Source organism: Pseudomonas lini (genome assembly GCF_001042905.1).
Taxonomy (GTDB): domain Bacteria; phylum Pseudomonadota; class Gammaproteobacteria; order Pseudomonadales; family Pseudomonadaceae; genus Aquipseudomonas; species Aquipseudomonas lini.
The window spans coordinates 169,232-225,686 of sequence record NZ_JYLB01000010.1; the positions used below are offsets into that span (position 1 = coordinate 169,232).

The 56,455-nt window shown below is 57.4% G+C and carries 58 protein-coding genes and 4 pseudogenes (2 of these 62 cut by a window edge); 24 read left to right on the forward strand and 38 right to left on the reverse strand.

Features of this window, described 5'->3' with window-relative positions; all coding sequences use genetic code 11:
* Both TU81_RS25425 and TU81_RS25430 read right to left on the reverse strand, forming a co-directional pair.
* A protein-coding gene (locus tag TU81_RS25425; RefSeq protein ID WP_048397174.1) for an aldo/keto reductase crosses the window boundary here: on the reverse strand, window positions 1-152 show its 5' portion. It extends 667 nt beyond the left edge of the window; the window shows 152 of its 819 coding nt (coding positions 1-152); it begins with the start codon at window positions 150-152; its stop codon lies beyond the left edge, outside the window.
* Window positions 153-274: 122 nt separating this feature from the next.
* Window positions 275-1,558: an NTP/NDP exchange transporter gene (locus TU81_RS25430; protein ID WP_048397176.1), complete on the reverse strand. Its 1,284-nt coding sequence runs from the start codon at window positions 1,556-1,558 to the stop codon at window positions 275-277.
* Window positions 1,559-1,681: 123 nt separating this feature from the next.
* Between TU81_RS25430 and TU81_RS25435 the strand changes: the two genes are divergently transcribed.
* Entirely contained in the window at window positions 1,682-2,470 is a 789-nt protein-coding gene (locus TU81_RS25435; RefSeq protein WP_048397179.1) for an alpha/beta hydrolase, read from the forward strand.
* Window position 2,471: 1 nt separating this feature from the next.
* Here TU81_RS25435 and TU81_RS25440 read toward each other — a convergent pair whose 3' ends face one another.
* The 11 genes from TU81_RS25440 to TU81_RS25495 form a co-directional block, all read right to left on the reverse strand.
* On the reverse strand, window positions 2,472-2,981 hold the full coding sequence (locus TU81_RS25440; protein WP_038982692.1) for a DUF6644 family protein: 510 nt from the start codon (window positions 2,979-2,981) through the stop codon (window positions 2,472-2,474).
* Window positions 2,981-3,331 (reverse strand): DUF6152 family protein, encoded by a 351-nt coding sequence (locus TU81_RS25445; protein WP_048397181.1) that lies wholly within the window; start codon window positions 3,329-3,331, stop codon window positions 2,981-2,983. Before TU81_RS25445 ends, TU81_RS25440 begins: the two co-directional genes overlap by 1 nt.
* 312 nt (window positions 3,332-3,643) lie before the next feature.
* Window positions 3,644-4,654: a PDDEXK nuclease domain-containing protein gene (locus TU81_RS25450; protein WP_048397182.1), complete on the reverse strand. Its 1,011-nt coding sequence runs from the start codon at window positions 4,652-4,654 to the stop codon at window positions 3,644-3,646.
* A 217-nt stretch (window positions 4,655-4,871) separates the two neighbouring features.
* Window positions 4,872-7,700 (reverse strand): DEAD/DEAH box helicase, encoded by a 2,829-nt coding sequence (locus TU81_RS25455; protein ID WP_082157879.1) that lies wholly within the window; start codon window positions 7,698-7,700, stop codon window positions 4,872-4,874.
* Window positions 7,693-9,195 carry a hypothetical protein gene (locus TU81_RS29145; RefSeq protein ID WP_053078308.1) on the reverse strand — a complete coding sequence of 501 codons (1,503 nt, stop codon included), beginning with the start codon at window positions 9,193-9,195 and terminating at the stop codon, window positions 7,693-7,695. The genes TU81_RS25455 and TU81_RS29145 overlap by 8 nt, the downstream gene beginning before the upstream one ends.
* A 560-nt stretch (window positions 9,196-9,755) precedes the next feature.
* Window positions 9,756-10,562, reverse strand: coding sequence for a YfaP family protein (locus TU81_RS25470; protein WP_048397184.1), 807 nt, complete (start codon window positions 10,560-10,562; stop codon window positions 9,756-9,758).
* 3 nt (window positions 10,563-10,565) lie between these two features.
* Entirely contained in the window at window positions 10,566-12,185 is a 1,620-nt protein-coding gene (locus TU81_RS25475; RefSeq protein ID WP_048397186.1) for a DUF2300 domain-containing protein, read from the reverse strand.
* Window position 12,186: 1 nt separating this feature from the next.
* A complete protein-coding gene (locus TU81_RS25480) occupies window positions 12,187-16,761 on the reverse strand; it encodes an alpha-2-macroglobulin family protein (RefSeq protein WP_082157880.1) in 4,575 nt (1,524 codons plus the stop codon).
* Entirely contained in the window at window positions 16,758-17,396 is a 639-nt protein-coding gene (locus tag TU81_RS25485; RefSeq protein WP_038982697.1) for a DUF1175 domain-containing protein, read from the reverse strand. Before TU81_RS25485 ends, TU81_RS25480 begins: the two co-directional genes overlap by 4 nt.
* Window positions 17,393-19,105: a DUF2138 domain-containing protein gene (locus TU81_RS25490; RefSeq protein ID WP_048397188.1), complete on the reverse strand. Its 1,713-nt coding sequence runs from the start codon at window positions 19,103-19,105 to the stop codon at window positions 17,393-17,395. The genes TU81_RS25485 and TU81_RS25490 overlap by 4 nt, the downstream gene beginning before the upstream one ends.
* Window positions 19,106-19,138: 33 nt before the next feature.
* A complete protein-coding gene (locus tag TU81_RS25495; protein ID WP_008008415.1) occupies window positions 19,139-19,930 on the reverse strand; it encodes a YfaP family protein in 792 nt (263 codons plus the stop codon).
* A gap of 430 nt (window positions 19,931-20,360) precedes the next feature.
* Here TU81_RS25495 and TU81_RS25505 point away from each other — a divergent pair, with 430 nt between their 5' ends.
* Window positions 20,361-21,107 carry an SDR family oxidoreductase gene (locus TU81_RS25505; RefSeq protein ID WP_048397193.1) on the forward strand — a complete coding sequence of 249 codons (747 nt, stop codon included), beginning with the start codon at window positions 20,361-20,363 and terminating at the stop codon, window positions 21,105-21,107.
* Window positions 21,108-21,310: 203 nt separating this feature from the next.
* On the opposite strand, the gene TU81_RS25510 is transcribed toward TU81_RS25505, so the two are convergent.
* Window positions 21,311-22,210 carry an alpha/beta fold hydrolase gene (locus TU81_RS25510; RefSeq protein ID WP_048397195.1) on the reverse strand — a complete coding sequence of 300 codons (900 nt, stop codon included), beginning with the start codon at window positions 22,208-22,210 and terminating at the stop codon, window positions 21,311-21,313.
* A 360-nt stretch (window positions 22,211-22,570) separates the two neighbouring features.
* A complete protein-coding gene (locus tag TU81_RS25515; RefSeq protein WP_048397198.1) occupies window positions 22,571-23,929 on the reverse strand; it encodes an MATE family efflux transporter in 1,359 nt (452 codons plus the stop codon).
* A gap of 233 nt (window positions 23,930-24,162) precedes the next feature.
* On the opposite strand from TU81_RS25515, the gene TU81_RS30970 reads away from it, so the two are divergent.
* On the forward strand, window positions 24,163-24,636 hold the full coding sequence (locus tag TU81_RS30970; RefSeq protein WP_170287829.1) for a beta family protein: 474 nt from the start codon (window positions 24,163-24,165) through the stop codon (window positions 24,634-24,636).
* Window positions 24,558-25,223: a beta family protein gene (locus TU81_RS30975; RefSeq protein WP_170287828.1), complete on the forward strand. Its 666-nt coding sequence runs from the start codon at window positions 24,558-24,560 to the stop codon at window positions 25,221-25,223. Before TU81_RS30970 ends, TU81_RS30975 begins: the two co-directional genes overlap by 79 nt.
* On the opposite strand, the gene TU81_RS25525 is transcribed toward TU81_RS30975, so the two are convergent.
* Window positions 25,175-25,852, reverse strand: coding sequence for a sce7726 family protein (locus tag TU81_RS25525; protein ID WP_170287827.1), 678 nt, complete (start codon window positions 25,850-25,852; stop codon window positions 25,175-25,177). The two genes, TU81_RS30975 and TU81_RS25525, sit on opposite strands and share 49 nt — an antisense overlap.
* A gap of 306 nt (window positions 25,853-26,158) precedes the next feature.
* On the opposite strand from TU81_RS25525, the gene TU81_RS25530 reads away from it, so the two are divergent.
* The 3 genes from TU81_RS25530 to TU81_RS25540 all read left to right on the forward strand — a co-directional run bounded on the left by TU81_RS25530 (window position 26,159) and on the right by TU81_RS25540 (window position 27,266).
* Window positions 26,159-26,431, forward strand: a complete 273-nt coding sequence (locus TU81_RS25530) for a hypothetical protein (protein WP_048397200.1) — start codon at window positions 26,159-26,161, stop codon at window positions 26,429-26,431.
* Window positions 26,432-26,531: 100 nt separating this feature from the next.
* A complete protein-coding gene (locus TU81_RS25535) occupies window positions 26,532-26,939 on the forward strand; it encodes a hypothetical protein (protein WP_038982705.1) in 408 nt (135 codons plus the stop codon).
* A gap of 9 nt (window positions 26,940-26,948) precedes the next feature.
* Window positions 26,949-27,266 carry a DUF6966 domain-containing protein gene (locus TU81_RS25540; RefSeq protein ID WP_038982706.1) on the forward strand — a complete coding sequence of 106 codons (318 nt, stop codon included), beginning with the start codon at window positions 26,949-26,951 and terminating at the stop codon, window positions 27,264-27,266.
* A 130-nt stretch (window positions 27,267-27,396) separates the two neighbouring features.
* On the opposite strand, the pseudogene TU81_RS25545 reads toward TU81_RS25540, so the two are convergent.
* A pseudogene (locus tag TU81_RS25545) lies at window positions 27,397-27,745 on the reverse strand (helix-turn-helix transcriptional regulator); the annotation flags it as partial.
* 158 nt (window positions 27,746-27,903) lie between these two features.
* Window positions 27,904-28,293 carry a MerR family transcriptional regulator gene (locus tag TU81_RS25550; protein WP_038982707.1) on the reverse strand — a complete coding sequence of 130 codons (390 nt, stop codon included), beginning with the start codon at window positions 28,291-28,293 and terminating at the stop codon, window positions 27,904-27,906.
* Between the two features lie 74 nt (window positions 28,294-28,367).
* On the opposite strand from TU81_RS25550, the gene TU81_RS25555 reads away from it, so the two are divergent.
* The 5 genes and pseudogenes from TU81_RS25555 (at window position 28,368) to TU81_RS25575 (ending at window position 32,263) form a co-directional block, all read left to right on the forward strand.
* Window positions 28,368-29,447: an SDR family oxidoreductase gene (locus TU81_RS25555; protein ID WP_048397202.1), complete on the forward strand. Its 1,080-nt coding sequence runs from the start codon at window positions 28,368-28,370 to the stop codon at window positions 29,445-29,447.
* Window positions 29,448-29,615: 168 nt separating this feature from the next.
* Window positions 29,616-30,515: a DMT family transporter gene (locus tag TU81_RS25560; protein WP_008075485.1), complete on the forward strand. Its 900-nt coding sequence runs from the start codon at window positions 29,616-29,618 to the stop codon at window positions 30,513-30,515.
* Between the two features lie 403 nt (window positions 30,516-30,918).
* Window positions 30,919-31,161: pseudogene (locus TU81_RS25565) on the forward strand (phage infection protein); the annotation flags it as partial.
* Between the two features lie 185 nt (window positions 31,162-31,346).
* Complete coding sequence (locus TU81_RS25570) at window positions 31,347-31,667, forward strand: isochorismate lyase (protein WP_038982711.1); 321 nt, start codon at window positions 31,347-31,349, stop codon at window positions 31,665-31,667.
* A 95-nt stretch (window positions 31,668-31,762) separates the two neighbouring features.
* Window positions 31,763-32,263: a GNAT family N-acetyltransferase gene (locus tag TU81_RS25575; protein WP_048397207.1), complete on the forward strand. Its 501-nt coding sequence runs from the start codon at window positions 31,763-31,765 to the stop codon at window positions 32,261-32,263.
* A gap of 52 nt (window positions 32,264-32,315) precedes the next feature.
* On the opposite strand, the gene TU81_RS25580 is transcribed toward TU81_RS25575, so the two are convergent.
* From TU81_RS25580 to TU81_RS25615, 8 genes are all read right to left on the reverse strand, one after another.
* Window positions 32,316-32,912, reverse strand: a complete 597-nt coding sequence (locus TU81_RS25580) for a LysE family translocator (RefSeq protein WP_048397209.1) — start codon at window positions 32,910-32,912, stop codon at window positions 32,316-32,318.
* A gap of 51 nt (window positions 32,913-32,963) precedes the next feature.
* A complete protein-coding gene (locus TU81_RS25585; protein ID WP_038982714.1) occupies window positions 32,964-33,800 on the reverse strand; it encodes an AraC family transcriptional regulator in 837 nt (278 codons plus the stop codon).
* Between the two features lie 74 nt (window positions 33,801-33,874).
* A complete protein-coding gene (locus TU81_RS25590) occupies window positions 33,875-34,351 on the reverse strand; it encodes a VOC family protein (RefSeq protein ID WP_048397293.1) in 477 nt (158 codons plus the stop codon).
* A 148-nt stretch (window positions 34,352-34,499) separates the two neighbouring features.
* Window positions 34,500-34,829 (reverse strand): DHCW motif cupin fold protein, encoded by a 330-nt coding sequence (locus tag TU81_RS25595; RefSeq protein WP_038983683.1) that lies wholly within the window; start codon window positions 34,827-34,829, stop codon window positions 34,500-34,502.
* Between the two features lie 382 nt (window positions 34,830-35,211).
* Window positions 35,212-35,814 (reverse strand): eCIS core domain-containing protein, encoded by a 603-nt coding sequence (locus tag TU81_RS25600; protein WP_048397211.1) that lies wholly within the window; start codon window positions 35,812-35,814, stop codon window positions 35,212-35,214.
* A gap of 108 nt (window positions 35,815-35,922) precedes the next feature.
* A complete protein-coding gene (locus TU81_RS25605) occupies window positions 35,923-36,618 on the reverse strand; it encodes a tRNA (adenine(22)-N(1))-methyltransferase (protein ID WP_048397212.1) in 696 nt (231 codons plus the stop codon).
* A gap of 223 nt (window positions 36,619-36,841) precedes the next feature.
* Window positions 36,842-37,078: a hypothetical protein gene (locus TU81_RS25610; protein WP_038982722.1), complete on the reverse strand. Its 237-nt coding sequence runs from the start codon at window positions 37,076-37,078 to the stop codon at window positions 36,842-36,844.
* Between the two features lie 292 nt (window positions 37,079-37,370).
* Entirely contained in the window at window positions 37,371-37,937 is a 567-nt protein-coding gene (locus tag TU81_RS25615) for a nucleotidyltransferase family protein (RefSeq protein WP_048397296.1), read from the reverse strand.
* 132 nt (window positions 37,938-38,069) lie between these two features.
* On the opposite strand from TU81_RS25615, the gene TU81_RS29895 reads away from it, so the two are divergent.
* Window positions 38,070-38,522 (forward strand): thiol-disulfide oxidoreductase DCC family protein, encoded by a 453-nt coding sequence (locus tag TU81_RS29895; protein WP_082157884.1) that lies wholly within the window; start codon window positions 38,070-38,072, stop codon window positions 38,520-38,522.
* Window positions 38,523-38,592: 70 nt separating this feature from the next.
* On the opposite strand, the gene TU81_RS25625 is transcribed toward TU81_RS29895, so the two are convergent.
* A complete protein-coding gene (locus TU81_RS25625) occupies window positions 38,593-39,810 on the reverse strand; it encodes an MFS transporter (RefSeq protein WP_048397216.1) in 1,218 nt (405 codons plus the stop codon).
* A 129-nt stretch (window positions 39,811-39,939) separates the two neighbouring features.
* On the opposite strand from TU81_RS25625, the gene TU81_RS25630 reads away from it, so the two are divergent.
* Window positions 39,940-40,608: a TetR/AcrR family transcriptional regulator gene (locus TU81_RS25630; RefSeq protein WP_048397219.1), complete on the forward strand. Its 669-nt coding sequence runs from the start codon at window positions 39,940-39,942 to the stop codon at window positions 40,606-40,608.
* A gap of 115 nt (window positions 40,609-40,723) precedes the next feature.
* Here TU81_RS25630 and TU81_RS25635 read toward each other — a convergent pair whose 3' ends face one another.
* The gene (locus TU81_RS25635) at window positions 40,724-41,653 is read right to left on the reverse strand and encodes a LysR family transcriptional regulator (RefSeq protein ID WP_038982725.1); all 930 of its coding nucleotides are present in this window, start codon (window positions 41,651-41,653) and stop codon (window positions 40,724-40,726) included.
* Window positions 41,654-41,773: 120 nt separating this feature from the next.
* On the opposite strand from TU81_RS25635, the pseudogene TU81_RS29900 reads away from it, so the two are divergent.
* The 4 genes and pseudogenes from TU81_RS29900 to TU81_RS25650 form a co-directional block, all read left to right on the forward strand.
* Window positions 41,774-41,914, forward strand: a pseudogene (locus tag TU81_RS29900) (DUF3077 domain-containing protein); the annotation flags it as partial.
* Window positions 41,915-42,020: 106 nt separating this feature from the next.
* The gene (locus tag TU81_RS25640) at window positions 42,021-42,296 is read left to right on the forward strand and encodes a hypothetical protein (RefSeq protein WP_048397221.1); all 276 of its coding nucleotides are present in this window, start codon (window positions 42,021-42,023) and stop codon (window positions 42,294-42,296) included.
* 131 nt (window positions 42,297-42,427) lie between these two features.
* Window positions 42,428-43,186: a sulfite exporter TauE/SafE family protein gene (locus TU81_RS25645; RefSeq protein ID WP_048397224.1), complete on the forward strand. Its 759-nt coding sequence runs from the start codon at window positions 42,428-42,430 to the stop codon at window positions 43,184-43,186.
* A gap of 155 nt (window positions 43,187-43,341) precedes the next feature.
* Window positions 43,342-43,623, forward strand: a pseudogene (locus TU81_RS25650) (phage infection protein); the annotation flags it as partial.
* A 220-nt stretch (window positions 43,624-43,843) separates the two neighbouring features.
* Here the strand turns inward: TU81_RS25650 and TU81_RS25655 are convergent.
* Both TU81_RS25655 and TU81_RS25660 read right to left on the reverse strand, forming a co-directional pair.
* Window positions 43,844-44,254 (reverse strand): arsenate reductase ArsC, encoded by a 411-nt coding sequence (locus tag TU81_RS25655; protein ID WP_048397225.1) that lies wholly within the window; start codon window positions 44,252-44,254, stop codon window positions 43,844-43,846.
* A gap of 60 nt (window positions 44,255-44,314) precedes the next feature.
* Window positions 44,315-45,253, reverse strand: a complete 939-nt coding sequence (locus tag TU81_RS25660; protein ID WP_038982728.1) for a Ppx/GppA phosphatase family protein — start codon at window positions 45,251-45,253, stop codon at window positions 44,315-44,317.
* Between the two features lie 326 nt (window positions 45,254-45,579).
* Between TU81_RS25660 and TU81_RS25665 the strand changes: the two genes are divergently transcribed.
* Window positions 45,580-45,885 (forward strand): hypothetical protein, encoded by a 306-nt coding sequence (locus TU81_RS25665; protein WP_038982729.1) that lies wholly within the window; start codon window positions 45,580-45,582, stop codon window positions 45,883-45,885.
* Between the two features lie 147 nt (window positions 45,886-46,032).
* Here TU81_RS25665 and TU81_RS25670 read toward each other — a convergent pair whose 3' ends face one another.
* Both TU81_RS25670 and TU81_RS25675 read right to left on the reverse strand, forming a co-directional pair.
* Complete coding sequence (locus TU81_RS25670; RefSeq protein ID WP_038982730.1) at window positions 46,033-46,368, reverse strand: hypothetical protein; 336 nt, start codon at window positions 46,366-46,368, stop codon at window positions 46,033-46,035.
* Window positions 46,369-46,492: 124 nt separating this feature from the next.
* On the reverse strand, window positions 46,493-46,882 hold the full coding sequence (locus TU81_RS25675; protein ID WP_048397227.1) for a c-type cytochrome: 390 nt from the start codon (window positions 46,880-46,882) through the stop codon (window positions 46,493-46,495).
* 133 nt (window positions 46,883-47,015) lie between these two features.
* Between TU81_RS25675 and TU81_RS25680 the strand changes: the two genes are divergently transcribed.
* On the forward strand, window positions 47,016-47,813 hold the full coding sequence (locus TU81_RS25680; RefSeq protein ID WP_048397229.1) for an alpha/beta fold hydrolase: 798 nt from the start codon (window positions 47,016-47,018) through the stop codon (window positions 47,811-47,813).
* A 15-nt stretch (window positions 47,814-47,828) separates the two neighbouring features.
* On the opposite strand, the gene yfcF is transcribed toward TU81_RS25680, so the two are convergent.
* Window positions 47,829-48,461: a glutathione transferase gene (yfcF, locus tag TU81_RS25685; RefSeq protein ID WP_173667523.1), complete on the reverse strand. Its 633-nt coding sequence runs from the start codon at window positions 48,459-48,461 to the stop codon at window positions 47,829-47,831.
* 242 nt (window positions 48,462-48,703) lie between these two features.
* Between yfcF and TU81_RS25690 the strand changes: the two genes are divergently transcribed.
* The 3 genes from TU81_RS25690 to TU81_RS25700 are packed head-to-tail and all read left to right on the forward strand — an operon-like array spanning window position 48,704 to window position 50,371.
* Window positions 48,704-49,276 carry a thioesterase family protein gene (locus TU81_RS25690; RefSeq protein ID WP_048397233.1) on the forward strand — a complete coding sequence of 191 codons (573 nt, stop codon included), beginning with the start codon at window positions 48,704-48,706 and terminating at the stop codon, window positions 49,274-49,276.
* A 57-nt stretch (window positions 49,277-49,333) separates the two neighbouring features.
* On the forward strand, window positions 49,334-49,837 hold the full coding sequence (locus tag TU81_RS25695) for an SLATT domain-containing protein (protein ID WP_048397235.1): 504 nt from the start codon (window positions 49,334-49,336) through the stop codon (window positions 49,835-49,837).
* A gap of 48 nt (window positions 49,838-49,885) precedes the next feature.
* The gene (locus TU81_RS25700) at window positions 49,886-50,371 is read left to right on the forward strand and encodes an adenosine-specific kinase (RefSeq protein ID WP_038982736.1); all 486 of its coding nucleotides are present in this window, start codon (window positions 49,886-49,888) and stop codon (window positions 50,369-50,371) included.
* A 174-nt stretch (window positions 50,372-50,545) separates the two neighbouring features.
* Here the strand turns inward: TU81_RS25700 and TU81_RS25705 are convergent, their stop codons facing one another.
* The 3 genes from TU81_RS25705 to TU81_RS25715 all read right to left on the reverse strand — a co-directional run bounded on the left by TU81_RS25705 (window position 50,546) and on the right by TU81_RS25715 (window position 52,917).
* A complete protein-coding gene (locus TU81_RS25705; RefSeq protein ID WP_038978332.1) occupies window positions 50,546-51,367 on the reverse strand; it encodes a MinD/ParA family protein in 822 nt (273 codons plus the stop codon).
* A gap of 260 nt (window positions 51,368-51,627) precedes the next feature.
* Entirely contained in the window at window positions 51,628-52,014 is a 387-nt protein-coding gene (locus tag TU81_RS25710; RefSeq protein ID WP_048397237.1) for a cupin domain-containing protein, read from the reverse strand.
* Window positions 52,015-52,104: 90 nt separating this feature from the next.
* Complete coding sequence (locus TU81_RS25715) at window positions 52,105-52,917, reverse strand: AraC family transcriptional regulator (protein WP_038978334.1); 813 nt, start codon at window positions 52,915-52,917, stop codon at window positions 52,105-52,107.
* 240 nt (window positions 52,918-53,157) lie between these two features.
* Here TU81_RS25715 and TU81_RS25720 point away from each other — a divergent pair, with 240 nt between their 5' ends.
* Window positions 53,158-54,018: a CAP domain-containing protein gene (locus TU81_RS25720; RefSeq protein ID WP_038978335.1), complete on the forward strand. Its 861-nt coding sequence runs from the start codon at window positions 53,158-53,160 to the stop codon at window positions 54,016-54,018.
* Between the two features lie 235 nt (window positions 54,019-54,253).
* Here the strand turns inward: TU81_RS25720 and TU81_RS25725 are convergent, their stop codons facing one another.
* Both TU81_RS25725 and TU81_RS25730 read right to left on the reverse strand, forming a co-directional pair.
* On the reverse strand, window positions 54,254-55,486 hold the full coding sequence (locus TU81_RS25725; protein WP_048397239.1) for a nucleoside permease: 1,233 nt from the start codon (window positions 55,484-55,486) through the stop codon (window positions 54,254-54,256).
* Window positions 55,487-55,540: 54 nt separating this feature from the next.
* Window positions 55,541-56,455: the 3' portion of a sugar phosphate isomerase/epimerase family protein gene (locus tag TU81_RS25730; protein ID WP_048397241.1), read on the reverse strand. The gene runs 189 nt beyond the window's last position; only the last 915 of its 1,104 coding nucleotides appear in the window; its start codon lies off the right edge, out of view; the stop codon is at window positions 55,541-55,543.

A 56,455-nucleotide genomic window follows, 5' to 3' on the forward strand; every position in this document is an offset into this window, starting at 1 on the left:
ATCACCGTGCCGCCCTTCTCGAACAACGCGATGAGCACGGCGGCCAGTTGCTTGTAGGCCGCGTCGGAAGGCGCGACATCAAAGCCGCGATAGGTGCCCAACCCGACCATGGGTAACGGCTCGTTGCTGGAAGGAATGGCTCGGGTCAGCATGTTCTTGCCTCCTGTTTCCGTCGACGGCGCCGATACGGCAAAGGCCGGATCGAAGGTGAAGACCGCCGAAACACCGGCAGCCAACGTGAGTATTTTTCTACGCGTGAAGACAGCAGGATCGGTCATGGAATTCCCCCTGGCTGTTCATTCATGGTCGCTCTTTGCTCTTGTCGTCTGGCCAGCCACAGACATAACCAGCCCCACAGCCCGGCAAACGGCACGATCACCACCGCCACCAGCCCAAAACCCGCGCCCAGCGCCGTCAACCCGGCGGAGAGCCAGCCACTGGCGGCATCACCGCCGCGATACACCAGGGTTTCGATCACATTCTTGGCCTTGTACTTTTCCTCACGGCTCACCACCGTCCACAGCACTTCTCGCGCCGGGCGCACGATGGCGAACTCGACGGCACGGCGCAGCCCTTGCGCCAGCGCGACGGTTGTTGGCACGGGTGCCAGGGCCATGGCGCTAAACGCCACGATCGTCGCCAACGGCAACGCCACCAGCGCCCCACCGATGCCGATCAGGCGGATCAACGGCGCGGTCAGCAGCAGTTGAAATAGCAGCGTCAGCGCCGACACGATCAAATCGACGACGGCGAAGAATTGCGTCCTGCTGGCCACATCAGCATAGCTGCCAGCCACAATCCGTCCCTGTTCGAAATACAGCAAAGTCGCGGCACTGGTGTGCAACAGCATGAACAGCACCAGCCCCATCAGATAACGCGAGCGCAGGATCAACGTGATCCCGGCCAGCATGCTGCCGCCCATGCGCCGCTCATCCAGCCAGCGGCTGCCGGACTGCGACGCTGTGCGCGACAACAGCGCCCGATAGCAACGCACCGCACATTCCAGCAGCACGGCCGCCGCAACGGTCAACGCCACCGGCCCAAGATTTGTGGCCATGGTCGCGGCCAGCAACGGCCCGATGAACGTGCCCAGGGTTCCACCCGCCGCAATGAAACCGAACAGCCGCCGCCCTTGCTCGCTGGAAAAGCGGTCGACCAGCACGCTCCAGAAAATCGAAACGATGAACAGGTTGTAGATGCTGATCCAGACGAAAAACACCCGTCCCACTGTCACCGGCGCAATGCGCTGAGCGATCAACACGCCAAACACCAGCATCGACAAGGCGATCAAGCGATAGATCAGCGGCACGAAACGCATGGCAGGCAGCCGCGAAACCAGCGCGCCGAACAGCGGCACCATCAGCAGCATCACCACGAACGTGGCCGTGAACAGCCACTGCAACTTGTCGGCACCGCCCTCAAGGCCCAAGGCATCGCGCAAGGGTCGTACCAAGTAATAACTGGCGAGCACGCAGAAATGGAAGGCGAAACCCAGCATCAGGGCCGTTCGTTCGGACGGCAGAACCTTGACCCATTTCAGCGCGTCGGTGACCGTCATGGCACAGGCCCCGGATACAAGCGTCGACTCTTGGACATCGGTGCGCCCCCGTGCGGCAACTATCGATGGACTACACTCTGACAACGCTCAAGCGATAGCCGTCGTCAGGCCCAGAGCAGTGCCATGCAGTCCACTAAACTTAGTCGAATGTCGCGAACCCTGATGTCTCTCTTCGCATTCATTGCCGTTGCGTACCTGGTGCTTTGCGCGGCGCTGTTCGTGTTTCAACGTGCATTGATCTACTACCCGCAACCACGCGCCATCGACGCGCCCGAAACGCTGCTGACGCTGCATGTCGCCGATGCACAGGTGCTGGTGACCGTCAGGCCGCACGACGGCCCGAAGGCGTTGATCTACTTTGGCGGCAATGCCGAGGACGTTTCCCGCAGCCTGCCCGAGTTCTCGCAGGCGTTTGCGGATCATGCGATCTACTTGCTGCATTACCGAGGCTACGGTGGCAGTTCCGGGTCGCCATCCGAGGAAGCGATACAGCGCGATGCCATGACCTTGTTCGACAGCGTCTACAACACCCATCCCACTATCGCCGTGGTCGGGCGCAGCCTGGGCTCGGGCGTTGCCGTACGCCTCGCCAGCCAACGCCCGGCGTCGCGGCTGATCCTGATCACGCCCTACAACAGCCTTGAAGACCTCGCCGTCCGCCAGTTCGGCTGGTTCCCGGTGAAGTGGCTGTTGCAGGACAAGTTCGAATCCTGGAAATACGCCGCTCATATCACCGTCCCGACGCTATTGATCGCGGCCGAGCACGACGAAGTCATACCGCGCTCAAGCACCGAGCAGCTTTACACGCATTTCGCCAAGGGCGTGGCCACGCTGCAGGTGATACCGGGCACGGGCCACAATTCGATATCCGAGAGCCCTCAGTACCTCAAGTTGCTCGGCGCCGCGTTGTGAGTCAGGTGTAGGCCAACAGTCGGCCGCAAAGCACCACCGTGACCCATAACCCCATCGAAAGCACCGCCTGCACTTTTGCAATGGCCGGTGCCGCGACGCCTGTGTTCCACTGGCTGACTGAACGGTATACCCCGACGTGAAAAAGGGCTGCGTTGATGCCCGCCGTAGCGATCAGGCTCAGCTTCAAAATGAAAATATTGTTGGTGGCGAAGTCATGGGGATGGGCGGTAAACATCATCAGGCCAGCGGGCACGATCAATACCAGGGCAGCGACGGACCATCTCAGCAGATGGCGAGCCAGCGCCGTCACCGCAATATCCTTGGACAGGCCAAGCACCCGCAGATCGAACATGACCACTGAGCCCACAAGCACCACGAAGCCAATGATGTGAACCACCTCGACGATCGGGTAAAGCCACAACTCGCCTCGCATGGCCCACCCAAGTCGCGAGTCATCCAGCCAGTCCAGCCAGCTTTGCGGACCTGAGCCACTGGCACTTGTGGTGTCCATCAGCGCAACTCGGTGGTTTTATCGCCGATGGTGATGCGTTCCGCTCGCAGTTCTTCGGGTTTGTTTCGATTCGGATAACCGACCACCGTAGCCGTCGTACCGACATTCAGCATGTCCTTCGACAGCCCACGGTTCTCCATGCGCGATGGAGGGGCCAGAACGATGGTCCACGTCTTGTCGGCTGTTTTGAGACGCAGAAGCCCGTGCGGATGGGAATAGCCGGATTCCTCGATCGTTCCGTTCAACTGCATGGATTTGCTGGAGTCATACTCACTCCAGCCGTGATGAGCGAACGCCGCAGTGGCCACCAGCAGCGATGACAGTCCAATGCTTCTGAGCAAGGCTTTCATGATGCGGTCCTCCTGTTTTATCTGGAGCTGGTGGTGCTACGACAACGGTGGTTGGCAGGTTTCTTCATTGGTGAGACGAAAGTGTGGGCTAATCGTCGGGAAGGAAACACATGGTCTACATCGCTCACTGGGCTCTGGACGAGACTTAATCTCACTTTGGTTTTGTGCTGGATGGGCTGGTCTCATCGCGGGCAAGCCCGCTCCCACAGGTATCTGCTTTGACCAAAAGGTTTGTGAACGACACCGATCACTGTGGGAGCGAGCCTGCTCGCGATGAGGCCCGCAAGAACACCCTCAAACATAACCGCTGGTTTACTCGTCAGCATTCAGCGCATAAAACTCATGCAACTTGGCCTGCAACAGTTTCTTGTCAGGCAGCTGAGTCTGATATTCCGCGATCAATGCGGGCGAAAGTGAACGGTTCAGGGCGTACTCGACGACTTCGTCATCTTTGCTGGCGCACAGCAAGACCCCAAGCGCCGGGTTTTCATGGGGCTTACGGACGTTGCGATCCAACGCCTCAAGGTAGAAGTCCAGCTTGCCGAGATATTCTGGCTCGAAACGCCCGACCTTGAGCTCAATCGCCACCAGGCAATTGAGCCCGCGATGGAAGAAGAGCAGGTCCAACGCAAAGTCGCGACCGCCAACCTGCAACGGGTATTGAGAACCCACGAAACAAAAGTCACGCCCCAGCTCGATCAGAAAATCCCTGAGCCTGCGCAGTAACCCGCCATGTAAATCGGCCTCGACATGACCTTGCGCCAAGTCGAGAAACTCGACCATGTAGGTATCCTTGAACACGCTCAAGGCTTCGGGATGTGTTTGCCTCATCAACGATGAGACTTTTGCGGGATTGATGACGCTACGCTCAAACAGAGCGGCTTTGAACTGGCGCTCGAGCTCCCGACTCGACCACTTCTCCTGAATCGCCATGCGCAGGTAAAACTCGCGCTCTTCCGGGCGTTTGCCTTGGTTGAGAATGATCAGGTTTTGGGTCCAGGGCAATTGTCGCAGCAGTGCTGCGACAATTGCGTCATGTCTGTATGCCTCGTAAAACTTGCGCATGCGAAAGAGATTGGCTCTGGTAAAACCGCGCAATCCCGGTTGAGTACGCGCGAGGTGAGTAGCCAATTGAGCGACCACTCCATCCCCCCACTCCGCTGCTTCAATCTTCCGGCTGATGTATGCCCCGACCTGCCAATGCAGCTCAATCAACTCTGTGTTGACTGCCTGCACCGCTCGCTGCCGGGCAGTGATGGTCAGTTGCGTGATTTCGTTAAAGCTTGCACCAACGGACGGCTCAGTAGCGGTGAGGTCATTCACGTGAAGGCGTTCCTGTTTAGTAGACGACCTTCTCTAGTACTCCTCACCTTGAAACAATAAAAATCACGAAGTGTTTCGGCGTGAGACAGTGTCACGAAAACCGACGGCGGAATTAATTGCGAAGAAGCGTTCTACAGTCCCAAAACCCGCTGCGTCAGTACTGGGTTCGCTAGTTGGAACTTGGTTGCTTGCTTTCGCACTTACGATGATCGGCTCACTAAACGACCCAACTCGCAGCTATCCATTGAAGGCTTTCTGGCATGAGATAACGGTTGGAAACCGATTCAAGCCGCTGATTGATTTCGCTCTCTGCACACGCAAATATCACCTTGCTTTGCTCTGGCGTACTTTGAAATGCCAAGCCGATAGCGGGCTCAAGCAACCAACGGCCCACAACTTCCGAATTCAACAAGGTGTGTCCATTCTCAACATGGCTCATCACAAATTCCTGGCGCATGCGCTTGCCTTGCTGACTCTGCCAGCGAAGCATTGCACCGAACACCGCGCCTGAACCGAGGCTCGGGTGTTTAAAGGCCGCAATATGGCCGCCAAAGTCGTAACTCAGCGCCTCGCGCAATAAATACTTCATCAATGACGAGTTCAAATCTAGCAATTGAACGCCAGGACGGCTCACCGCCAACTCACGATGAACAGTTACATCCAACCGCAGGGAAGCCTTCAGCGACATACCGATTTTGGGTCTCGCTGCTTCCGGTAGGCGGATACGAATCAGCTGGTCTTTGAGGACCTGCTCGATAACCTCAATACCTACCTGATTAAACATTCCTAGCGCAAAACTTTGCAGATGTTCTTGGGTAATAACTAACTCATGACGCAATTCCGCGGGATTGCCGCTAGCGGCATGAGCAAATAGCTCCCGTTGCTTTGCCGCAGCGGATTGGGCCTGGCGCAATGCTTCATCTATGCGCTCACGCGTCCGATCGATGCCCTCCTGAGTGGCCGCCAGCAAAATATCTTCAACGTCAATGAGTTCGGCAACCTCGCCAAGGATTTCATCCTTAAGCCCTTCATTAAATTCATACTTTTGCACTTGCGCCATGTCATCGACCACACTGTCGATACGCTCGTACATCAGATCGATAATCTGCTGATCCATAGTGTCCGTTTGATGGATGTTGAATACCAAAACCTTGAGCTTTTGCCCATAGCGGTACAGGCGACCAATGCGTTGAACAAGCCGCATGGGATTCCAAGGCAAATCATAATTGACCACGATGTGGCAATGTCGCTGCAGGTTGATCCCTTCACCACCAGCTTCAGTGGAGATCAAGAACAGACCTTTATCCTCAAACCGTGCAATTGCTTCGCGACGTTCCGAGTGTTTCATTGAGCCGTTAATAAGCTCCACCGCTGTATCACCGAAACGGTTGTTTAGGGCCTCACGCAAATACTGCTGAGTGGTACGATACTCCGTAAATATCAATACCTTTTCTCCGGGATGGCTGTGTTGAATCTTGCCAATCACGTCGTTTACAAACAGCTGCAGCTTTAAGTCATTGTCCTTAAGACTCGCAGCTTCTTCGATCAAGGTTTCCAGCAGATGGATTTCTCCATCAAAGAACTCCTTGGCGTCCGTGCTCAATTGCTCCTCCCACTCCCCGAAAAACCTCTCATCTGTTGGTTCTAGTGCTGTGAATACTTCATTGCGCTCGTTAACCAGGCGCGCAAGGCGATTGCGTAATGCGTTGTGAATGGCTGCCGAACTTGAGGCCGCGAGCTTCCTGTAAACGGTCATCACGAAGCCGATCGGGTTGCCTTTTCGGCCTTGAGCGGCACTGGCTGCATAACCACGTCGCAGGTAACTCTGAAGAGTTCCATCAAATGCCGACGAATGTGCGCTAGCAGGTACCCTCATGGCGCGTGTGATTTTGCCCTGAAAAATGAAATTGCCTTCGGCGTCAGTCACATCGGCCTTGTGATTCCGATAGATCATGTCGTGAAGAATTTCCGGCTTAAGGCTGAGCATCATCAATTCTTGATGACGGTCGGGCCGTAGCAGTTCAAGCAGAGCGATGAACTTGTCATGCAAACCTTGGTGCGGCGTTGCACTGAGCAACAACAGATGTTTCGTCTTGCTACGAAGTGCAGCGGCCAGATCATAACGGTCCGAGCTGGTTAGTTTAAGACCGTACTGTCGTCGGCTGAGACGGTGTCCTTCATCGAAGATAATCAAATCCCATTCGTCGGCCTGCATCAGACTTTCGAGGTGGCCTTCCTGCTTAAAACGGTCGAGTGATCCGATCACGCGATCATGCATTTTCCAATGTCGCGCTTCGTTAATATTGAAGTCTTCGCCATAAATCTGGAAGTCATCCAAATCGAACCGACACAACTCTTCCTGCCATTGTCGCGTCAGCCCTGCAGGAGTGACTAGGAGCACTCTTTTCGCCGTACCGCGCTGGTTTAAAGCATGCAGCAACATACCTGTTTCGATGGTTTTACCTAAACCCACGTCATCAGCAATAAGCCAATTGTAATTGCCGGAGGCAAGTATGTGATGCACCAGATGAATCTGATGCGGCAGAGGGTCAATGTCGAGATGAGAGAGCACCCCAGTATTTTCGTTCCAGGTTTCTATAGCGTGAGCTAAAAGCCGAAGTCGTAGACGCTCCGCATCCACAGGCTCAGCTTTTTGGGCATTAAGAAATCGTAACTTTGCTCGACGGACTTGTCGCAAGTTCTGATAGGGCAACCAATGCCGCTCTCCACTTTCCGCAAAGTCCACAAGTACTTGCTCACTGCTGGCGAGTACACGCTGTTGCATAACGCTACCAATGCCGAGAGAGGAGACGCCAGCGCCCGGCGTGACATCCTCCACATCCATACCATTAGTGAAACCGGATTTGACTTTACTTGCAGCTACACAACTAGTGAATCGCTCTGGAATTAGCCAGTTAACTTCAAGTTCTGCGCCAGTCTCCGCTCGCAAAATCTTCTTGACCACTCCCTTCCTATCACCACTTCCGCTAGGCAATAGCTGGCTTACCCAACAACCGATGGCGGGTATCAGGGTGTGCTCAGTCATGAGGACTTTCCTTCAATGGATCAATAGAAAAGAGTTGGAGATGTTCCTGCAAGTTAGTCGGGTCTTTGCGAGATTTTAACGCGTGGGCAGGAGACGCGGGCGTGACGGCTTCCTCCATCTCGGCCGGTATGGCCTCACCAGCGTCCACCGCAACTACTACCTGATCGTCTTCGACATTTGCGGGCAAGTCGCTGAAGTAGCAGTAAGGTTCCAATGGATGTTTGTTGCGTATTACACCAAGCGCCCTTAAATCGGCCTCACGCTCGATCTCCAGCGTATCGTCCAATCCAAGGTCGCTGTATTCCTCAACCGGCAGATCTCTTGGATTGCCAAAACTGAAGGGCATATTGGCGGGCAGACTACCACGCAGATTAGACGTCCGGTACCACAAGAATCGATTGAACGAACGAAACACTCGGCGCAAATGAACGCTTTCGTACCAGTACTCAAATTGCGAATCGATGAACTGCTCCAGTTCTTCTACCTGAGGCAATGCTTCAAAAGTTCGCACAATCAGCATTGCCGAAGGCCAGGAGAGAATGTGTTGCGATAAATTGCTGCTGCCACTTTTATCAAAGGCTATCCAGTAATGATCATTCTCAGCCCATAGCACTTTTATATGTGCCGCCAGAATCAGCTCGTCGGGCGTCATGCCCTTGTTGATTTCCCGCTCCAAAGCGAGCCGAGTCGCACTCCAACCATTGATAATGAAAATCCGGTGCAGCAGTGCGTGTACCGATAGCGGCCAACCACTTTTGTAGATCAGGTCCGTGGCTTTCTGGAATGCGCGATCTTCCCGGCTGATTTTTCCGATGGTGCGAGGAGAGATTTCATCGTCATCCCGAAGTTCATAAAACTCTTCGGGATCGAAGGCATAGGCCGCGTACTCATCATCAAACTCTTCGACATCAACCTGTATCGTGCTTTCAACACCTGAATCATCGAACCATTCAAGATTCTCCTGAGCGTAGATATTGTCCAATTCCACGTCTTCGAAAAAATCATCAAAGACGTCCTCTTCGAGCACGATGGGCTGAGGGGAAACAAGAATTGATTCATCAATTAGTTCATAGATCTCTTCTCTGTCTTCCTCTTCGGTTTTCTCGACTGAAACTATGGGTACGCAAGGTTCGACCGGAAGGAGAAATTCCTGCTGAATTGACGGATGTTGAAAAGCGTGGGGGGCATCGACGCTGAACTTTGGAGAGTTCGAAGACCGCACTGTGATTTTTATCGACTCGCTCTCAGTCTTTTTGACATCAATGCCACGCGTTTTGGGAAGGGATAGGGTCCGCCTAACAGGTAATGCATCGGTGGGCGCAAGATTTATGATCACTGGTTCTTCGAATCGAAGCTCGTCGTACTGCCAGAGATTTTCGATCTCCAACCCACTTAGAGCTTCAGATTCTGCAGCCAAGGATTGAAGCTCCTGCTCACTGATAGAATCAGCGCTGGCTTCAGGTCCTTCGGTAGAATGGGGGGTTGTGAAGGGCATTCAATCTTCCCTTCCACGTTTGCTCCATCTAGGCAGGTCGCGACCCATACGGTACTCCTCCTTGGTAGCGATTCTTCGTCCGCTTATGCTACTGATGCCAACATCACTTTCGGCTCGGTCGAACCGGGTGGCAAAGTGCCAGAATTAAAATCTAGCTCATTCAAAGCTGCACTGCTCGGCTTATCGGACGAAAGACTTAAACTCACTCAGAACCTTCTGCATTCAGTGAATAAAGCTCATGCAACAGAACGCAGCACCGCTAGCCGAAGAGGTATGGAGCATTTGGCAATTGGCTTCACGAATGTGAAGCTGAAAGTCGCAGCCGACACTGCGCCTTTGGATGATCAGTCTATAACCGAACCCGATATGAGTTCAGCCACCTCTAGCCCTGACGACCGTGGCTAGTTAATTTGATGATGAATCATGAGGTGGGAGTGACGTCGCGCTTGCTGAAGATCCAGCACTGGATCGCAACTATTTCGACAAGAGATGATTACGGAATTGGTCAGCAACCTGCTGCCCAATTCAATTGTGTCAGCACCGCTGTCACAATTACCCCCTCACGGATAACTAAACCCCTTAACCAACGTCAACTCCCCCACCGCCCGCATCGGCACCAGGAACGTTTCCATCTTCTCGTTCGGCGTCCCCTCTTCCGTAATCACCGTGATGTGCGCGGTGGTCAGCGCCTGAGCAGCCTCTTCCTGCCCCTCCTCATCACTGCGATACCCACCACCGTAGTAGTTCACGTACACCTGATACTGCCCCTTGATCGGCGCCGGCATGGCAAAGATTTCCGGGCCGTAGCCGGTGGTGACGTCGACGTCGAGTGCGCCGCCGTTGGCCGCGACGCGGTCGCCGTACCAGATGTGGCCACCGTCAGGCGTGACGACATGCAGATCAAGGTCGGTGCCGTCGCTGTCCCAAGCCAGCAGTACTCGCAACTTGGCAGGGGTGGCGCCGCCGCTGGTGTTGAGGAATTGGGTGCGATGCCGCTGTTGACCATCAGGGCTGCGGACTTCAACGCTGTTGCTGCCATTGGGGAATGAGAACGGGCGATCGTAGCGGCCGGCGGGGTCGATTTTCAGCGGCATGCTGACGCCGTTGACGATCAGTTTGCCGGGCTCATTGCCCTTGGGCGCGGAGTCGATCTGGCCGGTGATGCGAGCAGTGTTGGCCTGCCCCACCGGGGTGTTAACCGAGGACGCCGGGTAATTGACCGTCTGACGAAAGTTTTCGCCTTCGCCTTCGGGCGCGCCTGTGCGCCAGCCTCCAACGGGCGTATCAAGTTTGACGGCGGCGACCGTCGCCGGCAGTACGCCAAAAGCACAAAGGAACAGGAGGACCTGTGGGTAACGGAGTTTCATGGCCTATTCCAGCAAGAGGTGGCGGGCGAGCCCTTCGATGTAGGTTTCATCCTGGCCGTTGGGGTGTGCTTCGAAGGCCAGGTGCAGGTATTCGTGGGTCAGGTCGAGGCGGTCTTGCAGCGACAGCACGCCACGCACGTAAATGCGCTGGCGTTCGCGATCGACAAAAGGACGGCCGAAGGCCAGGCGGCAGACGGCGAAGGCGTTGACTTCGTTGTAGCCAACTTCGCTTTCCAGCCGTGGTCGCCAGCCTCGGCGTTGCTTTTGCAGCCAGTCTTGCGCGGCGGGCAATGCGTCGCAGGAAGCGACGGGATTGTCCCAGCGACTGAGGCTCGCGCGCGGGTAAGCGTGCAGCAGGATGGCGTCGTAGCGTTGACCGGCATTGGCCTGTTCGACGGCTTGCAGCCAGGAGAGCTTGTCCGGTCCCGGTTGGTCGGAGTGATAGGTGACGTTGCTGCCGGCGAGTACCAGATCGCTGGTCCACGCGGCGATGTTGCGCGATTCGGTGGCGGCTGGGCGTGGGGCGACGCGCTGTCGACTGCTGCTGTCATCGATGCTCAGGCAGTCGCCGTTGCGGGTAGCGTTTTGCAGCAGGTAGGTGCGGATCGCGACGCTCAAGGCTTTGGCGGCTTCGGCGGGTTCCGGTCTGGCTTCGCGCTGCAGGACGCGGGCGACGTATTCTTCGCGGTCCAGACGGGCGACGAGTTTGTCTTTGAGCAAGAACAACTCGCCGTCGCTGTGGATATCGAGTTGATTGCCGTTGGCGAACTCAACGCGATAGTCACCTTGCAAAGGACCGGGCGCTAACACGCGATCCCCCGACAGTACGCGCTTCAGCGGATAACGTGCGAACAGGCCGACCTCGACGCACTTCCCCGCCTCCGCTGGCCATGACGAAGGCAACACCGTCGCCAGTGCCGGACCGTAATTGCGCAAGACCATTTGACTGGTGCCGCGCCCGCCGGCCCAGATCGGCGTGCCGTCCGCCGTCCAGCCAGCGAACCCGCCCTGACGCGATGAAGGATCCAGATCCCCCAACCAGCTCCAGGTTTTCACCCGCAACCGACCACCGAGTTCGCCCACGACATTGCCGTCAGCCGCATTCAGCACCACATCGAGCAACACCCGCCGCGCCTGATCCTGCGCCGGCATCACGGCCAATACCTTCAACAACTCAGCCACCGAAACCCGGGTCTGCGGTTGCAACGACGGCAAGTCCAGCAACCACTTCGGCGCTTGTCTCGCCTGCCAATACTCGCGCCACTGCGCGCCAGCAATGCCCAGACGCGCAGGCTCGAAATACAACCCGCAAGACTTCACCAATGCCTGATCGCGCTCAATCCTGCCGCCCGCCGTGCAGCAATACACTTCTTCCTTCGATTGCCCGCGACACTCATAAGCCGGTTCCCGCGCGCCGGTGTCCACCAGCCAACCGTAGACAAACAGCTTCCACAAACTACCCAGCGGCGTCTGCACATCAGCAGGCAATGGCTCACGCGAGATCACCTGCGTCGGGCTCAACGAAAGCAATTCACCCTTGAAGCCCAGGCGCAACGGCTCGTCCTGCGCGGTCGCCAGCGCAGGCATCAAACACAACAGCCACCAGACCAGACGCCGGGTCATGTCAGTGAACCGTGACCTGACCGAGTGCCGGCTTCTGTTCCTGAGCCTGGTTCTGCGGTGCGTAGACTTGAGTGAAACGCACCGGCGGCAGATTGAACTGGCCTTTTTGCGAGAAGCGCACCAGATGACGCAGGCGCAATTCACCGCTCAAGGCATCCACCGGGATCGCGTAGGCCAGTTGCCCCGGCTCGAAACGGGCCTTCTCCAGCGAGGTCGGCTCGGTGCCGGCCTTGCCCATCAGCTTGATGCCCCACGTGGTGCGCTCGACGTCCGCGCCCGGTGGCAGCGGCACTTCGAGCATGCCGTAGCGCAGCGGTTTCGCGGCTTTGCTGGTGACGATCACTTCGTCCAGGTACAGACTGTCGCTGGACAGCGGTTTGCTGCCGACGGCTTCGAGTTTGAATTCGAACGCTTCGTCACCCGGCACCAGACGCGACAGACGACGAGTGATGGTCACGGCCATCGGGGCCACTGGCGGTTGCTTGCTCTGGAAGCTCAACGCCGCGCGAAGCGGGCGTTCTTGCTCCCCGGTCAGCGACAACACTGTCGGCACGGGCGCAGCCCCCTGCCACGTCCAATACATCTCACCGGTAGCACTGTGTTGTTTCTTCCAGCCTTCACCCGGTGCCAGCGCGATGGTGGGCGAGGCCTGCTCGATGCTGCGTTGCAGCCAGGTCAGCGCCAAGGCGCGTTCCAGGGTCGATTGCTGTGGCAACAAGCGTTGCAACAGTGCTTGAGCGTGAGCCTGATCGAAGGCTTGCAGAGACAGGTTCAAGGCTTCGACAAACGGTTGAGAGCTGACGGCCACTTGTTGTTGCGCAACTTCCAATTGACCGTTGAACGCCGACGGCAGATTGACCTTGGCCTGACGCGCCAACGAGGCGGTCAGCACTCGAGCGCTGGCCAGGCCCAACGCCGAATCCGGATCGCTCATGACCAGGCTCTCTGCGCCATCGTCCATCATGCTCGCCGCATGGCCTTCGCCGGCTTTCACCAGATCGTCGATCAAACCGCTGAGCAGCGTGTTCACCGGCAATTGCATCTGCTTGGCAAACGACAGAATCAACGCCCGCTGCAACAGCGGCGTGTTCTGCGCTTGTTTGGCGTACACATCCAGCACCCGCTGCCAATGCTCCGGCGGCAGGCTCAGTTCCAGCGCTTTGCTGGCGTGCCAGTCGGCGTAATAGGCGTAAGCGGTGAGGAACGCATCCGGCTCACCGTCGTAGCCCCACCAAGTGAAGCTCGCCGACGGGCCGGCCATTTGCACCAGCCGCAGACGGCTGTTCTGCATGATCAGACGCAAACGATCGCGGATCTGCGGGTTCGACGACAAGGTCGGATAAGCGATGCTCAACGGCAGCAAACGACTGGCGGTCTGTTCGACACCGCCGTACGGATAGCTCAGCAGATCATCAAGCGCCGAACGGAACAGCGCTTGCGGGCTGTCATCCAGGCGCAGGCGAATATCCGTGGCGTCGGCCGGCAAGGTCAGCGGCGTATCACCGCTGGCCACGTCCAGGCTTTGGCTCTGAGTCACCTGCCAGCCTTCGCCGGTCGCGGTCAGGCGCACCGCCAAGGCATCAGCGGTTTTGCCGTCCTGCACCAGCTCGGCGGTCCACTCGCCATTGGCCACTGTGAACGCCGGCAATGCGATGTAGTTGATGCCGTTGTTCAACGTGACCGGCACCCGTTGTTCGGCGCCAGCGTAATGAATCACCAGCTCAGCCTTGACCGGTTTCTCGGCCTGACTGAAAGCGAACACACCGAGATCCGGTTTGTCGCCGTTGCGGAACTTGCTCGGGCCGCTCCACTTCAGGTACAGCGGTTTTTCCGAGCGAACAAATTGCTTCTTCTGCCCGACCTGACCGTCATCGGCAATGGCCCGAGCAGTGATGCGCCAGCGGGTCAGCGAGTCCGGCATTTTGAAGGTGAAGCGGGTTTTGCCGTTGGCATCGGTGATCAATTCAGGCTGCCACGCGGCGGTGTCGACGTCTTCGCGACGTGGCCGCTCCAGCACTTTCACGCCACGCTCGCTGCGGTTGGCTTTACCCGGTGCGCCTGGGCTGCCCGGCAATGCCACGTCGTAGCTGATGAACGACAAACTGGCACTGGTGCGCACGTTGTTGCGGCGTGGGTGATAGAAGAATTGGTCGATGGTCGGCGCGACTTCCGGTTGCAGCGCGTAGACCATTTCATCGACCACGCTGACCGTCAAATGCGCAGGAATCGGCTTACCGGCGAACTGCGTGGTCAGGTCAACCGACACGGTATCGCCTGGCTGATACGCCTCTTTATCGGTGGTGATTGCCACGTCGATTTGCGGCGCAACCACTTTGATGCCGGCGTTCTGGAAGCTGTATTGGCCACCCTTGGTGTAAAGAACCGAGAACGTCAGGTTCGGCGCGAAGTTGTCCTTCACCAGGATGCGCGCGCGGTATTGGGTGTCGCTGATTTTTTCCATCTTCAGCCAGTCGCTGCCCTTGGACAGCAGCGCAGTGGCCTCGACCTTGTCACGCTCAAGCGACAACAACGCATCGATAATCGGCTCGGGGAAAGTGATCAACGCGAGGGCTTCGTCGCCGGCCTTGTACTCGGGTTTATCGAGTACGATTTCCACGGTGCCGGGCACCGCTTTGACGCCATCGCCAGTGACCGAATGACCGGTCGCGCCAAGCACGCGGCCATGGTCATCCTTCAGCGTCAGGTTGTAAGTGCCCGGACGGTCGAAGGCCAGGGTGAAGCCTTTATCTTTTGCGGCGAGTTTACCTTCGCCAGTGGTCTGATCTTCGAGTCGCACCCAGCTGTAGCTGCTCGGGTTGACCGCTTTGCTCTGCTCGCTGCCACCTTCGTTGGCATAGCTGAATGCAACCTTGCCGCCCACCGCGCTGAACCGCTGCGGCGCGCTCAAGCGGAAACTCGCAGCACCACGGTCGATGAGGATTTCCTTGGTGGTTTTGACCCGATACGCCGCACCATCGCTGGCGAACACGGTGAGCATGTAGCGGCTCGGTTTCTCGGCAGCGGGTAGATCAAGGCTCGCGTTGCCTTTGGCGTCAGTGGTCAGTTCGGCGCTGGTCAACTCCACCGGGAATTGCCCGAGGTATTGCAGTTCGTTATCGACCATCGACAATTGTTGGGCGCGCAGGCTCAGGCTCAACTTGGCATTCGCAACAGGTTTGCCGTCCGGGTACAACAACACCAGACTGCCCTTCACCGGTTCGCCGGTGCGGTAATCCTGCTTGGCCAGGTTCAGGGAAATCTCGAAGTGCGGCTTGATGTATTCAGCGACACGGAAGGCACTGCTGTAGGCCTGATCCTTGTAGTTGAAACGCAGTTCATAACCGCCCGCCACCGCGTTGTCCGGCAACTGGAAGCGACCCTGAGTGCCGGCCTTGGAATCGAGCTTCAGCGCCAACGATTGCAGCGCGGTGCCAGTGGCGTCGAGTACGGTGACGTTGACGTCGGCAGCGGTCGGCGCCACGGAATCCCGCGCATTCTTGAACTCGCGACCGACGATTTTCAGCGACACCCAATCCCCCGGCCGATACAGCGGTCGGTCGGTGAACGCATAGAGTTTGGTGTCGTAGATTTCGCTGTCGTAATAGAAGTTCTCGGAGACGAACACTCCGCCCTCTTCGTCCTCGCCAATCACGAACGAACGCTCCGGGCTGACGTGTTTCAGACGCAGCAAACCATCGGCATCAGTTGCGCCGCTGCTCATCACACCCAGGCCGTCGGTCCACAGCACATTGACCTTGGGCACCGAACTGCCTTCGTGTTTGCGCGCGGCCCACACCAGCAATTCATCGCCGGCAATCTTGCTCACGGCCACGGTGTTGGAGACGAAAACCATGGTGGTCGCGCGGTACTTGCCGATCAACGCTTCCACCAGATACAGGCCCGGTTTCAGGTTGCCCAACGGAATGTACACGTTGCCCGGCGAGACACTGACGAACTCGCTGGAAGAACCGGCCAGATTCACACCCTCAGGCGGCTGGATCGGTTTGGCTTGCCACAGCGGATAACGGAATTGACTGACCACCGGCAGGCCCGGAATCAACGCGAACTGGGGCTGAGCGTCGTAAGGCGTTGGTGCGGCGATGGCGGTACCCATCTTCAGTTCCGGCACTTCCTCGGTGACTTGTTTGCGCGACTCGTAGGAAAACGCCCGCTGCATTACTCGACGGGATTTGCGGTACCAGTTATCCCACAGGTACGCGAGGGTGTTCGACAGGCCTTCGCCCTTGAACTGGCCGTCACTGACCACGCGGTGCAGGTTCTTCTGGCGCTTGAGAAAATCCAGCGGCTTGTCGATGCGATACACACGAATGTCCGCGCCGCCGTAAGGCTCCATGCGGAACCGGCGGTAATCGCGGCCCGGCGCTTCGAGGCGAACCATCGCCTGCTCGTCGCTGGCGAAACTGCTGTCGGCCAGCAGGAAGAAACTCTCACCGGTCACCGGCGTATAGCCGCTCGGCTCGACGGAGTCTTCGGCATTGACCGCGGCCAGCGGCATGAACAAGGCCAACAACAAAGGCAGTTTTGAGCAAATGCGCAGCATGCGGGCACCGATCATTGGGAGAGGAAGTTCAGTCGATAGACGCCGATGAAGTTGGGGTTGGCTGCGTCGGGTATCCATCGGGTGTCCTTCCATGTCATGAGTTGTTGCAGGCTTGCGGAGCGCATGCCGTTGTCAGTGGGGGTGGTAGTGCCGGTGTGATAGGCGATGAAGCGGCCCATCCAGATCATCAGGTGCTGGTCGTCACCCTGATCGAAAAACATCAGGTCGCCGGGCCGGGCCTGGGACAGGTCACGGCCGATCAGATGACTGTTGAACTGAATCAGCTTGATCGCGTTGACGTAAGGCCCGACCTTGCCACCACCCTGCTGCCATTGCTGGGCGAGGCCGCGCTGGGCGTCGCTCAATTGCAGTTCCGGCGGCAGGTAGCGATTGGACAGGCCATTGCTGCGCAGCCATTTGTCGTCATGGACTTTCAGCGCTTCGTTGGCGGCAAACCGCACCAGCCCGGCGCAATCCTGCTGATACCAGCGCGGGCTCGGGCCTTGGGTCAGTTGTTCCTGGGCGATGCGCACGAACCAGGCGCGGAATACCTGGGATTGCTGCGGGTCGAGCGCCGGGGCTTCGCTGGCAAAGGAACGAGTCCCCAGCAGCAACGCCAACAGGCCGAGGCCTCGGATAAGTGCGGTCACAGGGCTTTCCACTCCAGCGGCAGCCACTGCCAGTGGCCGTCGGGCTCGCTGCCTTTAGGCAAGGTCAGGGCATATTTGCCATAGCCGCCGAGGGTGCGCAGTTTCGGGATCAGGTAGGTTTGCGCGGCGTTGTAGAACACCGGCTCCATGTCCTGCGGCAGGCTGTCGAGGGTTTCCTGTTGCATCAGCTGCGCCATGGAATCCGGGTCGAAATAGATCGGCATCAGCAGGTCTTTCGGCACTACGTCAGCCATGGGCGGGAAACGCTTGTCGAGGGTGCCGAGGGCTTTGTCGACCAGTTTGTCGTCGAGGGAAAACAGCAGCGTCGAACCGTGGCGCGCCAGGCTTACGCGCATAAAGGCTTTGCCGGTGATCGCGTCGGGTTGCTCGGCATCCTTGGCTTTATAGGGACCGAAGTTGGAGCTGACCTGACGCTGCCACTGATGGGTTTGGCCTTCCTGTTTTTCGACCACCGGGAACGCCTGATCAGGGACTTTGCCTTCATAGGCGCCGACCATCGAGCCGAACAGATTGCCCAAGTCGCCGTCGAGTTTGGCGCTGTCATCATCATTCAGGCTCGCCACCAGCAGCGGCGTGTACAGCCGCGAGTCGGCGTACCAGCACAGGCCGGCGGCACCGGCCATGTGTTCGGTCAGGGCCTGGGCCACGGACTCTTCGGCGCCGAGTTTCACCAGCAGCGGTTTCTGTTGTTCGGCGGCCAGTGGCAAGGTCACGCAGGCGCTGGCGCCCATGGGCATGGCTTGCCAGATCGGTTTGAAGTCGAAGTCCGGCTGGCTTTCCAGTTCGTCCATGGCCAGAAAGCTGTGCCAGCCCTTGTCGTCCATGTCAAAACGCAGGCCGGCGAAGTTCGGGATGAAGCGCTGGTAACCCATGGCCAACACGCTGGAATTGACCGAGAGGCGCTGTTTCACCTCGGGCGTACGCGGTGGCAGGCCGAAGGCTTCGGGGAACAGTTTCTGGCCGCCAAGCAACGCTTCCAGGGATTCCGTCGAGACCATGCCGGGCTCATCGACCGGGCCGTGTCCGGCCTCGTACAGCTTCGCCGGGTTGGACAACACCACCAGTTTGTCGCCATGGGACGCGAACAGCAGCGCTTTGCTGTTGTTGTAAGTGAGCTGATACAGCGGCACCACATCGCCCGCGACCTTGATTTCACTGAGCCGGCTCAGCTGCGTATCACCCAGCGCCACTTTCGCCAGCGGCTCCAGCACCTTGGCCAGCCCGCCGCGATCCATCACCAACAGGAAATCCTTGAGACGTCCATCCGCCCCGCGCCACAGCGCCACATCCGCCGGCTGATCGAACAGCTGCTCGATCAGGCTGTCCTGCAGCTTCAGGTCATGCTCGTAAATGATCCGCCGCAGACTGCCAATCAGCCCAAGGCGATCCGCATGCGCTTCGTAATAGAAGACGAAATCTTCGGTCAGGGTTTCCTTGAGAAACGGCACCGCCAGCAGATCCTTGGGCAACTGGCTCAGGGAATGGGTTTCGAGCAAACCGTCCGGTCGGCTCATGCCCAGTTTGTCACTGGCCAGTTCCGCAGGCGGGGCTTTGGGTTTGTTCAGGAACCACCCCAACCCACCCGCCACGCCGGCCACCAGGCACAACCCGACCAGCAGCGCCGGCCAGCGACGGGAAGTGTTGGCGGCAGGTGCGTCAGCGGCCGGGGAAACAGTCTTATCACTCATGTTCAAACCCAATTCATCCGTGGTGCGGGATGTTTAATAGTTGAAAGTCTTGACCAGCAGCAGGTCGCCGATCGCCCGCAAAGGCACGATGAAGGTCTCGCGTTTTTCGTCGACGGTGTTTTCGTTGAGCACCAGATTGATTTGCGAGGTGATCACCTCGTTCTGGTTGCTGGTCTCATCGAAGTTATAGCCGCCGCTGCCGAAGTTGCCCCAATAGTTCACGTAAACCAGATAAGTGCCATGCATCGGCGCGGTCATGGTGAACATTTCCGGGCCGGGGCCATCGACCCCGTCCGGGTCCAGGCCGCCGCCATTGCTCATCGCCGGGCGAGCCCAGAACGCATGCTGGCCGTCGGGCGTAATAATGTGCAGATCGAGTTCGGCCTTGGGATCGTCCCAGCCCAGCACCACGCGAATGCGCGCCGGCGTGCGCAGGTTGTTGGCTTCATAGAATTGAACACGCTTGAGCGACTTGCCCTCGGAACTGCGCACTTCGACGCTGTTGGACCCGGCGCCGAACGCATACGGCCGGGCAAAACGCCCTTGGTCGTCGGTGTACAAATTCAGGGGATTGCCGTTGACCGCCAGGCTGTGCGGCGGTCGGAGCGTGCCGAGGGCCTTGAGCTGGCCTTCGATCATCGTGCGATTGCGCTGCACGCCCCGGTCGATGGGCGGCGTGGGATAAGCAACTCGAGGGTTTTCACTGCGGTCCAGCAGGCCGTGATAGCGCCAGCCACCCACCGGCTCCGACAACTCGGCCGTGGGCTCGGCCCAGGCAACCTGAGCGCAGACCAGCGTGATCAGCAGTGAAAGAACACAACGCATGTAACGCCTCCTGCCATGCATAACGAAACCTGGCGCCCAATCCTCGGCGCGGTGTTTGACTTTGACTGTTGGACCGTCGGGCTTCAAAAAATGAGGGGCCAGACGCCTAATGCCCGTTAAGGCACGGAACCTGTGGGAGCGGGCTTGCTCGCGAAGACGGCGACACATCCAGCATTGCTGTCGCCTGATACACCGCTTTCGCGAGCAAGCCCGCTCCCACATGGATTGCGCTTAACTGACTGGCATTGGGCCAGATGCCGGCAATATAACATTGCCAGCCGTCCATTTTTCCGCTCTTTTTGTGAACCAGACGGTCTTTTTCCGATAACCCGATCGTCGCCCCCGCCACCCTCTCGCGCATTCAGGGTCTTTAATGGTTGCAGGATTCCAAGCCACCGCAGCCCACTGCACATGCATCGGGAGACTGGTCATGAAAATCGTCGTCATTGGCGGTACCGGGCTGATCGGCAGACACCTCTGCAAAAACCTGCAAGACCTGGGACATGAAACCCTGGCCGCCTCACCAAGCACCGGCGTCAACGCCCTCACCGGCGAAGGATTGCAAGAGGCCTTACAAGACGCCGACGTGGTGGTCGACGTGGCCAATTCGCCCTCCTTCGAAGACGCCGCCGTGCTCGAGTTCTTCGAAACCAGCGGGCGCAACCTGCTCGCCGCCGAGAAAACCGCCGGCGTCAAACACCATGTCGCCCTGTCGGTGGTGGGCACCGAGCGCATGCTCGACAGCGGTTACTTCCGGGCGAAAATGGCGCAGGAAACACTCATCAAGGACTCAGGCATTCCCTACACCCTCCTGCGGGCCACGCAGTTCTTCGAATTCATCGGGGCGATTTCGCACTCGGGCGTTCCGGACGGCGATACCGTGCGCCTGACCACCGCCGAGCTACAACCGATTGCCGCGGTCGATGTCGCGACGGCGCTGGCGAAAGTCGCCGTGCAAGCACCGAGCAATCAGACCCTGGAAGTGGCCGGTCCTGAGCGCTGGCCGCTGGTGGAATTCGTGCGCCTGTTTTTGCAACACACCAACGACCCGCGCCAAGCCCAAGCGGACACGGTCCCCTACTTCGGTGCGCCAATCGATGACCATTCGCTGACGCCGGGAGAGCACCCCATCATCGGGCCGACGCGCTTCGAAACCTGGCTCAAGAGCAGCGTTTGATACTCAAATGGGTAATTGCACAGACTTGCCCACCCATTTGCATTCGACTGACCAGTCATTTGCATCGGAATTGACCATCACGCTTCGTGACCATGAGCGGCAGAGAACGGCCAGAAGCGGACGGTCAGTGACCCGCAAGCACAGCAACGAATCCTCTGCCCGTTTACGGCGATTCGTCACTCTAGCAACCCCGCTGCCGCCGCTCACTGGTTCAGGAACTTGATGACAGCACCGGCGAACAGTTCTGGCTGATCAAGCATGACGAAGTGAAAACTGCCGTCAATGCGCCTGAAGCTGATGTTTGGGGTCGAGACATAGGCGTTACGGAACATTGCATCAACGTGGGACGCATGTACGCCGTATAGCAGGTCGTAGGCATAGACGACCTCGACCGGCACCCTGATGCGTCCAAGCTCAGGCCGGAGGTCGGTGACCATCAGTTCATACGTGGCATTGGCCATGGTCTTTCGGTCCGAGCTTATTCCCGCTGCGGCCAGGCCAGGCCTGACCGCTTCAGTTTTGGCGAGACGGGCGATGGATGCATGCTGCATGGCTTTCGCCTGCTCAGGCGTTGCCGCTAACATTGCAGCGCGCATCGCAGCAGCGTGCGGGGTCGCCGTTTCACTGGTCGCGGAGGGGTCAAACAGCAACGTATAAAAGGGCAGCGCATCGACAATCATCAGGCGTCCAACTTGGTCGGGATGACGAGCACCTAGCATCAGTGCCACCTCACCACCCAACGAATGACCGATGATGACCGGCGCCTCGATGCGCTGGCTTCGGATATATTCAGCGATTGCCTCGGCCGTCGGCGCTGCTACTCTCCCATCTGGATCGGATACGGCAGGCGAGCCGGCAAAGCCAGCTACCTGTACCAGATGGAGACGGTGGCTCTGCCGTAATCGGGAGGCCAAATCAGCCCATACTTCGTAGGACGACGCCAATCCTGGAATTAATATAATGTCTGTTCCCGAGCCTTGGACCAGCACCGAGATACCACCCTGGTTAATAGTTCCTGGCGGCAGGGACGCAGGCTGGGCTGGTGATGTTGACACCAGCGCCAACGTGGTGCCGATCCCAGCAAGGATCATTCCCACACGCATGACGTTCCCCTTTTAGCGCAATGCGAAGTGACATTTACGATGTCACGGTCGCCAATCACACCGACAAGTAGGCAGCTTAAGGGGTTCATAGCCATTCCTTTGACCGAAAAAATATTGCCACTATACGGCGCACGAAGGCGCCAGGAAACTATCCCCGCCTGCAATCCTTAGCGTCCGCTTTGGGTTGTGGATTGCTGCCTGTCGCGAAGGGCTGCAATGCGTAATTCTCTGCCGATCACGGTTACGAAGCATGACGGTCAAATCCCATGTAACTGGTGGTCAGATGCGATGCAAATTATTGGTCAGGTCGAATGCAAACAGGTGGTCAAGTGGAGTGCAATTTCGCGCTCAAACGAGGCCCTACACCAACCGCTCAATCTTCTGATGCTGCCAGACCATTTTGTAATACAGCGTCTGCAGGATCAGCATGCCCAGATAAGCCACCGGAAACGCCATCCAGACACCTTGCAGCCCAAAGCGCGCATCCAGCAGATACGCCACCGGCAACTGCACCCCAACCACGCAAACGATTGAAACCGCCATCGGCACCAGCACCGTGCCACTGGCGCGCATGATGCCGCCGACAATCGCCTGAAAACCAAACACCAACAGGCTCCAGAGCATGATGTGCAACAGATGTTCCGCCATCGCCCGCGTGGAATCATCCGTGAGGAACAACCCCAGCAACCAGTGCGACAGCAGGTAACCCAACACCACCAAACCACCGGTCAGGCACACGTTGATCAAAAGCCCCGTGCGCAAAATCGGCCCCATGCGCTCGATACGCCCCGCCCCAATCGCCTGCGCGCCGAGGATCGACGCCGTGATCGCAATCGACAGCGCCGGGAACTGCACGTAATTAACGATCTGCGTCACCGCCCCATACGCCGCCGTCGCCTGAGAACCGTGCTGGTTCACCAGCGCCAGAATCACCAACTCCGACAGCGATAAAACCACCATCTGCAACCCGGTCGGCAGCCCGATGCGCAACACCTTGCCGAGGATCTCCAGATCCAGCCGCATCGCCGCAAACATCTCCCGATCCGGCGCCAACGGATGCCCCTTGCTAATCAACCGCCACGCCAGCCACGCCATCGCCGACAAGTTACCCGCCAACCCCGCCCACGCCGCACTCTGAATCCCCATCGGCGGCAGCCCCAACCAACCGAGAATCAACGCCGGCGTCAGCGCCAGCCCGACACACGTCGACACCACCAGCGCCAACAACGGCGACACCGTATCGCTCACCCCACGCAGCAACTGCGTGAACAACACAAACACCAACAGCGACGGCAAAATCCACATCATCACCTGCGCATACGCCACCGCATCGTCCAGCACATCCACCGGCGTCCCCAAACCCTGCAACGCCGGCCGCGCAAACACACTGCCCAAGACCGCCGCCACCAACCCGATCATCGCCCCCAACAGCAATGTCGAACCGGCGATAGCCTTCACCAAATGCGGCTCGCGAGCGCCCCAGGCTTGACCGATTAATACGCCAGCGCCAGCGCCGAGGCCGATGACCAGGGCGATGAAGAAGAACACTACGGGGAACATGCCCGATACCGCCGCGAGAGCCTGGATGCCGAGCATTTGGCCGATGTAGATGCTGTTGATGGTGCCCGACATGGATTGGAGGAAGTTGGAGAGGACCATGGGGGCTAGGAACAGGAGGTAGGTTTGCCAGAGGGGGTGGGATTTGGTGGGGGTTTGCATGAGTAGAAAAGTCTCATATGAGTGTAGGACGCTACGCAATCGGGGATTGTAAATGTATTTTCGAAAATATGAATGAATGAAACTGATGCCTTGAAATGGTATTTCTTTGAATGTCCGTAGGAAATCTAACCGGAAATACGCAGATACATCACTTAGACCCCGGTATCGGAAAAGGCATCTACGCTCAATTCACCTCTAGTCGAGCTAGACTCCACCACCAAAGGAAGGTACGCATGCTTTACATACCGTGCATGAAGGTAGGCCAAAATGATGTGAAGGCACTGATAAATCTGGAAGAACATCGTAAAGAACTGGTATCACCACTTCTCAACATGAGAGGCAAAGAACGTAACCTTAATGATTTTCTTGTAAATTGGGGCAACCATCCTTATTTGATGGACGTATCTAGATCGCCACAAGACATCGCAGATGAAGTTATAGCAGAAAGAGACTTACACAATCCCGCCAATCACTTCGAAAACAAACGAATTTGGCTCACCGAGTTAAAAACTCAAAACAACTCCCTAATACCAGTTGTATCCTGGCTGGACACGGACAACTCACGAGACGTCATACAACAAACAAGACTGCTATTAACAGAGTTTGAAACCATCGCCATCAGGGTTATTTGCACTCCCGAAATAACAGGAGCCAGCTGGACAGGGCAATCAGCATTCTTGACGCCATACCGACCCCAGAAAACATAATTGTAATCCTAGACTTTGGAGATAGGTCTCCAATATCCACCATTAACGGTGGCACACTCGATCACAGCTTATCTACCTTGGATACTTACGGGGTTCATAGCGCAACTCTTATCAGCTCATCCTTTCCGAGCCAGAAACCTCAATCAGGAAGTTCCGGCACAGCCATTTGTCACGATATAGTTTGGCAAACTGAAGCAAAACAACTGAACGGTGCAATAAATTTAATTTACGGCGATTACGCAGGCACAAACCCAGGCGCCGCTGTGGAATATATTCCCGGCATGGCCGTCATACCTTTCGCCAGTTACTACGCACCTAATGAATGGTGGTTGAAGCGGCTAGGAAGGGATAAAGAATTTGAAAACTACGTTCAGTTAGCAAGAGACATTCGTCAGTTACCCGACTACCACGGCGATGACTTCTGCTGGGCGACCAGAGAGTATGGACGTATCAGCCAAACTAGTGAGCGGTATGGTAACAACGGAGTGTGGAACGGCCTAAGAGCCAATCAACATATTTGTGCGACGCTCCAGTTCCTTCAGCTCGAAGATGATGGCGACAACGTGTCCATCGACGACATATTCTGACCTACAGAGTAACGAACCTTCAGCCTGCTTAAAACCTTATCTCGAATAAGCTCCCACTCTAGCGCCTCGGTCACTTCGAGGCGCACTTCCTTTATCCTCATAGTACTTTTCGTTTCAAGTTGAAATTCTTTGCAAATCTCATCTAATTCCGACCGCCACAAAAGCCCTGTGAGAGTAAATTTATCGCGCAATTTATTGTGAGTGGCTTTCCTGACCACAGCGATAGATCCAAGATCATCAACCACAAGAATTCCGACGCTCCGATGAGTTACGCCGAACGCTTTCTCTATGTGTTTGGAATGACAGCAAAGCCAAACCTGATCAAAACAACTGAGATATGCATCTTGCTGCCCTTCCCATCGGGACAAGCTATCTGAGGCTGATTTTATCTCGAACGCCGTTAGCTGGCCGTTGGCATGCACAAGATCTGCGCGCCTTGCTTTGTTGATGAAGCAAAGCTCCCCAATGAAGACATCGCCCTCACCATGAGGCATGGTCTTGGCGACCCATTTTTTGAGCAGTTCGCGGATATGATCTGGATTGTGCATGGCGCAGGAGTATAGCTTCTCTCCCCTCTGAAACCTATGCGTCATATGATTCCAAAGAGACGCAAGGAACGGTTCGTCCACCACTTCCTACAACAAGTTCAGCCCCCTGCACCTTGCCCGCCTAGCCCGTTGACGCTTATAGTCCGCCCGTCGCCCAAATGGCGACCAGGTTTGGCGACCTGTTCGATCGGGTGCAAAAGCTCTGTGCTTTATTGCAGATGCTGTTGCACGCTCGCAAAGCTGTCTTTATGGCAGCTGTGCGCGGGAGACCTTCGGGTCTGCCGGTATTCCGATCCCGGTTCGCCAACCTGCGTACAGCTGTCACCCATTCGTTTGGCGACGATTTGAGGGGCAGTCAACCTTTGCATTTGATCGGAGTTTTCAAACATGGATAGATACATGCCCCTCACCGGAATCGACCTGATCCCGGCCTCCCTGCTCATCGATACCCAAGCTCCGCTCGACGTCCTGCACGCCATGGCCGACTACCGCATTCGCACGGTCACGCAGGTGCTGGAAAACATCGCCTTCCGCGCCGAGATCGGCTGCGACACGGTGGTGCTGTCGGACTTTTCCAAACTGTTGGCCATTCCGTTGCGCGATGGCTGTGACTTGATGGATGTGATCGGCCGACGCTTGCGGGCGCAGGCGGCGGAGTAAATGAAAACGGGTGCCTTGCGGGCACCCGTTTTTTTGTCGGAGAACGCTCAGAGGCATAGAATCCATCGCGCATCTCGCCCCCACTTCGCAAGGACAGTGAATGCCCTCCCATAAACGCCTTGGTAGCGTGTGTCATAGCCTCGCTCACCATGCCGCCAGCTCGCTGTCCTATGTCCATCCCCATCTAAGTGTGGCGTTACGACCGTTGAGTATCAGGGCTGCGGCAGTTGATCTGACGAAACAGGATCCCTGTCCTCCGGAGCTGAAAAGTCATCTCTATTTGTCCAGCGGACTCAATGCACTGAAAGCGCGATTCGAGGAAATCCTTGGACGGGAAGGATTCACTCTGTCAGAGCTTCAAGAGGCGACGGTACTGTTTAACTACGATCAGAACAGGCTCGATGACTATTGCTGCGAGTGCCACGCGAGGTTGGTCAGCCTCAACGGCCGACAGTACCTATCGGCAGTCAATTATCTGGGCAAATCCATCGTCCCGCAGTTTGAGTGATTTAAAAAAATGGGACCAAAGACCGAACAACTGATTTGCGTGCTTGATCAGCTCGCCGTCGTGCTTGAAAGCGATGGTGCCACCCACTGGAGCCAGTGGATGCGCAAAGCACGAGCACACTTGCTGAACGCTGATTACTACGGGGTTGAATATCTGCTGTCAGCCTACGGCGGGATGGGCTCGTTCAATGACCTCATTCTTGGCCAAAGCAGCGTCGATGGCGTTTTTGCCTGGAAACCTGGATACATTGAGCTGAATGAAAAGTTCGATTCACTAAGAGGTGAAGCCGCAACGCTCGCCAATGCAATTAAACGTGCTCAAGACTGAAAAAGAATCCGTCACCCATTTCGATGACTTGACGGATGTGATCGGTCGGCGCTTGCGGGCGCAGGTGTCGGAGTAAATGAAAACGGGCGCCTGAGTGGCGCCCGTTTTTGTATCCGCGCACCGGACCTTCTCACGCTGATTGTCTGCGCCAAGTGCCAGGCGATGCAGCGAACTGGCGTTTGAATGCGCGACTGAACGCAGCTTCGGATTCGTAGCCCACTGCAAAGCCGATTTGCGCCACATTACCGCGACCTTCGCGCAGCTGTTGAGCCGCCACGTGCATACGCCAGAGCGTCAGGTATTGCATCGGTGGCTGTCCGACCAATGCCGTGAATCGCTCCGCGAATACCGAGCGCGACATGCCCACTTCAAGCGCCAGGGCTTCTGCAGTCCAGCTCGGTTGGACGAGCATGGAGCAGCGCCAGTGCGCGCCCGATATGCGGATCTCGCAAACCCGCCAGCCACCCGCGCCGCTCAGGGGTAGATTCAGGGACAGACCACGGTACTGATGCTGACAGGCAGCTTCTGGCAGGTAACAGCCCTTCGCGAGAGTCACCAACCGGCCGATTCTGTTGAAAAAGTAGCTCCCCTTTCTGGCCTGCGGCAAAATCGCTGCATTGGCCCCGATGCTGACAGTTCAGTTGGAAGAGTTGCTCAGTTGCTGAAGCTCAAGTTGCTTGGCAGCACTGGCTTCGAGGGTTGCACGCTCTTCATCCAGATACCGATAAATGCTTTGAAGGTTGGCGATTTTCTGTTTGAGTTCTGCCATCTTCTTTTCAATTAGCTTCGCGCCGTCAGCACAATCGATCAGCTTGTTCCGCTGCGCATCCAGAATCTCGCCTATTTCCCCCAGGGAAAACCCCATGCTTTGCGCGCGCTGGATAAAGTCCAGATCCTGCAGAGTTTGCACTGTGTAAACGCGATAGTTGTTGGTTTGCCGCAGCGGTGAGATCAGGCCGATTTGCTCGTAGTAACGCAGCGTATGGCGGCTGGCGCCGCTGCGGGCCTCGAGTTCGCCGATTTTCATGAAAACACCGCTTGACTGTAGAGTTGGGTCGATAGTTTACGCTTGATTTCTCACCTTCAACAAGGAACAGGGAAATGAGCGTGGAGTGCTTTGTCACGGGGGGGACCGGCTTCGTCGGTCAACATTTGGTGGCGTACCTGAGTGCAAAAGGTCACACCACTCGGGTGTTGATGCGTCGCCCGGAGCGACTGGCTGCGCTGCGGGAGCAAGTCCATAATTTGGGAGGGTGTGCAACCCGGGTATTTGCTGTAGCTGGCGATCTGGAACGGGACAACCTCGGGCTGAGTCTTGCTGACCGAGAAGTGTTAAGGCACGCCAGAGTCATATTCCACTTGGGCGCCCACTTCGCATGGGGGCTTTCAGTTGAGCATTCCCGTGCGGTGAATGTGGAAGGGGCAAAGCGCGTGGCGCTGTTGGCGGCTGAGCAAAAAAGCCGTTTAGTGATGATCGGCGGCTACATGTTGAAAAATCATGAACATCTGCAACGCATCGGAATTGACCCTCGTCATCCGGAGCTGACGAATTGGCCTGCCGTCTACCAACATGTCGGTGGCTACGAGGGAAGCAAGCTGGAGGCGCATTTTGCGACGCTGGAGGTCATGTCCGCCAAGGGCGGGGAGATTACCGTTGTCCACCCTGCAACTGTCTGTGGCCACAGCCGTACGGGGCATATCCTTGACGGTCAGCCGCTGGTGGAGCTGATACGTAACCTGGTGCAGGGAAAGCTGACTGCAGTGCCCGGTACCGCCGAGCACTGGCTGCCACTGGTCACCGTGGATTACCTGGTTGAGCTGGTGGCAGTTTGTGCTTTTGATCCTGCCATGGTGGGCCAGGAACTGCTGGCGCTTGATGATCAAACTCCTAACTTGCGAGAACTCCTGATACAGGTGGCACAACCTCTGGGCTTAAAGTCTCCCAGGCATCACATTTCACTCCGACTGCTGAAGTGGCTACTGAGTATTCCTCCGGTCGCGTCGTTTTTGAATACAAAACCCGAAGCCTTGGACTTTATCCAGACCACTCGTTTTAATACAGCGGCGGTCGAGCAATTTGCCAACAGGCATGGAATAGCCAAACCGGATATACGTCAGTCTTTGCAGCACACTGCAACGTTCGTCAACTCATATTGCATAGCCAAGGGCCAGGCCCTCTGACCTCTCCCTTGGCGGCGACAGAAGGCGAATATCATCCTTATGGGCGACCCAGCGCTTATGCCACAATAAATACCGGGGTTGGCGGGATCTTCGTATCCTCAAACTTTGCGCCGTCGATACAGGGCGGCATTCTATCGAACGACAATTCAGCGACAGGGATCGTCATCAATGCAATCCACTTTCAGCAAAGGCGTCATATTTGCACTCTCCGCTGCGGCACTGAACGCAACGATCGGTGTACTCAGCAAAATACTCATGAGTAATGGTTTCACCGCTAGCAGTGTCGCTGTCATCAAGACCGTACTGGGTTGCGTGCTTCTCTCGATCTTATTGTTTTTCCTCAAGCGCCCGGCGGCGTCGACCAAATGGACTCAGGCGGCTATCTGCGCATTCCTTGGCATCTTTGTGCTGTTCCATTTCGAAACGTCCGCCTATCGACACTACGCTGCGGCAGGTGTGGTGGTGGTGCTGATGGCCAGTGCCTCAATTTCCTCGATCATTTTGGGGCGCATTTTCCTCAAGGATGCCATCACCGCGAACGCTACCGTGGGTGCCGCATTGGCTATCGCCGGTATCTCGGTGATCTTCGGCGGCGATCTGCAACAGGGCTTTACCCTGCAAGGTGCTGCGCTCGCCTCCATGGCCGGCTCCGGCTATGGGGCCTTTTCGGTTGCCATGAAGCGTATGGGGGTGTCGGGGGGGCTGCACTTCACCCGACAATTGCTGTTCTTTGGCAGCCTGTACTTGCTGATGCCGGCTGCGGCCGATGGTTTCGCGATGGGCGAGCTGTCGCCGCTGGCGATCGCCGCGCTGCTGGCGCTGGCCACGCTGCCGACAATCCTGGGCTTTTTCTGCACCACCAAGGCCATCGAGTATCTCAAACCATCCCAAGTGCAAGCGCTGGAGCTGACCGAGCCACTGTTCGCCGCGCTGCTGGCGTTTGTGGCGCTCAACGAAGTACCGCGCGAAAGCCTGTACGCGGGAGCGGCACTGATCATCGTCGGCCTGTGTTTCTCCAATGAACTAATCCGCTTGGGCAGCAAAGCGTCCGTCCCTTCTACCGAGTGAGCTATTCCGGATCCTGACTACTTTAGTAATCAGTATTTTTGAGTGTTTTGAGCGACATACCGCTTCTGGCCGGTTTCCGCCCCTCACGGAGGGCCGCTATGGATCGTTTGCAGCCCTTCGCGACAGCAACAATCGGCCAAGAAACTACCGGTGGACGGAGCGATGACAAATGACTAGCTACGTTTCGTCTGATGACGGAATTGATCGGACACAGTGGGCTTTGCGCCCCTCTCAGCAGTTCACCTACTGGGGGGCTGCACCGACATGGGCGCGGCATTCGCCCACTACGCTTCATCCATTGCTGGCATCGATAGTCACCATCAGCGCAATGAAGTTCTCATAAAAAATCCTCGGCGTAACATCCGCTCCATACCCAACCAATAACACCCCGGAGCACACCATCATGAAACGCCAAATCCTTCTCAGCATCGTTTTCTCGGTTTTTGCAGTTAACGCTTTCGCCGCTTCCTCTGCTCACCCGGTCGTCGCCGAAGGTGGCTCGGATCGTCTGATTGAAAACCGCGTTGCCGAAGGCGGTTCAGATCGCCTGGTTGAAAACCGCGTTGCTGAAGGTGGCTCCGACCGTCTGATCGAAAACCGCGTCGCTGAAGGTGGTTCCGATCGTCTGATTCAAAATCGTACTGCATGAATGAATGGCTTTACCGCGACACCCGAAAAAAGAACCGGCCTCATCAGCCGGTTTTTTTTTGCGCTTTTTTTTTGCCCAACTACATCGTCAAAGGGATTATTGTCGATGCTCGCCTGAAGTAGCCGAGGCTGGGGTTTCGGCGTGTTGGCGTCTCATCAACTGCAGCAAACGGAGTCACTTACATGGAAGTCATCAATCAGTTGCAGCCCGCAGAGTGTGCAGGTATGGAGGACATCCGACGCGAAATCGATGCCCTTGATCTGGGCGTTATCAAGCTGTTGGGCAAGCGTTTTCAGTACGTGCTGGCTGCCTCGAAGTTCAAGACCTCGGCGACTTCGGTGCGTGCTCCGGAGCGTTTCAAGTCAATGCTGGCGACGCGTCGCGAGTGGGCCGAGGCCGAGGGCCTGAACCCGGATGCAATCGAGAAGATGTACAGCGACCTGGTGAACCACTTCATTGCCGAAGAGATGAAACACTGGGCGGCTCATCAATCCGAAACCTGATTCTGGTCCAGGCTGTCCGCTTTGGGTTGTGGATTCAGCCGGGTGATGCAGGCAAAAATCGGCCAAGCAGTTCTGCCAGAAAAGGGAGCGACCTTATGAAACCCGTCAGAGTTCGTACTCTACAAAGTACTGATGCTGAGGCGTTGCTGACATTTGAACTGGACAATCGCGAGTGGTTCGAGCGTTTCATTGACGCGCGCGATGCTGCTTTTTACTCGATACAGGGCGTCGCCGACCACATTGCGGCTTATTTATCTGACTTTGCCGCCGGAACCTGGCACCCATTTGTCATCGAAGATGCTGACGGAAAAATAGTGGGTCGGGCGAACCTGAAAGGCATCGACATGTCCGAGGGGTCGGCAGAAGTCGGCTATCGGATTGCTCAAAGCGCTTGCGGACAGGGACTGGCAACGCTGGCGGTGAGGCATCTGATCCAGGAGGCGCAGTTGCATTGGAACCTCAAACAGCTGGTTGCCAACGTATACGCTGCAAATATCGGCTCGGCAAAAGTACTCCAACGGTGTGGCTTCTTGATCGATCCTATGTACCGGCATGAAGGGACAGAGCACGAATATCGGTTTGGCCTTTTGATATAGATGGGTGACAGCAAGCTGTGACTTGCTTCGCCCTGTCCAGGCAATGTTCGACCTACACCAGCACGGTCAACCAAGCCGACACCAGCAGCAAAAAAGCCAGTGCAGTGTTCATGCGTTTGAACGCCTGTGGCGAACCAAAAGCTCGAGCACTGCCCACGCCGAGTAACGCCCACAGGGTCATGCACGGCAAGGAGACCAACAGGAACATCAGCGACAACACCACCAGGCGCAGGGTCTTGTCGCCGCCACCAACAAATACGCTGACCACCGCCACCGCCATCATCCAGACCTTGGGGTTGACCAATTGCAGGGTGGCGGCAGCGAACACGCTGAGACCCTCGTCACGCGGGGTGGTCGGGTCCAGGGACGGCGGCGCACTTTGAAAGATTTGCCAGGCCAGCCAACTCAACCAGAGCACCCCGCCCCAAGCCATCGCCTGTTGCACACGCGGAAACTGCAGCAGTGTTTCGCCCACGCCGAACCCGACGGCAAACACAATCAACGCCGCCGCCAAGCATGCACCAAAAATGATCGGCAGCGTGGCAGCCAACCCCCGCCGTGAACTGTGGCTCAACACCAGAATATTGGTCGGCCCCGGGGTAATCGAGGCGACGAATGCAAACAACAGGAAAGGCAGCAACGATTCCATGGCATGGACTCCTTGATCAGATAGGAAACCATGGTCGCGGGTCAGCGGGATTCAGTCTGGAAGGTTTGAGCAGCGCTTGCGGTAATCCGCGGGTGTGAGCTGGTAGGCACGGCGGAACCAGCGCCCCATATGGCTCTGATCGGCGAACCCAAGGGCACTGGCCACCTGCGCCGGCGACTCGCCCCGCGCCAGCAACTGTCGCGCCTTGGCCAGGCGCAGCTGGATCAAATAAGCATGAGGCGCCAGCCCAAAGGCTGCCTTGAAGGCCCGCGTCAGGCGAAAGCGATCAACCCCACAGGCTTGGGCCAGATCATCCAGCCCGATGTCTTCGTAGACATGGGCATGCAAATAGTCACGCGCAACCTGGGCCACCAATGGCAGGCGCGGATCAAAGGCCTGACGCTTGCGCCAATCAAGGTGGCCAGTGAGCGCCCCCAACAAAGTGTCGATGGCGCTCTGGCGCACAATGCGCAAGTCGCCCTCATGGAGCGCGTGGAAGGCTTGAAAAATGGCAGTGGCCAGGCGCGGATCCTGGCTCAGGGTGTCGGCAAAACCCGGCTGACTGTTGGCCGGCGCGTGCTCGAACAACGCGTGCAACTCCCGCTCCAGCCAGTGTGGATCGAGGTAGAGCATCGAATAGGTAAACCCCTCCTCGGTCGGCGCATGCCCATCGTGGATTTCCCCCGGTTCCAGCATGAATACCTTGCCCGGCGTACTGAGGTGGCGAACGCGCCGGCAATTGAACTGCTGCACTCCCTGCTCGGTGACACCCACCAGAAAACTGTCATGCCAATGCGGATCGTAGGCATGCCCCTGAAAATGGGCACGAATCGATTCAATCCCGGTATCGGCGTCCTGGGACAGCTCAATCCAGTTGCGTCTATCCACGGAAGGCTCCATCGGTAATGGTTCAGCGTTGATCTGTACGGACGACTAAATTACCGCGCAATGGAAAAGAACGTTTAGAAGATTTGTGCAGGTTCCTCGGCAAACGCATCCTTGATAAATGCCTCCAGCTCTTTCTCTTCAAGCAACTCAATCGAAAAATGCCCAAAGCGTTTCGGTAACCAAATGATGCGTGTCCCACTGGGAGATTGCAGATTATCGCGAGACAGTGGTTTTCCATTCTCATTTTCCGGCTGGACTCCTGCATCGATCAATTCGTCGTAGGCGGCTTCAATGTCTGGTGTGGAATAGCAGTGACGGTAGATCGTGCCTTCGCCGTTGGAGTCCATCAGCGCCTTGAGGTTTCCGGTAAACGGTTGCACCAACATAAGGCGCTCCGTTCCAAACATGACGATCGCATAGCGCACATGCAAACCGTCGCGCTGCCAATCAAGTGTCTTGGAAATACTGGCGCTGAAGACTCGGGCGTAATACCTACACGCTTCCTCAAGGTCTTCGACGAGGACATCCACGTGGCTGAACTTTAATTTCAATTGCCTCACCTTTTTCAGACATACGATTGGTTTGCTGTAAGTCCGGGTATTCTGATTCGTTAACCTTTGCGATAGCGACTGATGCATGCGGCCGATTTCTGTCGATGTTGACCGGCGGTTATGGGGTCGATAGCGGTCAATTCCAGCGTTAATCCACGACGAACAACTTGGCACCCGTAGTGCTGAAAGATCGATGCCCCTCAGCGTTGCTGCCCACCTGATAGCTCATCCCCGCGGTGAGTGTGAACTGACGACCATCCTCCAACTCCGTGTGTAACTCGCCTTCCAGGCACAACAGGATATGACCTCTCCAGCACCAGTGATCGGCCAGATAGCCAGGACTGTATTCAACCATCCGCACACGCGTCGAACCAAACTGGCAGGTTCGCCAATAGGCGGTACCCGTCTGTCCAACATACTCCAGAGGTTCGACAGTCGACCAATCGGTCGTACCAAAGGGAACAGCAGTTAGGTACATGGTTGCCTCATCAATTAAAGGGTGTCTGTGGACCGTACCCATCCAGTGATCCTTTCGGTAGACACAGATGCCCCGCATTTATGAGATACAGGCGCCTGCTCAAGTGTGAAAGCCAAAGGAAGCTCTCGGCCAGAAGCAGCCAGTTGCGATCGGCTGCACACGGTCAGCGTCCAACCTTGTCGTCAGTGCGATTGCATTCGTATATCTGGCCGGTGTTGGGCTTGCTCGCCCTAGCCACTCTGTAGTTCGCGCAACGGGGGCCGGTCGCTCATGGACGATGCATCGTGAATGAAACGCCCTCCCTGTCCACTTGAGCCAAGCATGAAAATCCACACCGAGGATCTTGTCGCCGCTCTTGAGGCATCAGCGACAGGCAGCGTCGCTACTCTTCAGTAAGCCCTTCCCGCACCCACCGCCTGACCTCAGCCTGTATGGCGTAAGCCGGCGCCTCCACAGCATTGAAGTCTTGTGTATACCGCTGGGCAAATCCTTCTACCCCCCATTCCTGATACTGCTGCACATGCTTTAATTCGTGAGCCCAGAGCGCGATGTTCTGTTCTGCGGTTTGAGCGTCCCGGAAGAGGATGATGTCGATCAGCGTCACGGCACCAACATCAGGGTTTTGCAGCATGGCAGTGGCGGCGTTGAATTGGCCGTTGTCGCTAACTTTGTAGCGCGCGGCGTCGAGGACGCCGGGGTCGTACCAGCGCAGCAGTTGCTCGCGGATGTTTGGAGGAATCGGTTGGATGCCGGCGCCGGCTGCGTCAGCGCGGGCTTGGGTCAGCCACAGCGCCAGGGCAGGTGCCGCGATCTGGTAGATGCCGTCAGGCAGGGGACCGAGCAGCGGTCCCACGTCTGGCAGGCAGATGCAGCCGTCCAGGCACACTTCTTTCTCACCAGCTGGGCAGGCGTTGGTCTGGGCTGGCACTTCAAGCGTCAGGCAAAGAACAAACAGCGCCACCAGGCGCATGGTGATGGGTGGCATTGGGCGCTCCAGGGACGGATGCAGCGCGAACAGTGGCTCGCAATTGATCGACGATGCGCATAGCTTTAGCGTAGTCCTGAACCAAGCGCCCCAAGATAATCGCAGTGCTCAAGCCAGCAGCTCGGTGATCCACCGGGCCTGCCGGGCGATGTCTTGCACCTTCTCCTCGGGCACGACCTGCCGCGCCCGGGAGAAGCTGACCAGGGTCTTCTGCTTCTGGCGCAGCATGCGCTGCCACTTGTCCAGGAACGCCGGGCTGCGTGCCTGCATCTGCAGCGGGCCGAAGTACAGCTCCTCGGCGGTGTACATCACCGGCCCGGCGCGCTCGGCGACGATGATTTCGTAGTAGAAACGGTTTTCCCGCAGCACTTCCTCGCAGAGGATGCGGTAGTCATTTTCCATCAGCCATTGGCGCAGTGGCTGCTCGCCGCCGTTGGGCTGCAGGATCAGGCGCTCCTGGCCACTCAGGCACGGCTTGCCGCTGTCGAGGATGTCGCGGATCGTCTCACCGCCCATGCCGCAGATGCTGATCGCCGTGATCCCGTCGCCCGGCTCGATCGCCGCCAGGCCATTGGCCAGGCGCACGGTGATCCGCAGGTCTTGGCCGTTCTCGCGCACGGTGCGTTCGGCCGAGCGGAACGGCGTCAATGCCACCTCGCCGGCCACCGCCGTCGCGATGGCGCCACGGCGCATCAACGCCACCGGCAGGTAGCCGTGATCCGAGCCGATATCGGCCAGGCGTGCACCGGCTGGCACATGCGCCGCCACGCGCTCCAGGCGCATGGACAATGTCTGTTCGTTCAACTGCAGTTCCTATTCACCACGAAAGTCCGGCACCTTTGGCATTGGTGCGAGCGGCCCATCATGCTAGGTGAGAGAGGCAGGGTAAAGTGCCGGCGCGGGTTGTGTGATCGTGCTTTGGGTCAGGAGCAGTCCTTCGCATCAGACAGCAATCGCCCAAAAGCACTCGTTGAGAATGTTGCTTTAGCATCTTGTGAGGGCGGTTCGACCGCCTGTAGTTTCCGCATCAACCGGGTTGATCGACGACTTTTATCTGCGTCAGCCCTACCCGCTCAGCCTGCTCTAAAATCTCCGCCGGCGTCGCGTCCGCGGCGGGCATGATCAGGCTGTTCTCAGCATCCCCAAAGTGCAGCTGTAGCAGGTGCATCGCCGCCTCATGGACAGGCAGTTGAAGCTGCTCGAATTCGAATATGTGTCTGCGAGGTTCGCCGTTGAACAGGTATTCCAGGGTGTAGTTGCGCATGGTGGGATCCTCGTAGTAGGAAGTGCAACTGCTCGCGTTTGCACTGGCCGCTTGAACACCCGATTATCGGCTAGAGCAGAGGAAGTAAACCTGCCCCTGCCCTTGCTCCAGTTCCTTTTTCTAAAAATTGAAACGCTGGTCAAACACTGCCTGCTCACCCACCATCACGGTGCATTGGCGGGCCACTTCAACCGGCATCACTTTGCCCAGCAACGGCGCCAGCGACTTGTAGAACGCGCGATTTTTGGACCGATTTTCAAGGTTTCACTCGGCATACTCCGCTCGTTCCGATTCAACTTTGGGGTTCTACTATCCTGAGCCAAGGCCAGCGAGCTTGATAACTTTTCGCCTTCTGATCGAACAGATCTGGCTTGGGATTCTTTGGATTGATACGAAGCAGTCCTTGCTCTGTGTCGGCCAGGCCGTTGGGAGCATAGACTTCGCCAGTTTCAACATTTAAACCAATGCAGGTAGCGGAAATCAGGTAGCGATCAATCCCGTCTTTAGCCGACTGAAGCTGAGGATAATCCCCTCCAAATCGCTGGCTGTACCACAGATGAACGCGAGCCTGATTCTTGATCTCAACGTTAACTTCGAGGTCTTGGAAGAGACGCTGAGCTGAGTTGATGACCTCATTCTCGGCCTCCCAAGACAGATCACTGTCGAAGTAAAAAACGTCATAATCCTTCACCCCCCAAGCTGGCGGCAGTTGTGACTGATTATTCCAGACGGCTTGGAACAGGCAGCCCGCAGTGAGCATGCATTGATTTAAACCGAGTGAAGGTAAGCGTGAGGTGATTTCAGCGTTTATTGGATTGGCCATTGCTATCCTGACCAGCCTTTCGACAGTCAATGTCATTTTCATCCCTTGGGAATCGATCTAGTCCTAGCGACCGACAATACATCATAGAAGTCAGCTTCGGCCAAAAGCAGACTTCAACTCTACCGCGCGAGTATGATCCGGATAACGAGGCCCATCGGACCCATGTTTATGCCAGCATCTCAAACTCACCCCTCACCCGCGCCGTTGCTCAAGCAAGGCGAGACGGTGCTCTTGTTCGACGGCGTATGTAAGCTGTGCAATGGCTGGGCGAGGTTCTTGATCCGCCATGACCGCCATCGGCGCGTCCGGTTGGCGGCAGTACAGTCGCCCGAGGGGCAGGCGCTGCTTGCTTGGGCAGGTTTGCCTTTGCATCAATTCGACACCATGGCCGTGATCCGCGACCGACACTATTGGGTGCGCTCGGATGCTTTTTTTGAAGTCATCGCCTTGCTGCCCGTCCCTTGGCATCCGTTGAACCTTTTGCGCAGCTTCCCACGCAAGCTTCGAGATTGGGCATACGATCGCATTGCGTTGAATCGCTATCGGCTCTTCGGCAAATACGACACGTGCCTTTTGCCTGATCCTGATCATGAGCAACGTTTTTTGAAAGCTCCAATGTGAACGCCTTGGTACGCATCAACTGGATCGCCCGAGCCCCCCATCCAGAACCATTCTTTGGCTTTTCTGCGGTTCAGTGCCCCGCCACCGCAGGCCTGCCAACCGCACGCGGGCCCGATTTGAAGCCGTGAACCCTAGCCCCCCAGACAATCGCAAACCCCACCCCCACCAACACCACCATTGCCCACGGAAAAGAGGCGACGCCCCACCTATCCAGCAGCACCCCACCCACCACCCCACTCCCCGCAATCGCACTATTCCAAGCCACCACATTTAACGACAACGCCACATCCGCCCCATCCCCCGCCGCATCCGCCAGCGCCGTTTGCAGCAACGTCGCCGCCCCGCCGAAGCTCACCCCCCAAACCAGCATGCCGATGTAGATCACCTCAGGCACGCTACTCAAAAAGCCAAACACCACGGAAACCGCCGCAAACGCCGCCAAGCTCACCAACACAGTCTTGCGCAACAACGGCTCAACCAGTTTGGCAGTCACCCAAATCCCCACCAACGCCGCAATACCAAACACCAACAACACCAAATCCACCCGATCCCCCAACCCCGCCGGCGCCACGAACGGTGCGATGTAGGTGTAGAGAACGTTGTGTGCCAGCATCCAGCTGATCACCACCGCCAACACAGGGCGCACGCCCGGCGTGGTCAGCACTGTGCGCAGCGACATGCGCTGATGCGCGGCTTGGGGTGGGTAGTCTGGGACTTTCACCAGTACCCAGGCGATCAGCACCAGGGTCAGGGCCGACATGATGCCGAAGGTGGTGCGCCAACCCACCATGCCGCCCAACCAAGTGCCAAGAGGCACGCCCAGAGACAGGGCAATCGGTGTGCCGACCATGGCCAGGGCCAGCGCCTTGCCCTGTTGATGGGGCGCGACCATGCGTCGGGCGTAGCCGGCCAACAGGCTCCAGGCCAACCCCGCCGCGACGCCGGCGAAGAAGCGCGCCACCAGGATCACGCCGTAGTGGGATGACAGCGCGGTGATGGAGTTGAACAGCAGGAAACCGACGATAGTCAGCAGCAGCACGTTACGACGGCGCCAACCACGGGTGGCGATGGTCATGGGGATGACCGCCAGCACTGAACCCAGGGCGTAGGCGGTGACCATCTGGCCAGCCATGGAGGGGGAAATCGCCAGGCCTGCACTGATCATCGGCAACAGGCCGGCGGGCAAGGTTTCAGTGACGATGCAGATGAAGCCGGTCATGGCCAAGGCGAGCAAGGCGCCGATGGGCAGGCGGTCCGGCGCTGCCGATAAGGAGATTGAGGGTGTCACGGGGAGACTCCTTGAGTGAGGACTTCAGACTTAAATACCGATCGATATAAATGTTGAGGGCAGGCAGCGCTCGTTGTCAACGACTTATGTATCGACTAGTATTTATCTCGTCTCCAGAGGAGTTTTGAAATGGCGCAAATGGGCCGCCCCCGTACCTTCGACCGTGACCACGCGGTGGAACAGGCCTTGCACCTGTTCTGGCAACACGGCTACGACGCGACCTCCCTCGCTCAGTTGAAAGCCAGTTTGGGTGGCGGAATTTCCGCGCCGAGTTTTTACGCGGCGTTCGGTTCCAAGGAAGCGTTGTTTGATGAGTGTGTGCAACGTTACCTGGCGACGTTCGCCCAAGTCACCGAATGCCTGTGGGACGAGAGCCTTCCGCCACGCCAAGCCATCGAGACCGCGCTGCGCCAATCAGCGCGCATGCAGTGTGAAGACGGCCATCCCAAGGGCTGCATGGTGTCCCTCAGCGTAATGAGCGCGCCCAGCCCGGAGAATGCGCGGGTAGTCGATGCCCTGACCCAATCTCGCGCCCACACTCGCGCGGGGATTTTGGCGTGTGTTGAGCGAGGTGTCAGTGCCGGTCAGTTGCCGGGCAATATTCACGCGCCCGCGATGGCTACGATGTTCGACAGTTTCCTGCAGGGTATTTCCATCCTCGCTCGGGATAACACGCAGTATGAGGTCATTGATGCGGCCATCACCCAGATACTGCTGACGTGGGACAATGCGGCCTCTACCGCGCCTTCTATGTATCGCAATGATGAAAAAGGACTGATTGATTTAACCGATGAGTGATGTGTGGGAAGCCAAGGCTTGTGCAGTGCGGCGATTGCGAAGCTGCCAAAAAACGCTCATGGGTGACCTGGCCTCAGGCGGCTATCACACTGATTGAGAGTCAGCGTCCAGCCGCCTAAAGCGTCACCGCATGCTTTCGACCAAGGCTGTCGCCAAAGCCACGGATCATCTCCAACAATGACTTCACTCGCAGCGGCAGACTCCCGGCCGGGTACACCGCGTGCATTTGCGGGCTCTCGCCGCTGCTGGAGGTGAGTTTGTACTCGGGACAGACCCGTAGCAAGCGCCCCGCTTCCACTTCAGGCTCCGCCATCCAGTCCGCCAAGCGGGCGATCCCAACGCCCGCCTGGGCCGCCTGGAACACCGCCAAACCGGAGCTGAAACGAAACTTTGGATGAACCCGAAAGCTGACGGCGTGCTCCTCACTGCGAAAATTCCACTCCTTGAGAATCCGCGGCGCCGTATGCAGGATCAGCGAGTGCGCCTCCAGCGCCTCGATGGAGTCGGGTATCCCGCGCCGCTCCAGGTACCCGGGGCTGGCATACAGGTAACGTGAGTAGTTCCAGAGCGGATAGCCGATCAGGTCACTGGATTGCGCAAACGCGCCGCGAATCGAGAAGTCCAGCTTGCTCTTGGCCGGGTCGATGGTTTCATCGGTGAAAATCACATCCACGTTCACGTCTGGATAACGCTCGCTGTACTGCGCGATCAACCGGGGCAATACCCCGTGGCCGAGGAACTCGGGGGCGGAAAAGCGGATCCAGCCGTAGGCCAGGCCGCTGAGGCCGGCCAGGTCTTCATCCGCCTCACGTTGCAGATCCAGCATTTTGTAAGCGTGAGGCATCAAGCGCTCACCCGCCTCGGTCAAGCTCACGGTATTGGACGAGCGATTGAACAACTTGACCCCGACACTTTCCTCAAGGGCTTGAACGGCACGGGTCAGCGCGCTGGGGGAGCGCCCCAGCGTACGTGCCGCCGCGATGAAGCTGCGCTTGCGAGCTACCGTCGCGAAGGCTTCAAGTTCCCCCAACATATTCAATGCCACTGATCACCTCATTGCACTTTTCACAACGTGGCATTGCAACACAAAAAAAGCGCTTCCGTTAACCTTCCCGCTCAACTCACAAGGATGTAAGTAACAGGAACAAAGATGACCGAGCAAGCAGACGCAGCTTTCGCAAGAGACACCGACCGACATGCCTGGGCAGCGCATGATTTAACGGCAATGGGTAAGGCGGTGATTGATGATGGGGTTAAGGCGATTACGCCAAGACCTGCTCAACCGAAGGATGAAGCCGGGATTTAACATCCATTAACCCTGATATGAGCCCGCGCTTTCGGAGCATCCTGATCTCCATGGGGGTCACTTCCCATGGCGCCAGTGCGGCCAAACCCAAGATGGGGCTGAGCCGTTGAGCATTCTCACCGAAGAGTTTTCCGCAAAACTGGCAGCCTTCAATGCCCTGACTCGCGACATGCGTGAGGCGGGAATTGCAATTAAGGCGTTGGTGCTTGCCGATAACAAAATTTTCGTCGATCAACGAAATGTCGAGCTGTTATCGCTGCAGTTTGGGCACGAGCTTCGCGGAATGCGCTGCAGCGCCGATGGGCGCTTTGCCCGAAATATGGCAAAGATCCGTGGCGTTGGCGTGGTCTGGTTCACTTTGATTAAGGAGCAGAACGATTGACCCCATCTCTCGACGACTCAATTGAGGCTTTACGGGTGGCGGCAGGGTGCGACCAACTGACCCTGATTTGGGCGCTATGAAACACGTAGAAACCACTGGACCCCACCCTTTCATCGCCAGAGCCTGATTTCATGATCGATATAGTCATCCTTTGCGTGTTCGCCTTCGCCGCCGGCCTGATCGATGCGGCAGTGGGCGGCGGTGGATTGATCCAGATACCCGCGCTATTCAACGTGCTACCCACGGCACAACCGGCGGCGCTGCTGGGTACCAACAAGGTCGCGTCAGCCTGCGGCACCGCATTCGCGGCCCGGTCCTTCGTGCGCAAGGTAGTGATCGACTGGGGTCTGGTGATCCCCGCCGCCTGTGCGGCCTTTGTCATGGCCTTCTTCGGAGCGGCCACGGTGTCGTTCGTGCCCCAGTCGATGATCCGGCCGGCGGTGCTGGTATTGATCGTGCTGATGGCGATCTACACCTTCTGGAAAAAGGACTTCGGCGCCCTGCACAAACCCATGCGCATCGGCACCAAGGAAAAACTGCTGGCGATCGTCATCGGCGGTGCCATTGGCTTCTACGACGGACTGTTCGGTCCCGGTACTGGCAGCTTCCTGATCTTCCTGTTTATCCGTTGCTTCGCCTTCGACTTCCTTCATGCCTCGGCGTCGGCCAAGCTGGTGAACATCGCGACCAACGTAGCGGCGCTGATATTCTTCATTCCGACGGGTAACGTGCTCTACCTGATCGCAATCCCCATGGCAGCATTCAACATCCTCGGCGCGCTGACCGGCACCTGGCTGGCGGTTCATAAAGGCGTGCCCTTTGTCCGGGCTCTGTTCCTGGTGTTGCTGGTGATCCTGATCGGCAAACTGTCCTACGACCTGTTCCTTTAAACCTGGGGAAAGACGCGTGGACGCGGTATTTACCCACTACGTTTCAACCATTGTTGGCATCGATAGTCACCATCACGCCAATGAAGTTCTCATAAAAAATCCCCGGCGTAACATCCGCTCCATACCCAACCAATAACACCCCGGAGCACACCATCATGAAACGCCAAATCCTCCTCAGTATCGCTTTCTCGGTTTTTGCAGTTAACGCTTTCGCCGCTTCCTCTGCTCACCCGGTCGTCGCTGAAGGCGGTTCGGATCGTCTGATTGAAAGCCGTTTGGCTGAAGGTGGTTCAGATCGCCTGATTGAAAACCGTGTTGCTGAAGGTGGTTCCGATCGCCTGATCGAGAATCGCGTCGCTGAAGGTGGCTCCGATCGTCTGATCGAGAACCGCGTCGCTGAAGGTGGTTCGGATCGTCTGATTCAGAATCGTGCTGCATGAATGAGTGGCTTTATCGCAACACTCAACCAAAAAACCCGGCCTCATCAGCCTAATGCCGGTAAGTTAAGAAATTTGAGCGACGAAAATCCTGTGGGAGCGTGGCTTGCCCGCGAAGAATGCACCGCGGTTTTTCAAGTACTACGCGTCATCGTTCTTCGCGGGCAAGCCACGCTCCCACAGGTTCTGCGTCTTGGTCAGCACTGATACTCGAGCATCACTACCGGGTCTTCACAGTGATGAACATTTTGATGCGATCGTGGATTTCCTGAATGGCATGACGGAAGGGATCATGCTTTTCACTGGTGACGGGGTCCTCGAAATTCCACACGATCACTTCGCCGGCGGTGGGTATCCGCGAAGCCTCTTCGGACGACTTGTCACACAGCGTGATCACATAATGGAACGGTTGCCCCTCAAACTCATCGATGGCTTTACTGCGTAACCCCGTGGTGTCGATGCCGACGTGATCGAGAGACTCCAGCGTGCGGGGGTCAACTTCACTGGCCACAAGACCCGCGCTCAAGGCTTCGAAGTGTTCGCAATCACTGTGCCTAAGTAGCGCCTCCGCCATCAGTGAGCGAACGTCATTTTTTGCGCAAACGAACAGAACCCGGAGTTTGTCAGCCATCACGTCCTCACATTCTTTCTGATCTAAATAACAATTCTTTTCTTACAGCACCGGCGTCATCTAGTGTTTGGACATCAAACCATGAAGAACACCCAACCTTAAGCCCGGCTCGGAAGGACTCATGTGCGAGATGCCGAGTACCTTGAACGCCGCCAGCATGAGCACCAGGCCACCGGGCAAAATATTCAGGCGATGGGGTGGCAAGCCCGCCAATTTGAGTTGTTTAACATGCCCCACTTCCAGCAGACGCAACGACAAGCGCAACAGACCGCCGTAGGTGATACCGCTTTGACCATCGTCATTCAAACCATTGGCCTTGAGCACTTTGGCCAGCATCCGTGCAGTACCTGAAGAGCCAATAGTCTGCTGCCAACCCAGTGCGCGATAACGACGGGTAACTTTTTCAAACTGCAGAGTGGCCACGCGCTCGGCCTCCAGGAGCGCCTTCGCCGATATACAGCCGCCCTGAAAGTAACGCGCACCAAAAGTACCGCTGCCAATCGCAATGCTCTCGGTCAAGAGGGGCTGATCGCCCTGCCCCAGAATCAATTCAGTAGAGCCGCCGCCGATATCCACGACCAGACGCATACTTTCTGTACTGGGCATCATCGTCTGGGCAACACCGGCGTACACCAGTTGCGCCTCTTCATGCCCAGAGATGACATCGATACGAAAGCCCAAGTGCCGCTCCGCGCTGGCCAGAAACAGTTGGGCATTATCGGCTTCGCGCACAGCACTGGTCGCCACTGCCCGCACGCGACCGGCCTCGAAGCCGCGCAGTTTTTTGCCAAATCGCGCGAGTGCTTGCCATCCCCGATCCAGCGCCAACTCGTCCAGCGCCCCTCCCTGAAACCCTTCCGCCAAACGGACAGGCTCTCGCAAAGTTTTCACTTCCTGGATCATGAACCCCTGATTGCGTCTGACTGACTGGCCGATCATCATGCGAAACGCGTTGGACCCCAAGTCAATGGCCGCAAACAGGGAGGCGTCTCCTTTCATAAGGGGGATTCCTGGCAAATTCATCAGCCCGCAGACGGAGTTCCGTCTGAGCGCTCAAGACGGTTTGCGAGGAGCTTGCCATTCGTTCGATGACACCGTGATGACACCCGCTAGCCTTTTCAAAAGAACAGGCACCCTGACGCTGTCAGACCTCGCCGCCGATTCATCAAGAATGACCGTCCGTAACTCTGCCCCGGCAGCCTCTCACCCTTCGCTATTCTTAACCACACACCGCCGCTGGCACGGCTGAATGCACGGCTTGCGGCATCATCGTCAGGAGTAAGGATCCGGGTAAGGAGCACGCCACCTCAACAGAGTATCGAATAATGAAAATGCTACTGATGGTCGAGTTTCCCCATGAACCTTTCAACGCGCATGTCAGGTCCGGGAAAATCGGCGAAATCATGAACCGCGTGCTGGAAACCATTAAGCCGGAGGCGACTTATTTCACTGAGCAGGATGGAATGCGAAGTGGGATTTTTCTGATCGATATAGAAGACCCTTCCGAAATTCCCGGATATGCGGAACCCTTCTTTCTCAACTTTCAGGCCAACTGCAAATTCCGAGTGGTCATGAGTGCGCAGAACCTGCAAGACGCGGGTCTGGAGGAGCTCGGAAAAGCCTGGGGGTGAGGTGCGATCAATAAGTGAGAAACCTGTGGCGAGGGAGCTTTCTCCCGCTTGAGTGCGTAGCACTCACAAAAATCGGCAATTGCTGTCGGATTTTTGGGGCCGCTACACAGCCCAGCGCGAGCTCGCCACAATGGCAGAGCCTGTCGCTTACTGAACGGTTTTCAGCTTGACCACATCACCGGAGATTGTGGTGGTGTAACCGGTCAGGACCCAGGCCCAGAACCAGTTTTCCTGAACCTGGGTGTTGATCATGGCGTCGCCGCCCTTGGCCTTGATCGCGGCGTTCTGAGCGCGGATGAAACGGTTGTTCTGCTGGATCGGGATGAGGCCAAACAGCAGGAGGCCAGTGGCGGTCGCTTCACTGTGGCCGACAACGGTGTACTGGGTGCTGTCGTACTGCTGAGTCTTCATCGGGGCGCCGGTGCAACCCGCCAGAACCAGACCGAACAGGGCTACGGCAACAACTTTGCTGAGATAATTCACTGAGTCACTCCATTAGAAATACCCGGGATCCGTTTCTCGGGCGGCGCCTACTTTAACGGATGAAATGGCTCGTTGATATCACCTGTACAGCCTTTACGCGGCAAACATTTTGATGAGGCACAGATTATTGCGGCTGAAATGTCTGAAGGTAGGCCAGCAGGTTTTCGACCTTCTGCGAATCGCTGAGGCCCCAGAAAATCATCCGGGTTCCAGGGACTACTTCTTTTGGCGCTTCGATGTAGGCGGTAAGTGTTTCGCGAGTCCAGATGAGGCCTGATGATTTCATCGCGCTTGAGTACTGGTAGTCCGTCGTGCTTCCCGCAGGGCGCCCGAAGATCGCATTGAGTTGCGGACCAAAAGAACCCCGCGCCGAAGTCCCTACTTGATGACAGCCGCCGCAGATACGGTTAAATAGTTTCTGACCAGCTTCAGCATCCCCCGCCGCTTCGGCTTGCATGCTGAATAACCCGGTATTGAGCATCAAGGCGAAGGTAAGGATGGCGGCGTTTTTCATGTGGTGCTCCAAATCAGGTGTTGCTGGCAGCAAAAACGGGCGGCTATTTCATCATGACTGGCTGCTACACCGAAGCCTTGAAGTTAATCTATAACTCTCTTCGTCTCTTTAATGTCGTTGCAGGGGAGCCAGAATGAAACCCGTCGAACCCTTTTATCGGGACGCTGGCGTGGGACCGGGCGTTGTCTGCTTTCACGCCAATGCGAGTCACTCGGTGCAGTGGCGTGGATTGCAAGATCACCTGGCCGCAAAGTTTCGGGTTCTGGCGCTCGATTCATTTGGGGCCGGCAAGAGCCCGGCGTGGCCCACCGATCGGATCGTCACCCTCAGTGAAGAAGCGCGCTTCGCCGAGCCGGTGCTCGCCCGCGCCGGCGAACCACTCATTCTGGTCGGTCACTCTTATGGCGGGGCAGTGGCGTTGATCGCGGCGCTGCAGAACCCCGGCCGGGTGCGCGCGCTGGTTTTATATGAGCCAACATTATTTGCCCTGCTCGACGCCGAATCGCCTCCACCCAATGAGGCGGATGCCATCCGTGAAGTCGTCGCAAACGCCGGGCTCGCGCTTGAGGCGGGTAACCTGGACGCAGCGGCCCAGCACTTCATTGACTACTGGATGGGTGCCGGGGCCTGGGAGCAAACCCCGGAACAACGCAAGCCCTCCATCGCCGCCGCGGTGGCCAATGTGCAGGGCTGGGCCCACGCGCTGTTGAACGAGCCGACGCCCTTGCAGGCATTCCGCTCGCTCAACCTGCCGGTGCTTTTCATGGTCGGCAAGGACTCGCCGGCATCGTCACGGGCAGTGGCACGGCTGCTGACCGGCGCACTGCCGAACGTTGAAGTGGTGGAACTCGAGGGGCTCGGTCATATGGGGCCGGTGACGCATCCGGAGATCGTCAATCAGGTCATCGTGCAATTTATTGAGCGCAGTTGACCTGACTTCACACCGCTACAGCGCAGGACGCTGCAATTTGACCCACTCCTGCACCGTAGGCCGCTGCCATTGACGCTGCGCGTATTCCACCAGCGCGGATGGCACGGCGTCACCGTTGAGTATCAGCCGGTTGAGCATCAAGGCCAGGTCCACATCGGCGATCGACCATTGGCCGAACAGGCACTCGCGGCCGTCAGCCAGCAGCGCTTGTGCGGCAGCGATCAGCTTGCGCGCAGCCGACTCGGCAGCGGGCGACAAGGGCGCTGATTTGAGGCCATAAAACACCACCAGTGTGGATCGTTCCTGCCGAATGGGCAGCAGATCACTGCGCAGCCACGCCTGGACTTGTCGTGCCTTCGCGCGTTGCATTAACTCCTGCGGGTAAACCGGCGTCTGAGGGAAAATGTCTTCCAGATACTCAGTGATCGCCGACGATTCAGACAAGGCAAAATCGCCATGCACCAGCGTCGGTACGCGCTGGGTCAGCGAGAGGCTGGCATAGTCTTCTGACTGGTTTTCGAACGCGTCGAGGTCCAGCGGGCTCAGTTCGAACTCGATGCCCTTTTCGCGAAGGGCCACGAAAACCGACATGGCATAGGGGCTGGTGAATTGAGCATCAACGTACAGGCGCAGGCGGGAATCATTCACGGCGGTCATCTCCATATGGTGAGCAGACACGCTACGAGATCCAATGTCATAAGGAAAATGCATGATTTTTATGGGGGCATTCCTGAGCGGAATACCTGTTGGCGGGCAGTGCCTGAAATGGCTGACACCGCGCGTGAAATGATCCAATTGCGCTTTTCACATGAAAAAAGTCATTTGCGCACCTATCTCGCTCACATTCTCCGCCCTAAAGTGCACCGCTCTACTCAACCCTCGGCGTATTTATGAATCTCTGGTTTCGACTGTTCCTGATGCTGTTTCGTCGCCCTTGGCGCAAGCCGGTTGATGGGCTGGCCACTACCGTCATCCGCATGCGCGTCTGGCCGCTCGATCTTGACCTCAACCGGCACGTCACCAATGGCCGTTATTTCACTATGGCCGACGTGGGTCGCATGGATTTCGTCCTGCGCAGTGGTGCCTACCGCGTAGCCCTGCGCCACAAGGCGGTGCCGATTGTTGGGGATACCTGGGGCAAGTTTCGGCGGGAGCTGAAGCTGTTCGAATCGTTTGAGATTCATACCCGCATACTCGGCTGGGACGATAAGTGGAGCTTTATGGAACACCGCTTCGTGAGCAAAGGACGGGTAGTTGGCGTCGTCATCATGCGGGGTCTGTTCCGCGCGGCCAAGGGCACGGTCTCACCTGCCGAGTTTGTCCGGGAGCTGGGATTGGCTGAACAGTCACCCCAGATGTCGCCGTGGCTGACAACCTGGTCGCAGAGCTGCGACGACATGAGCCGCCAGCTCCGAGAGGAAGAAGGCCTGGCGCCTCAGCGTCATACTGTCTGCGAACCCTAACAGGCGGCCAAATAGAAGCTAATATTCCTCTGAATCCCCCTGCCAAGGACTGCAACCATGAGCCGGCTAGAGCTACTGACCAAATGGAATCGCATGATCGTTCGGTTGCAGATTGAACACGAAATCAGTGCCCGGGATTTCGAGAAGTTCAGCTGGAAACTGGGTATCCCCTGCGTGGTGCTGTCGGCGATCGTCAGCGCCAGTGTCTTTGGCTCAATCAGTGACTCCTCGCCCGTATGGCTCCAATACCTAGCCGGCGTCCTGTCACTCCTGACCCTGGTGTTGAGTTCGGTCCAGACCTTCCTGAACTTTGACACCCGGGCTGCCGGGCACAAAGACACCGCCGAGAAACTCGGGGCGATATCTCGTGAGATTCAGGACGAAATCGCCAGCGGCAAGGACGAGGCTATCCTGGGCCCAATCGTTTTTGACATCCGCAAGCGCATTGATTCGATTCTTCTTGATGCACCGACCTTGCCCAAGTCGACTATAAGAAAACTGGGTGAAGTTCGCGTCTACACAGAGACACCGCCCGCTGAGCAAGACACCGTCCCGGCTTGATTAGAGGCCAGACTCTGGTTCGCAGCATCGTGAAAGGAGGCGTTTGAAATGCAACTCATCACGTTGAAAATCGACAAGCCGCAAGAGACGAACTTCATTTTGGGACAGACGCACTTCATCAAGTCCGTCGAGGATATTCATGAAGCGCTGGTCAACGCCGTGCCAGGCATCCAGTTTGGCGTGGCCTTTTGTGAAGCCTCCGGCAAATGCCTGGTGCGATGGTCTGGCACCGATACCGCCATGATCGAACTTGCACAGAAAAATGCGCAAGCCATTGCCGCGGGCCATAGCTTCATCATTTTCCTCGGCGACGGTTTCTATCCGCTGAACGTGTTGAACGCCGTCAAAATGGTTCCAGAGGTGTGCCGTGTTTTTTGCGCAACGGCCAATCCGACTGAAGTGATTGTTGCTGAGACGGAACAGGGGCGCGGGATTTTGGGCGTGGTGGATGGCTTTTGTGCCAAAGACATTGAAGGCGATGAAGACATTCTGTGGCGCAAGAATTTGCTGCGGCAGATCGGCTACAAGTTGTGATTTGAACTTGTACAGACGAAAAGCCCGCACAAGGCGTAATGCCAGTCAGTTAAGGGCAAATCGGACATGTAGGAGCCAGGCTTGCCGGCGAAGGCGTCTTTAAGAGCGCCTTCGCCGGCAAGCCTGGCTCCTACGAAAAGCGGTTTACTCGCGGGTTTTAAACATCGAGCAGGCTCACCTGCCCGAATTCTGCACAAGTTGCTCAACGAAGAACTCCACATGCCCTCGCGGATGAGTCGGCAAAGGCCAGGTATCGACGTTGTGAGCAAGGGCCTGGAAGGCTTGAGCGCATTTGGAGCGGGGAAAGGCTTCAACCACTGCACGCCCCTTCTGCGCGGCCTTGTGCGCACATTCGTCGTTCGGCACCGCGCCGACGTACTGCAGCGAGACATCAAGGAACATATCGGTAATTTTTTCCAGCTTGGCAAACAGATTGCGACCTTCCGCCGGGCTGTTCGTCATGTTGGCCAGCACGCGAAAACGGTGCATACCGTAGTTCAGATTGAGTAGTTTGATCAGCCCGTAGGCGCCGCTGATCGAGGTGGGTTCATCGCACACAACCACCATCACTTCCTGCGCCGCGCGGATGAAGTTGACCACTGAGCCACCGATACCGGCGGCCGTATCGATCACCAGCACATCCAGCTTATCGCCAATATCGCTAAAGGACTGGATCAGCGCACGGTATTGCGCCGGCTCCAGATGAATCATGCTCTGCAATCCCGAAGAGGCCGGGGCCACACGAATGCCTCCAGGCCCAGGCAACAGCACCTCGGACAGCTCGCAACGCCCTTCGATGACATCGGCCAGTGTGTAGCGCGGCGTCAGCCCCAACAGAATATCGATATTCGCCAGGCCCAGATCGGCGTCCAGCAATACGACGCGCCGCCCCATTTTCGCCAGCGCCAACGAAAGGTTAACCGCCACCGTTGTCTTGCCCACGCCACCTTTACCGCCCGTTACAGCGATAACTTGCACGCAATGCACATCATCCATTTTGTCATCCCTTCCTTGCGCATCGTGTGCCAGTACGTCATGGCCACCGTCCAGATGCCGCAAGAATAGCTGAAAAGCGCGAAATAGCCGCGTTGTCTTCCGACGAGAGGCACTTCGCCACCCGTCATCGAGCCTTTTCAACGAAAACGCCGCTAATTCGTTGATTCAGAGAATGACACTGCGTTCCTGAATGCTTGCTGGCAGATGTACCGATAGAGTCTCAAAGCCCTCATACAAAAATGGAGAAAAAACTGAAGCGTTTAAATCCAGACATCATTGATTGCGGTTCTTTCTCCCTCCTGATCGCCGGTATTCAGCACGCCACGCGGCTCGATCAGTAGCATCCTCACCTCTCGCTCAGCATAAGGCTTGTGTTCGACGCCCTTGGGGACGACGTACATTTCCCCCTGCCTGACCACGACGGCCCCCTCTCGAAAATCGATGCGAAGCACGCCTTCGAGGACAATGAAGGTTTCATCGGTGTCGGCATGGGAATGCCAGACAAAGTCGCCTTCGATTTTCACCACCTTGAACTGGTAGTCGTTCATTTCGGCAATGACCTTGGGCGCCCATTGCTCGCTGAACAAAGCCAGTTTTTCGGCAAAGTTAATCGCGGTGCAGGTTGTCACGCCGGGTTGGGAATGCATTTGAGTCGCCCTCACTAGCCAAGTTATCGAGGGCTGACTTTAGGAGAGGATCAGCACTGCGTATTGCATGATTGTGCAAGTCGAGCGCCCTTAAACAAGGCCCAGCCTTTTCATCCATCGACCGGGTGAGACGCCGTAGGTCTGGGTGAATTGACGCGTCATGTGGCTTTGATCGAAAAAGCCTGCGGAGACGGCCGCCTCCGCCATCGAGTGGCCCCCGAACATCAGTGCTCTTGCCAGATCGAGGCGTCGTTGAGTCATGTATCGATAGGGGCTCGTACCGTACAGCGCACGAAAATCACGGCTCAGGCTCCAGCGGTCTCGACCACTGGCCTGCGCTAACTCCTCCAGGGTAATGACTCGATCCAGCGACTCATGAATCAACGCGCGCGCGCGTTCGGCCGCTACAAAGTCAAACGACTTGCGCCGCCCGCGTTGCCCCGAGTTCACATCCAGCGCTTGCGCGAGATCGTAAATGGCATCGTCTTCTTCCAGGGGCTCGATGCAAGCGTCGAGGCTCTGCAGCAGCACTTGGGTCGCGGCATAAAGCCGTGGGTCGCTCGATATACCACCCTCGATGAAGGGCAAGGGTTTGCCGCCTAATACTTGCTGAATCAAAGCGGGTTCGATGTAGATCATCCGATAATGAAAACCCGCTTCGGTGCCGGCTTCACCGTCATGTACTTCGTCCGGATGCAAAACGACGGTTTTCCCGGGCAGGCTGTGACGCTTGGTGTTGCGGTACTGGAAGCTTTGAACACCCGACAGCGTTCGTCCGATGGCGTACGTATCGTGGCGATGCGGCGTAAACCCATGGCCGCCAAAAAAGGCTTCGATACGCTCCATCTTCAACGGCTGAGCCGAGCGCTTTACCCAGTCGTTGTCACCCCTGGTTTTCGTCATGTCCCTGTACTCCTGAAGGATGCCAGTACGGTACCAGCCCGAGAGCCTGATGTCCTTGGGTGAATGGCCGGATCAGCCCCCACGGCGGCGGCGCTAAATTTGTCTCCTCCCCTCGTGAACCAGTCTTCAGACCCGCAGTCTTAGCCGTGCCGTAAAAGAAGCTCATCCAACGAAGCGCTCCTACGGTCATTGCTCGTTTCTGTCCCCCTATCGTCGTCATCTCATCAGAGCTGTCCGTTCATGCGCCCAACCGTCCGCCGCTGTCGCTTTATCTCTCTGTGCCTGATGCCTTTGCTCCCGCTATTCGCCAGCCCCGCCCATGCCAGTGGGGAGCGGCAACTGGTGGAAGTCATCAACGACTACCGCGCCGATCCCGATCGCTGTGCCGGGCGCTCGGTCAAGCCGTTGCGGCCGCTGTCGCTGAAATCGAACCTGGCGCTGCCGGTCGGCTATGGCGGCGGTTTGCGGAGCGCCTTGAAAGCTAAGGGTTATCAAGCGGTGACGGTGCGCACCATTCGCGTGGTCGGCGCGCAAGATGCCGATGAGGCGTTTGACATGCTTGAGAGCGACTACTGCGGGGCGCTGCTCGATACCCAGTATGCCGATATCGGCGTCACTCGCTCCCGTAGCGAATGGCAGGTGGTGCTGGCGCAACCGGTGCTCGACGGACGTGTCGGCGATTCGCGAGAAGCGGGCAAGGCGTTGCTGGCACAGGTCAATGCGGCACGGGCCAGGCCGCGCCTGTGCGGGCGCAAACGCTTTGCCGCCGCACGGCCGTTGACCTGGAATGCCGCCCTCGGGGCCGCCGCGCAAGGGCACAGCAAGGCAATGGCCTACGGCAACTACTTCGCCCACCGCGATCCCGACGGTGATATGCCATTGGATCGGGCCAAAGCCGCCGGCTATCGAGGCCGTCAGATCGGCGAGAACATCGCCGCCGGGCAAAGCTCACCGAGCAAGGCAATGGCCGGCTGGCTGGCCAGCCCTGGGCATTGCGCCAACCTGATGAACCCGATGTTTACCCAAGTGGGCGCGGCCTATGCCGCCGATTCACGCAGTGACGAGGGTGTTTATTGGACGATGCTGTTTGGCGCGCCTTGAGTGAAGCGCGTTCCATAACCCCTGAAATGCCAGTCGGTTAATCACAAAACTCGTAGGAGCCAGGCTTGCCGGCGAAGGCGTCCTTCAGATCGCCTTCGCCGGCAAGCCTGGCTCCTACGAAAAGCGTTCGCGAAGACGGCGGCACAGTCGACATTGATGTCGCCTGACCCACCGTTTTCGCGAGCAAGCCCGCTCCCACAGGGTCCGACGGTGTTTTTCAGACTCGGGGCATTATTCAAATACTCGACGGCGCTGCCACGCGTTGCCGCCCTTTGAAGGCCAGCGAGAAACAGAAAAATATCACCAACGCGAACCCTGCCGGGAACAGCCAGATGCTTTTCCAGTCATGGCTCTCAGCCGACGCATAGTGATCGGTCACCGCCCCGGCCACCCAAAAGCCAATCAGCATGCCCAAGCCGTACGTCGCGAGCGTGATCAACCCTTGCGCGGAGCTTCTGAAACGCTCCGACGCTTTGGCATCGGTGTAGATCTGCCCCGAAACAAAGAAGAAGTCGTAGCAGATGCCGTGCAAAGCGATGCCGGTGAACAACATGAAGGCGAGGTCGCCGTTGTTGCCGTAGGCGAACAACAGGTAGCGCAACGCCCACGCCAGCATCCCCACCAGCAGCGCGATCTTGATGCCGAAACGCTGAATGAACAGCGGCAGGAGCAACATGAACAGCACTTCCGAGACTTGCCCGATCGCCATCTTGGCGGTTGGATTGGTCACGCCGATTTCCGCCAGAAACGGGTTGGCATTCTGGTAATAAAACGCCAACGGAATGCAGATCAAAATAGAGGCGATGAAGAACACCAGGTAACTGCGGTCCTTCAGCAAACCCAAGGCGTCCAGCCCCAGCATTTGCTTTAAGCCGACACTGCCCGGCTCAGGTTTGAGCGGCGCGGTGCGCGGCAGGCTGAAGCTGTAGATCCCGAGCACGAGGGAGGCGATGGCCGACATCAGAAACGTGTTGCGCAAACCACCGGATGAGATCGCTTGTTGCGAATCCCAGGCAAACACAAAGCTGATCACCACGCCCGCGACAATCCAGCCGATGGTGCCCCACACTCTGATCCGCGAGAACTCCAGGGCCGGGTCGCGCATCTGCCGGAATGCCACCGAATTCACCAACGCCAGCGTCGGCATGTAGATCATCATGTAGGCCAGCACAAAGGGGTAAAACGTGCTGAAGTCAGGCGCTCGATAGAGTTGCAACAGCAGCACCGCGCCGATCAGATGCAACACCGCAAGAATGCGCTCGGCATTGAAGTAGCGGTCGGCAATCAGACCGATCACAAAGGGCGCGATGATCGCGCCCCAGGACTGCGTCGAGAACGCCATGCCGATCTGCCCGCCACTGGCCCCCAAGTTACTGGAGAGGAAGGTGCCGAGGGTCACGAACCATCCGCCCCAGATAAAGAACTGCAGGAACATCATTACGCTTAATCGCGCAGTCATCGTGGTCATATCAGTCACCGTCTTATTGTTTTTTTGCGGAGAGAGGAACGAACAAGGTTGTATTCAGGCGTCGGGCAAACCCAGCAGTCGACGATTGAAACCTTCGTCGGACGTCACGCTGGCGAAATCGTCAAAGGCCTTTTGGGTTTTGCTGATCATGTGCTGGCGGATGAAGGCCGCGCCTTCTGCGGCGCCCTGCTCCGAATCCTTCAGGCAACACTCCCATTCCAGAACCGCCCAGCCGGCAAAGTCGTACTGAGTCAATTTGCTGAAAATCGATTTGAAATCGATCTGCCCATCGCCCAGAGAACGGAAGCGGCCAGGCCGCTCGACCCAACCTTGATAGCCACCATAGACGCCCGAACGGGCATCAGGCCGGAACTCGGCGTCCTTGACGTGGAACATGCGGATGCGCTCGTGATAGCGATCGATGAAGCCCAGATAGTCCATTTGCTGAAGCAGCAGATGGCTCGGGTCGTAGAGGATCGCGGCGCGCGGATGGTAATCGACGGCCTCAAGGAAACGCTCGAACGAGGCGCCGTCGTGTAGGTCTTCGCCGGGATGGATCTCGTAGCAGAGGTCGACGCCGGCTTGCTCGAAACAATCGAGGATCGGCAACCAGCGCTTGGCGAGTTCGGCAAAACCCTGCTCGACCAGACCGCTCGGGCGTTGCGGCCACGGGTAGACATACGGCCAGAGCAGCGCACCGGAAAACGTCGCGTGCGCCTTCAGCCCCAAGCGTTGGCTGGCGCGCGCGGCGAGCTTCAACTGATCGATGGCCCACTCGGTGCGTGCCTGAGGCTGGCCGCGCAAATGCGCGGGGGCGAAGTCATCGAACAACGTATCGAACGCCGGATGCACCGCCACCAGTTGGCCCTGCAGATGCGTCGACAGCTCGCTGATTTCGACTCCTGCCTGGGCGCAGACGGCTTTCAATTCATCACAGTAATCCTGGCTGTCGGCGGCGCGCGCCAGGTC

Coding starts and splice junctions, on each gene's coding strand:
- TU81_RS25430 (WP_048397176.1), bottom strand. CDS start 1,558: ATGACGGTCACCGACGCGCTGAAATGGGTCAAGGTTCTGCCGTCCGAA.
- TU81_RS25435 (WP_048397179.1), top strand. CDS start 1,682: ATGCAGTCCACTAAACTTAGTCGAATGTCGCGAACCCTGATGTCTCTC.
- TU81_RS25440 (WP_038982692.1), bottom strand. CDS start 2,981: ATGGACACCACAAGTGCCAGTGGCTCAGGTCCGCAAAGCTGGCTGGAC.
- TU81_RS25445 (WP_048397181.1), bottom strand. CDS start 3,331: ATGAAAGCCTTGCTCAGAAGCATTGGACTGTCATCGCTGCTGGTGGCC.
- TU81_RS25455 (WP_082157879.1), bottom strand. CDS start 7,700: ATGACTGAGCACACCCTGATACCCGCCATCGGTTGTTGGGTAAGCCAG.
- TU81_RS29145 (WP_053078308.1), bottom strand. CDS start 9,195: ATGCCCTTCACAACCCCCCATTCTACCGAAGGACCTGAAGCCAGCGCT.
- TU81_RS25470 (WP_048397184.1), bottom strand. CDS start 10,562: ATGAAACTCCGTTACCCACAGGTCCTCCTGTTCCTTTGTGCTTTTGGC.
- TU81_RS25475 (WP_048397186.1), bottom strand. CDS start 12,185: ATGACCCGGCGTCTGGTCTGGTGGCTGTTGTGTTTGATGCCTGCGCTG.
- TU81_RS25480 (WP_082157880.1), bottom strand. CDS start 16,761: ATGATCGGTGCCCGCATGCTGCGCATTTGCTCAAAACTGCCTTTGTTG.
- TU81_RS25490 (WP_048397188.1), bottom strand. CDS start 19,105: ATGAGTGATAAGACTGTTTCCCCGGCCGCTGACGCACCTGCCGCCAAC.
- TU81_RS25495 (WP_008008415.1), bottom strand. CDS start 19,930: ATGCGTTGTGTTCTTTCACTGCTGATCACGCTGGTCTGCGCTCAGGTT.
- TU81_RS25505 (WP_048397193.1), top strand. CDS start 20,361: ATGAAAATCGTCGTCATTGGCGGTACCGGGCTGATCGGCAGACACCTC.
- TU81_RS25510 (WP_048397195.1), bottom strand. CDS start 22,210: ATGCGTGTGGGAATGATCCTTGCTGGGATCGGCACCACGTTGGCGCTG.
- TU81_RS25515 (WP_048397198.1), bottom strand. CDS start 23,929: ATGCAAACCCCCACCAAATCCCACCCCCTCTGGCAAACCTACCTCCTG.
- TU81_RS30970 (WP_170287829.1), top strand. CDS start 24,163: ATGCTTTACATACCGTGCATGAAGGTAGGCCAAAATGATGTGAAGGCA.
- TU81_RS25530 (WP_048397200.1), top strand. CDS start 26,159: ATGGATAGATACATGCCCCTCACCGGAATCGACCTGATCCCGGCCTCC.
- TU81_RS25535 (WP_038982705.1), top strand. CDS start 26,532: ATGCCCTCCCATAAACGCCTTGGTAGCGTGTGTCATAGCCTCGCTCAC.
- TU81_RS25540 (WP_038982706.1), top strand. CDS start 26,949: ATGGGACCAAAGACCGAACAACTGATTTGCGTGCTTGATCAGCTCGCC.
- TU81_RS25550 (WP_038982707.1), bottom strand. CDS start 28,293: ATGAAAATCGGCGAACTCGAGGCCCGCAGCGGCGCCAGCCGCCATACG.
- TU81_RS25555 (WP_048397202.1), top strand. CDS start 28,368: ATGAGCGTGGAGTGCTTTGTCACGGGGGGGACCGGCTTCGTCGGTCAA.
- TU81_RS25560 (WP_008075485.1), top strand. CDS start 29,616: ATGCAATCCACTTTCAGCAAAGGCGTCATATTTGCACTCTCCGCTGCG.
- TU81_RS25570 (WP_038982711.1), top strand. CDS start 31,347: ATGGAAGTCATCAATCAGTTGCAGCCCGCAGAGTGTGCAGGTATGGAG.
- TU81_RS25575 (WP_048397207.1), top strand. CDS start 31,763: ATGAAACCCGTCAGAGTTCGTACTCTACAAAGTACTGATGCTGAGGCG.
- TU81_RS25580 (WP_048397209.1), bottom strand. CDS start 32,912: ATGGAATCGTTGCTGCCTTTCCTGTTGTTTGCATTCGTCGCCTCGATT.
- TU81_RS25595 (WP_038983683.1), bottom strand. CDS start 34,829: ATGTACCTAACTGCTGTTCCCTTTGGTACGACCGATTGGTCGACTGTC.
- TU81_RS25600 (WP_048397211.1), bottom strand. CDS start 35,814: ATGCCACCCATCACCATGCGCCTGGTGGCGCTGTTTGTTCTTTGCCTG.
- TU81_RS25610 (WP_038982722.1), bottom strand. CDS start 37,078: ATGCGCAACTACACCCTGGAATACCTGTTCAACGGCGAACCTCGCAGA.
- TU81_RS25615 (WP_048397296.1), bottom strand. CDS start 37,937: ATGACATTGACTGTCGAAAGGCTGGTCAGGATAGCAATGGCCAATCCA.
- TU81_RS29895 (WP_082157884.1), top strand. CDS start 38,070: ATGCCAGCATCTCAAACTCACCCCTCACCCGCGCCGTTGCTCAAGCAA.
- TU81_RS25630 (WP_048397219.1), top strand. CDS start 39,940: ATGGCGCAAATGGGCCGCCCCCGTACCTTCGACCGTGACCACGCGGTG.
- TU81_RS25645 (WP_048397224.1), top strand. CDS start 42,428: ATGATCGATATAGTCATCCTTTGCGTGTTCGCCTTCGCCGCCGGCCTG.
- TU81_RS25655 (WP_048397225.1), bottom strand. CDS start 44,254: ATGGCTGACAAACTCCGGGTTCTGTTCGTTTGCGCAAAAAATGACGTT.
- TU81_RS25660 (WP_038982728.1), bottom strand. CDS start 45,253: ATGAAAGGAGACGCCTCCCTGTTTGCGGCCATTGACTTGGGGTCCAAC.
- TU81_RS25665 (WP_038982729.1), top strand. CDS start 45,580: ATGAAAATGCTACTGATGGTCGAGTTTCCCCATGAACCTTTCAACGCG.
- TU81_RS25675 (WP_048397227.1), bottom strand. CDS start 46,882: ATGAAAAACGCCGCCATCCTTACCTTCGCCTTGATGCTCAATACCGGG.
- TU81_RS25680 (WP_048397229.1), top strand. CDS start 47,016: ATGAAACCCGTCGAACCCTTTTATCGGGACGCTGGCGTGGGACCGGGC.
- TU81_RS25690 (WP_048397233.1), top strand. CDS start 48,704: ATGAATCTCTGGTTTCGACTGTTCCTGATGCTGTTTCGTCGCCCTTGG.
- TU81_RS25695 (WP_048397235.1), top strand. CDS start 49,334: ATGAGCCGGCTAGAGCTACTGACCAAATGGAATCGCATGATCGTTCGG.
- TU81_RS25700 (WP_038982736.1), top strand. CDS start 49,886: ATGCAACTCATCACGTTGAAAATCGACAAGCCGCAAGAGACGAACTTC.
- TU81_RS25705 (WP_038978332.1), bottom strand. CDS start 51,367: ATGGATGATGTGCATTGCGTGCAAGTTATCGCTGTAACGGGCGGTAAA.
- TU81_RS25710 (WP_048397237.1), bottom strand. CDS start 52,014: ATGCATTCCCAACCCGGCGTGACAACCTGCACCGCGATTAACTTTGCC.
- TU81_RS25715 (WP_038978334.1), bottom strand. CDS start 52,917: ATGACGAAAACCAGGGGTGACAACGACTGGGTAAAGCGCTCGGCTCAG.
- TU81_RS25720 (WP_038978335.1), top strand. CDS start 53,158: ATGCGCCCAACCGTCCGCCGCTGTCGCTTTATCTCTCTGTGCCTGATG.
- TU81_RS25725 (WP_048397239.1), bottom strand. CDS start 55,486: ATGACCACGATGACTGCGCGATTAAGCGTAATGATGTTCCTGCAGTTC.